The 56,862-nt window shown below is 69.8% G+C and carries 54 protein-coding genes and 1 pseudogene (1 of these 55 only partly in view); 34 read left to right on the forward strand and 21 right to left on the reverse strand.

Going from position 1 to position 56,862, the window contains the following annotated elements:
- Positions 1–103: 103 nt before the first annotated feature.
- Positions 104–625 (reverse strand): dihydrofolate reductase family protein, encoded by a 522-nt coding sequence (locus tag AB0M73_RS13460; RefSeq protein WP_363890700.1) that lies wholly within the window; start codon positions 623–625, stop codon positions 104–106.
- 100 nt (positions 626–725) lie between these two features.
- Here AB0M73_RS13460 and AB0M73_RS13465 point away from each other — a divergent pair, with 100 nt between their 5' ends.
- Positions 726–1,424 carry a TetR/AcrR family transcriptional regulator C-terminal domain-containing protein gene (locus AB0M73_RS13465; protein ID WP_363890703.1) on the forward strand — a complete coding sequence of 233 codons (699 nt, stop codon included), beginning with the start codon at positions 726–728 and terminating at the stop codon, positions 1,422–1,424.
- Positions 1,425–1,457: 33 nt separating this feature from the next.
- Positions 1,458–1,793 (forward strand): antibiotic biosynthesis monooxygenase, encoded by a 336-nt coding sequence (locus tag AB0M73_RS13470; protein ID WP_052394232.1) that lies wholly within the window; start codon positions 1,458–1,460, stop codon positions 1,791–1,793.
- Here the strand turns inward: AB0M73_RS13470 and AB0M73_RS13475 are convergent.
- Positions 1,790–3,574 carry a helix-turn-helix domain-containing protein gene (locus AB0M73_RS13475; protein WP_363890706.1) on the reverse strand — a complete coding sequence of 595 codons (1,785 nt, stop codon included), beginning with the start codon at positions 3,572–3,574 and terminating at the stop codon, positions 1,790–1,792. The two genes, AB0M73_RS13470 and AB0M73_RS13475, sit on opposite strands and share 4 nt — an antisense overlap.
- A gap of 158 nt (positions 3,575–3,732) precedes the next feature.
- Between AB0M73_RS13475 and AB0M73_RS13480 the strand changes: the two genes are divergently transcribed.
- The 12 genes from AB0M73_RS13480 to AB0M73_RS13535 all read left to right on the forward strand — a co-directional run bounded on the left by AB0M73_RS13480 (position 3,733) and on the right by AB0M73_RS13535 (position 14,720).
- A complete protein-coding gene (locus AB0M73_RS13480; protein ID WP_363890709.1) occupies positions 3,733–3,969 on the forward strand; it encodes a hypothetical protein in 237 nt (78 codons plus the stop codon).
- 114 nt (positions 3,970–4,083) lie between these two features.
- Positions 4,084–5,739, forward strand: coding sequence for a methane monooxygenase (locus AB0M73_RS13485; RefSeq protein WP_363890712.1), 1,656 nt, complete (start codon positions 4,084–4,086; stop codon positions 5,737–5,739).
- Positions 5,740–5,799: 60 nt separating this feature from the next.
- Complete coding sequence (locus AB0M73_RS13490; protein ID WP_363890715.1) at positions 5,800–6,828, forward strand: 2Fe-2S iron-sulfur cluster binding domain-containing protein; 1,029 nt, start codon at positions 5,800–5,802, stop codon at positions 6,826–6,828.
- Positions 6,829–6,840: 12 nt separating this feature from the next.
- Positions 6,841–8,022 carry a toluene hydroxylase gene (locus AB0M73_RS13495; protein ID WP_363890717.1) on the forward strand — a complete coding sequence of 394 codons (1,182 nt, stop codon included), beginning with the start codon at positions 6,841–6,843 and terminating at the stop codon, positions 8,020–8,022.
- Positions 8,019–8,390, forward strand: coding sequence for a propane 2-monooxygenase effector subunit MimD (gene mimD, locus AB0M73_RS13500; protein WP_363890719.1), 372 nt, complete (start codon positions 8,019–8,021; stop codon positions 8,388–8,390). Before AB0M73_RS13495 ends, mimD begins: the two co-directional genes overlap by 4 nt.
- A gap of 19 nt (positions 8,391–8,409) precedes the next feature.
- Positions 8,410–9,444, forward strand: coding sequence for an amidohydrolase family protein (locus AB0M73_RS13505; RefSeq protein ID WP_363890722.1), 1,035 nt, complete (start codon positions 8,410–8,412; stop codon positions 9,442–9,444).
- Entirely contained in the window at positions 9,441–10,154 is a 714-nt protein-coding gene (locus AB0M73_RS13510; RefSeq protein ID WP_363890725.1) for an iron-sulfur cluster assembly protein, read from the forward strand. The genes AB0M73_RS13505 and AB0M73_RS13510 overlap by 4 nt, the downstream gene beginning before the upstream one ends.
- Entirely contained in the window at positions 10,151–11,176 is a 1,026-nt protein-coding gene (locus AB0M73_RS13515) for an NAD(P)-dependent alcohol dehydrogenase (protein WP_363890728.1), read from the forward strand. The genes AB0M73_RS13510 and AB0M73_RS13515 overlap by 4 nt, the downstream gene beginning before the upstream one ends.
- 14 nt (positions 11,177–11,190) lie before the next feature.
- Positions 11,191–12,882 carry a chaperonin GroEL gene (groL, locus tag AB0M73_RS13520; protein WP_363890731.1) on the forward strand — a complete coding sequence of 564 codons (1,692 nt, stop codon included), beginning with the start codon at positions 11,191–11,193 and terminating at the stop codon, positions 12,880–12,882.
- Between the two features lie 82 nt (positions 12,883–12,964).
- Positions 12,965–14,203, forward strand: a complete 1,239-nt coding sequence (locus AB0M73_RS13525; protein ID WP_363890734.1) for an Nramp family divalent metal transporter — start codon at positions 12,965–12,967, stop codon at positions 14,201–14,203.
- Positions 14,200–14,403 (forward strand): hypothetical protein, encoded by a 204-nt coding sequence (locus AB0M73_RS13530; RefSeq protein WP_043716265.1) that lies wholly within the window; start codon positions 14,200–14,202, stop codon positions 14,401–14,403. The genes AB0M73_RS13525 and AB0M73_RS13530 overlap by 4 nt, the downstream gene beginning before the upstream one ends.
- Positions 14,400–14,720 (forward strand): putative quinol monooxygenase, encoded by a 321-nt coding sequence (locus AB0M73_RS13535; protein WP_363890738.1) that lies wholly within the window; start codon positions 14,400–14,402, stop codon positions 14,718–14,720. Before AB0M73_RS13530 ends, AB0M73_RS13535 begins: the two co-directional genes overlap by 4 nt.
- Before the next feature lie 120 nt (positions 14,721–14,840).
- Here the strand turns inward: AB0M73_RS13535 and AB0M73_RS13540 are convergent, their stop codons facing one another.
- Both AB0M73_RS13540 and AB0M73_RS13545 read right to left on the reverse strand, forming a co-directional pair.
- On the reverse strand, positions 14,841–15,080 hold the full coding sequence (locus AB0M73_RS13540) for a hypothetical protein (RefSeq protein WP_363890741.1): 240 nt from the start codon (positions 15,078–15,080) through the stop codon (positions 14,841–14,843).
- On the reverse strand, positions 15,077–15,262 hold the full coding sequence (locus tag AB0M73_RS13545) for a hypothetical protein (RefSeq protein WP_363890743.1): 186 nt from the start codon (positions 15,260–15,262) through the stop codon (positions 15,077–15,079). Before AB0M73_RS13545 ends, AB0M73_RS13540 begins: the two co-directional genes overlap by 4 nt.
- Before the next feature lie 177 nt (positions 15,263–15,439).
- On the opposite strand from AB0M73_RS13545, the gene add reads away from it, so the two are divergent.
- Positions 15,440–16,468 carry an adenosine deaminase gene (add, locus tag AB0M73_RS13550; protein WP_363890746.1) on the forward strand — a complete coding sequence of 343 codons (1,029 nt, stop codon included), beginning with the start codon at positions 15,440–15,442 and terminating at the stop codon, positions 16,466–16,468.
- A gap of 8 nt (positions 16,469–16,476) precedes the next feature.
- Here add and AB0M73_RS13555 read toward each other — a convergent pair.
- The 4 genes and pseudogenes from AB0M73_RS13555 to AB0M73_RS13570 all read right to left on the reverse strand — a co-directional run bounded on the left by AB0M73_RS13555 (position 16,477) and on the right by AB0M73_RS13570 (position 21,162).
- Positions 16,477–17,295, reverse strand: a pseudogene (locus tag AB0M73_RS13555) (IS5 family transposase).
- Between the two features lie 290 nt (positions 17,296–17,585).
- Positions 17,586–18,929: an APC family permease gene (locus AB0M73_RS13560; protein WP_363890749.1), complete on the reverse strand. Its 1,344-nt coding sequence runs from the start codon at positions 18,927–18,929 to the stop codon at positions 17,586–17,588.
- Positions 18,926–19,699, reverse strand: a complete 774-nt coding sequence (locus AB0M73_RS13565) for a proline iminopeptidase-family hydrolase (RefSeq protein WP_363891052.1) — start codon at positions 19,697–19,699, stop codon at positions 18,926–18,928. Before AB0M73_RS13565 ends, AB0M73_RS13560 begins: the two co-directional genes overlap by 4 nt.
- A 137-nt stretch (positions 19,700–19,836) precedes the next feature.
- Positions 19,837–21,162, reverse strand: coding sequence for an SPASM domain-containing protein (locus AB0M73_RS13570; protein ID WP_363890752.1), 1,326 nt, complete (start codon positions 21,160–21,162; stop codon positions 19,837–19,839).
- A gap of 199 nt (positions 21,163–21,361) precedes the next feature.
- Here AB0M73_RS13570 and AB0M73_RS13575 point away from each other — a divergent pair, with 199 nt between their 5' ends.
- The 3 genes from AB0M73_RS13575 (at position 21,362) to AB0M73_RS13585 (ending at position 24,802) form a co-directional block, all read left to right on the forward strand.
- Entirely contained in the window at positions 21,362–22,069 is a 708-nt protein-coding gene (locus AB0M73_RS13575) for a DUF2071 domain-containing protein (RefSeq protein ID WP_363890755.1), read from the forward strand.
- 194 nt (positions 22,070–22,263) lie between these two features.
- Positions 22,264–23,820 (forward strand): LCP family protein, encoded by a 1,557-nt coding sequence (locus tag AB0M73_RS13580; RefSeq protein ID WP_363890758.1) that lies wholly within the window; start codon positions 22,264–22,266, stop codon positions 23,818–23,820.
- Between the two features lie 49 nt (positions 23,821–23,869).
- Positions 23,870–24,802: an alpha/beta hydrolase gene (locus AB0M73_RS13585; RefSeq protein WP_363890760.1), complete on the forward strand. Its 933-nt coding sequence runs from the start codon at positions 23,870–23,872 to the stop codon at positions 24,800–24,802.
- Here AB0M73_RS13585 and AB0M73_RS13590 read toward each other — a convergent pair.
- The 6 genes from AB0M73_RS13590 to AB0M73_RS13615 form a co-directional block, all read right to left on the reverse strand.
- Positions 24,799–25,656 (reverse strand): sugar phosphate isomerase/epimerase, encoded by an 858-nt coding sequence (locus tag AB0M73_RS13590; RefSeq protein WP_363890763.1) that lies wholly within the window; start codon positions 25,654–25,656, stop codon positions 24,799–24,801. The genes AB0M73_RS13585 and AB0M73_RS13590 overlap by 4 nt on opposite strands.
- Positions 25,657–25,742: 86 nt before the next feature.
- Positions 25,743–26,000, reverse strand: a complete 258-nt coding sequence (locus AB0M73_RS13595; protein WP_363890766.1) for a PLD nuclease N-terminal domain-containing protein — start codon at positions 25,998–26,000, stop codon at positions 25,743–25,745.
- Positions 26,001–26,128: 128 nt separating this feature from the next.
- Positions 26,129–26,557: a GNAT family N-acetyltransferase gene (locus AB0M73_RS13600; RefSeq protein WP_363890769.1), complete on the reverse strand. Its 429-nt coding sequence runs from the start codon at positions 26,555–26,557 to the stop codon at positions 26,129–26,131.
- Between the two features lie 38 nt (positions 26,558–26,595).
- Positions 26,596–27,171, reverse strand: coding sequence for an FMN reductase (locus tag AB0M73_RS13605; RefSeq protein ID WP_043716239.1), 576 nt, complete (start codon positions 27,169–27,171; stop codon positions 26,596–26,598).
- Positions 27,168–28,244, reverse strand: coding sequence for an LLM class flavin-dependent oxidoreductase (locus AB0M73_RS13610; protein ID WP_043716236.1), 1,077 nt, complete (start codon positions 28,242–28,244; stop codon positions 27,168–27,170). The genes AB0M73_RS13605 and AB0M73_RS13610 overlap by 4 nt, the downstream gene beginning before the upstream one ends.
- 70 nt (positions 28,245–28,314) lie before the next feature.
- A complete protein-coding gene (locus tag AB0M73_RS13615; RefSeq protein WP_363890774.1) occupies positions 28,315–32,601 on the reverse strand; it encodes a BTAD domain-containing putative transcriptional regulator in 4,287 nt (1,428 codons plus the stop codon).
- Between the two features lie 67 nt (positions 32,602–32,668).
- Here AB0M73_RS13615 and AB0M73_RS13620 point away from each other — a divergent pair, with 67 nt between their 5' ends.
- Positions 32,669–33,022, forward strand: a complete 354-nt coding sequence (locus AB0M73_RS13620) for a DUF488 family protein (RefSeq protein ID WP_363890777.1) — start codon at positions 32,669–32,671, stop codon at positions 33,020–33,022.
- Here the strand turns inward: AB0M73_RS13620 and AB0M73_RS13625 are convergent.
- From AB0M73_RS13625 to AB0M73_RS13635, 3 genes are read right to left on the reverse strand one after another with little or no spacing between them, the layout of a single operon-like run.
- Positions 33,019–33,483 carry a GNAT family N-acetyltransferase gene (locus AB0M73_RS13625; RefSeq protein ID WP_363890779.1) on the reverse strand — a complete coding sequence of 155 codons (465 nt, stop codon included), beginning with the start codon at positions 33,481–33,483 and terminating at the stop codon, positions 33,019–33,021. The two genes, AB0M73_RS13620 and AB0M73_RS13625, sit on opposite strands and share 4 nt — an antisense overlap.
- Positions 33,484–33,518: 35 nt before the next feature.
- Positions 33,519–34,811 carry an APC family permease gene (locus AB0M73_RS13630; RefSeq protein WP_363890782.1) on the reverse strand — a complete coding sequence of 431 codons (1,293 nt, stop codon included), beginning with the start codon at positions 34,809–34,811 and terminating at the stop codon, positions 33,519–33,521.
- On the reverse strand, positions 34,808–35,701 hold the full coding sequence (locus tag AB0M73_RS13635) for a carbon-nitrogen hydrolase family protein (RefSeq protein ID WP_363890784.1): 894 nt from the start codon (positions 35,699–35,701) through the stop codon (positions 34,808–34,810). The genes AB0M73_RS13630 and AB0M73_RS13635 overlap by 4 nt, the downstream gene beginning before the upstream one ends.
- 50 nt (positions 35,702–35,751) lie before the next feature.
- Here AB0M73_RS13635 and AB0M73_RS13640 point away from each other — a divergent pair, with 50 nt between their 5' ends.
- Together AB0M73_RS13640 and AB0M73_RS13645 are read left to right on the forward strand one after the other, a co-directional pair.
- A complete protein-coding gene (locus tag AB0M73_RS13640) occupies positions 35,752–36,459 on the forward strand; it encodes an FCD domain-containing protein (protein WP_363890786.1) in 708 nt (235 codons plus the stop codon).
- 57 nt (positions 36,460–36,516) lie between these two features.
- On the forward strand, positions 36,517–37,692 hold the full coding sequence (locus AB0M73_RS13645) for an arylsulfotransferase family protein (protein WP_363890788.1): 1,176 nt from the start codon (positions 36,517–36,519) through the stop codon (positions 37,690–37,692).
- A gap of 49 nt (positions 37,693–37,741) precedes the next feature.
- Here AB0M73_RS13645 and AB0M73_RS13650 read toward each other — a convergent pair whose 3' ends face one another.
- The gene (locus tag AB0M73_RS13650) at positions 37,742–38,245 is read right to left on the reverse strand and encodes a hypothetical protein (protein WP_363890789.1); all 504 of its coding nucleotides are present in this window, start codon (positions 38,243–38,245) and stop codon (positions 37,742–37,744) included.
- A gap of 188 nt (positions 38,246–38,433) precedes the next feature.
- Complete coding sequence (locus AB0M73_RS13655; RefSeq protein WP_363890791.1) at positions 38,434–39,918, reverse strand: alpha/beta fold hydrolase; 1,485 nt, start codon at positions 39,916–39,918, stop codon at positions 38,434–38,436.
- A 136-nt stretch (positions 39,919–40,054) separates the two neighbouring features.
- On the opposite strand from AB0M73_RS13655, the gene AB0M73_RS13660 reads away from it, so the two are divergent.
- From AB0M73_RS13660 to AB0M73_RS13710, 11 genes are all read left to right on the forward strand, one after another.
- Positions 40,055–40,243, forward strand: a complete 189-nt coding sequence (locus tag AB0M73_RS13660) for a hypothetical protein (RefSeq protein WP_363890793.1) — start codon at positions 40,055–40,057, stop codon at positions 40,241–40,243.
- Between the two features lie 127 nt (positions 40,244–40,370).
- Positions 40,371–40,880 (forward strand): SigE family RNA polymerase sigma factor, encoded by a 510-nt coding sequence (locus AB0M73_RS13665; protein WP_363890794.1) that lies wholly within the window; start codon positions 40,371–40,373, stop codon positions 40,878–40,880.
- The gene (locus AB0M73_RS13670; RefSeq protein WP_363890795.1) at positions 40,877–41,683 is read left to right on the forward strand and encodes a hypothetical protein; all 807 of its coding nucleotides are present in this window, start codon (positions 40,877–40,879) and stop codon (positions 41,681–41,683) included. Before AB0M73_RS13665 ends, AB0M73_RS13670 begins: the two co-directional genes overlap by 4 nt.
- A gap of 74 nt (positions 41,684–41,757) precedes the next feature.
- A complete protein-coding gene (locus tag AB0M73_RS13675; protein ID WP_363890797.1) occupies positions 41,758–42,306 on the forward strand; it encodes a hypothetical protein in 549 nt (182 codons plus the stop codon).
- 17 nt (positions 42,307–42,323) lie between these two features.
- A complete protein-coding gene (locus tag AB0M73_RS13680; protein ID WP_363891054.1) occupies positions 42,324–43,994 on the forward strand; it encodes an RNA ligase family protein in 1,671 nt (556 codons plus the stop codon).
- Positions 43,994–46,624, forward strand: a complete 2,631-nt coding sequence (locus AB0M73_RS13685) for an RNA repair domain-containing protein (protein WP_363890798.1) — start codon at positions 43,994–43,996, stop codon at positions 46,622–46,624. Before AB0M73_RS13680 ends, AB0M73_RS13685 begins: the two co-directional genes overlap by 1 nt.
- Positions 46,625–46,657: 33 nt before the next feature.
- Positions 46,658–47,542 carry an aminoglycoside phosphotransferase family protein gene (locus AB0M73_RS13690; RefSeq protein WP_363890800.1) on the forward strand — a complete coding sequence of 295 codons (885 nt, stop codon included), beginning with the start codon at positions 46,658–46,660 and terminating at the stop codon, positions 47,540–47,542.
- A gap of 47 nt (positions 47,543–47,589) precedes the next feature.
- Entirely contained in the window at positions 47,590–48,930 is a 1,341-nt protein-coding gene (locus tag AB0M73_RS13695) for a CYTH and CHAD domain-containing protein (protein ID WP_363890802.1), read from the forward strand.
- A 55-nt stretch (positions 48,931–48,985) separates the two neighbouring features.
- Entirely contained in the window at positions 48,986–49,147 is a 162-nt protein-coding gene (locus AB0M73_RS13700; protein ID WP_363890804.1) for a hydrophobic protein, read from the forward strand.
- 40 nt (positions 49,148–49,187) lie between these two features.
- Positions 49,188–49,385 (forward strand): CsbD family protein, encoded by a 198-nt coding sequence (locus AB0M73_RS13705; protein ID WP_363890806.1) that lies wholly within the window; start codon positions 49,188–49,190, stop codon positions 49,383–49,385.
- Between the two features lie 89 nt (positions 49,386–49,474).
- On the forward strand, positions 49,475–49,849 hold the full coding sequence (locus tag AB0M73_RS13710) for an STAS domain-containing protein (RefSeq protein WP_363890807.1): 375 nt from the start codon (positions 49,475–49,477) through the stop codon (positions 49,847–49,849).
- Here AB0M73_RS13710 and AB0M73_RS13715 read toward each other — a convergent pair.
- On the reverse strand, positions 49,784–51,910 hold the full coding sequence (locus AB0M73_RS13715) for a SpoIIE family protein phosphatase (protein ID WP_363890809.1): 2,127 nt from the start codon (positions 51,908–51,910) through the stop codon (positions 49,784–49,786). The genes AB0M73_RS13710 and AB0M73_RS13715 overlap by 66 nt on opposite strands.
- An 81-nt stretch (positions 51,911–51,991) precedes the next feature.
- Between AB0M73_RS13715 and AB0M73_RS13720 the strand changes: the two genes are divergently transcribed.
- Positions 51,992–56,365 carry a HAMP domain-containing protein gene (locus AB0M73_RS13720; protein ID WP_363890810.1) on the forward strand — a complete coding sequence of 1,458 codons (4,374 nt, stop codon included), beginning with the start codon at positions 51,992–51,994 and terminating at the stop codon, positions 56,363–56,365.
- 42 nt (positions 56,366–56,407) lie between these two features.
- Positions 56,408–56,764, forward strand: coding sequence for an STAS domain-containing protein (locus tag AB0M73_RS13725; RefSeq protein WP_052394221.1), 357 nt, complete (start codon positions 56,408–56,410; stop codon positions 56,762–56,764).
- Positions 56,765–56,820: 56 nt separating this feature from the next.
- Here the strand turns inward: AB0M73_RS13725 and AB0M73_RS13730 are convergent, their stop codons facing one another.
- A protein-coding gene (locus AB0M73_RS13730; RefSeq protein WP_363890811.1) for a plasmid stabilization protein crosses the window boundary here: on the reverse strand, positions 56,821–56,862 show its end. The gene runs 282 nt beyond the window's last position; only the last 42 of its 324 coding nucleotides appear in the window; the start codon falls outside the window, past its right edge — the gene reads right to left on this strand; it ends in the stop codon at positions 56,821–56,823.

The following is a 56,862-nucleotide window of genomic DNA, read 5'->3' on the forward strand; positions in this document are numbered from 1 at the left end:
ACTCCCGATCTAACAACCCCCTCGGCCACGGCTGGGATGTTCGGAAGGGACCATTCCTCCACTCCGTGTGGAGGAATGGTCCCTTCCGAACTTCAAAATCGCGCTAGGCGGGGGTGTAGATCAGTTCGACGGCGCCGCCGGGATGCGTTCGCTGGCACTGTAGGTGCAGCGGCTGCCCGGCGGTGCCGTCGAACAGCGGGATTCCGTTGCCCAGCAACATCGGCAGCACCACGACGCCGAGCCGGGCGACGGCCCCGAGGTCGAGGAAGGCTCGGATCGTGCGGGCGCCGCCGAGCAGATGGACGTCGCCCATCAGGCCGGTGCGCTGTAACCGCGCCAACAGCTCGGTGGCGCTGTCGCACGCGCGGGCCCGCACGCCGGACGGCAGGGGACGGGAGGTCAGCACGTGCACGTCTTTGTCGGCCCACGGCCAGTCGGCGGACCAGCGGGCCAGCCCGCGGTCGAACGTCGAGCGGCCCATGACGACGGCCTCGCAGTGCTCCAGCACCTCGGCGATGCCGTGCGAGCGGTGCTCGTAGCCGGGCAGCGACTCCCAGGCCGCCACGCCGTCCGCATCGGCGACGAACCCGTCGAGGCTCACCCCGACGTGCGTGCGGATCACCATCCGGGCCCCTTCACGGTCGGTGTCCCGTGGACACATCAGTGTCTACCGGACACTTGGGTGTACGGTAGACACGCCTGGGGAGGACAGCAAGGGGCCGTATGTGACAGAAAGTGCCAGATTTCACGGCACAGAGCTGCTCTGGAAGCTCAGCGACCAGGGTCGCTCGGTCACGCGCCCGGCGCTGACGGTTCCCCGGATCGCCGCCGCCGGCATCACGCTGGCCGACGCCGCCGGCATGGCCTCGGTGTCCATGCAGCAGGTGGCCGGCATGCTTGACGTCACCAAGATGGCCCTCTACCGGCACGTCACCAACAAGGCCGAGCTGGTCGCCGTGATGATCGAGATCGCGGTGGGGGAGCCGCCCGACCTGTCCACCGTGCCCGGCGGTTGGCGGCCGAAGCTGACGGAATGGGCCCGCCTGATGCGCGAGACCTGGCAGCGGCACCCCTGGCTGCCGGCGGCCACCGTCGGCGAGCGGGCGATGGGGCCGCGCGAGATCGGCTGGACGGAGTCGGCAGTGGCCGCGCTCGAAGGCACGGGGCTGACCGGCGCCCAGCGCATGGACGCCGTTTTCCTGGTCAGCGGCCACATCCGCAACACCCGGTCGGCGTCGACCGCCGGCACCCAGCCGTGGAGTCCGGACAAGCGCCTCCGCAGCCAGATCGCGGCCCACGGCGACCTGTTCCCGGCGCTGGTGGCGGCGACCGAGGACACCAGCGACGCCACCCCGGACAGCAGCTGGGAGTTCGGCCTGGCCCGTATCTTCGACGGCCTGGAGTTGTTGATCACCAACCGATAGCGGGACCGCCGCGCACCTGGTGGAATGGCAGCCATGAGCATCTATCTGCGCGTCGAGGTCGCCCCGCACGACGGCAAGCAGGCCGAGTTCGAGGAGACCGCCAAGGCGCTGGTGGCGGGCACGGCCGACGAGCCCGGCACGCTGTCCTACCGAGTGTTCTCCGACGCCTCCGGCAGCTACACCTTCATCGAGGAGTACGTCGACGCCGCCGCCTCGGCCGCGCACGGCAAGAACAGCCGCGAGCTGCTGGGCCAGCTGGCCACCGTGGCCAGCATCAGCCGAGTCGACGTCTACGGCGGCCCCGGCGACGACGTCGACAAGATCGCCAAGGTCTTTCCCAACGCCACCGCGCACGCCCAGGTGGTCTAACGCTCCGGAGTCACGATCCCGTACTCGTGGATCTTGCGGTACAGCGTCGCCCGGGACATGCCCAGCAGCTGAGCGGTCTGCACCTTGTTGCCGCCGCTGTCGGCCAGGCCCTGCACGATGGCGTCCCGCTCGATCGACTCCAGCCGGGACAGCGGCCGCCGCGTCAGGGTCCGGAACTCGGCCGGCAGGTCGCCCGGCTGGATGGTGCCCGTCCGCCGGTGCTGCACCGCGATCCTGAGCACGTGGTGCAGCTCGGCGACGTTGCCCGGCCAGTCGGCCCGCATCAGCAGGTGCATCGCCGCCGGCGAGCACGTCAGCTGGCCGCCGTGCCCCAGCCGGTTCAGGAACAGCGGCACCAGCTCGGACAGGTCCTCCACGTGCCGGCGCAGCGGCGGCACCTTCACCGTCCGGGGGAACAGGGCCAGCAGCTCTGCCAGCTCCGCGCGGTTGATGGTGTTCTCCGCCAACGTGACCGAGACCCACGTCGCCGGGGAAGCCAGTCGTAGCAACCGGATCGTGGTCGCCAGCGCCGGACCGGCCAGCCGGTCCCCGTGCCGGATCACCAAGGCGTCCACCGGATCCTCGATCAGTTCCCGCCGCAGCTCGTCGTGCCAGCCGGCGTCCGCGGTGGCGGCGTCGAGCACGTGCACCCGGCCGGTCGGGTGCCGGCGCTGGTGCACGCACCGGGCCAGCGTCGTCTTGCCCACGCCCGGATCCCCGCCCAGCACCAGCCATTCGCCCGAGTTGTACGCGGAGTCGACGTCGTGGGCGCAGCGCAGCCACAGCGGCGCTGACCCGACCGCGCCGGGCAGGAACATCGGCAGCCGCGGCTCGGGCACACCAGCCCCCTCTGGCTCGGAGTCGATCAGCTTGCCGCACAGCACCACGCCGGCCACGTCGTTGCGGTTCTGGCCGAACACCTTGCGGCACTGGGACCTGACCTTGCTGCCGGTCGGCAGCGCCACGTCCGCGGTGCTGGACCGCCGCTCGGCCACCGCCTGCGTGGCGTGCCCGATCAGCACCGACTGGTCGGACGGGTCCAACAGCTGCCGGGCGTGGTCGTTCATCATCACCACGCCGTCGTTGAACGCCAGCACGATGCCCGTGGTCCGCCGGCACGCCCGCAGGTAGGCCTGGAACAGCGCCAGCTCACGGGGATTGGTGTGGGTCAACAGGGACTGGCTGATCTGCTCGGCCGCCGAATGCGCCAGCGCCACCAGCAGCCGGCCGGCGTCGCGGCTCCAGCACGTCAGGTCGACCGCGCCGACCATCTTGCCCGACACCGGATGCTGGATGGGCGCGCCCGCGCAGGCCAGGCTCTCCAGGTTCTCGGCGTAGTGCTCGTGCCCGAACACGTACGTCGGCCGGCCCTCCTCCAGCGCGGTGCCGATGCCGTTGGTGCCGACGAACTGCTCGCCGTAGCTGAAGCCGGGGACCAGCTCCACCCGCTCCAGCTTGCGGTGCAGATCGGTGTCGCCGGTGCGCTGGGTCAGCACCACACCCGTCGGGTCGGTGAGGATGAGGCTGATGGGCTGGCCGTCGAGCTGGTCGCCCAGCCGTTGCAGCACGGGCGTGGCCGCGCGGATCAGCGGGGAGTCGAGGTCGGGCTCGCGGACGTAGGGCAGCACGATCCGGTCGGCCGGCACCCGCAGCTGCCGCGAGCGCCACCACGAGTCCAGGATGCTCTTGCGCACCTGGTCGGAGGCGATGGACTCCGAGGTCAGGAACCGCTCCCGGGTGCGGGCAAGGCGCCTCTCGTCGGCCGCCACTACGTCCTGCACATGGACCTCCTACCCACGGACAGCCCTGGCCGCGGGCACCCGGCGGTGCCTCCCGCTGGGCTCAGAGTAGGCCTCCGGCGGCGTCGGCGGGTGTCTCAAATTGAGACAGTCACCGGCCCTCGGCGGGAGTGGGATGAGAGGTCGGAGGTGTGTGGGTAATGACCGACAACGAGTCCTACAACCCATGGACCGTCGTGAACCTCGTCTTCAACCACTTGGTCGAACAGGGCTACCACCCGGTGCTCGGGGAGTCCGGCCACCCCGGTGAGCCCGCCGCCCAGCTGCTGCGCGCGCTGGGCATCGCGCCCGTGGTCGGGGGTACCGACGAACGGGTGGTCCAAGAGAACCGCGCGAAGCTCGCGGACATGCTCGAGCAGGAGTTCGGGCCGCGCTGACTGTCTCATTTTGAGACCGGAGGCCACCCCTGTCACCGGTTGTAATTCGACAGGCAGTAGGCGCAACGACGACGACGCGCTCGACCGCCGGCGACCGGCGGGTGAGGAGTGACCATGAGCCGCCAGAGCGTGGCGAAAGCACACCAGAAGATCCAGGAGCTGAGTTGGGACCCGGTGTACCACGAGCCGGTCTCGCACTACGGCACCGACTACACCTTCCGCAAGGCCAAGAAGAAGGACCCGCTCAAGCAGGTGCTGCGGTCCTACTTCCCCATGCAGGAGGAGAAGGACCACCGCGTGTACGGCGCGGAGGACGGCGCGATCCGCGGCAACATGTTCCGCCAGGTGCAGGAGCGCTGGCTGGAGTGGCAGAAGCTGTTCCTGTCCATCATTCCGCTGCCGGAGATCTCGGCGGCCCGGGCGATGCCGCTGCTGTTCCGCACGGTGCCCAACCCGGAGCTGCACAACGGGCAGGCGATCCAGATGATCGACGAGGTTCGCCACTCGACGATCCAGCAGAACCTCAAGCGCCTGTACATGAACAACTACATCGACCCCGCCGGCTTCAACTCCAGCCTGCGCAACTTCCAGAACGACTACTGCGGCACCATCGGACGGCAGTTCGCCGAGGGCTTCATCACCGGCGACGCCATCACCGCGGCCAGCATCTACCTGACCATCGTGGCCGAGACGGCGTTCACCAACACGCTGTTCGTGGCCATGCCGGCCGAGGCCGCGGCCAACGGCGACTACCTGCTGCCGACGGTGTTCCACTCGGTGCAGTCCGACGAGTCCCGGCACATCAGCAACGGCTACGCCACGCTGCTGATGGCGCTGTCCGACGAGTCCAACCACCAGCTGCTGGAACGCGACCTGCGCTACGCGTGGTGGAACAACCACCGCGTGGTGGACGCGGCCATCGGCACGTTCATCGAGTACGGCACCAAGGACCGCCGCAAGGACCGCGAGAGCTACGCGGAGATGTGGCGGCGCTGGATCTACGACGACTACTACCGCTCCTACCTCGTGCCGTTGGAGAAGTACGGCCTGACGATTCCGCACGACCTCATCGAGGAGTCCTGGAACCAGATCTGGAACAAGGGCTATGTGCACGAGGTCGCCCAGTTCTTCGCCACCGGCTGGCTGGCCAACTACTGGCGCATCGACGCGATGACCGACGAGGACTTCGAGTGGTTCGAGTTCAAGTACCCGGGCTGGTACGACCGGTACGGCAAGTGGTGGGAGAACTACAACCGCCTGGCCACGCCGAACGGGCACCACCCGATCGTCGCCGAGAACGTGGACTACGTGTACCCGCACCGCTGCTGGACCTGCATGGTGCCGTGCCTCGTGCGCGAGGACATGGTGATGGCCGAGGTCGACGGCCAGTGGCGCACGTACTGCCACGAGGCCTGCCGCTGGGCCGACGTCGAGGCGTTCCGGCCGACCTACCAGGGCCGCAACACACCGAACATGGGCCAGCTGATCGGCGCCCGCGAGTGGGAAACCCTGTACCACGGCTGGAACTGGGCCGATGTGGTGAAGGACATGGGTTTCGTGCGCGACGACGGCAAGACCATGGTCGCGCAGCCGCACCTGGACCTGAACCCGAAGAAGATGTGGACGCTGGACCACCTTCGCCGGATGGGCCCGGTGCAGAGCCCGAACGTGCTGCTCAACCAGATGACCGACGCCGAGCGGGCCGCGTTCCAGGCCGACTACAACCGGCAGGGGCCTGCCGGCAGGCCGGCTCCCGCCCAGTCGGCCTGAGACGCGGTCTGAGGGAGGCGACCTCCGGCCGCCTCCCTCGCCCTTCGAGAGGTGGGGCCAATGGGCGACAAGCACCGCATCCGCTTCGAGCCGGTCGGCATCGAGATCGACGCCGACGAGGACCAGACCATCCTGCGCGCCGCCGCCGAGCAGGGCGTGCTGCTCATGCACGGCTGCAAGGAGGGCCAGTGCGGTTCATGCAAGTCGTTCGTCCTGGACGGCGAGGACGTCGAGCACGACCGCTATTCCACGTTCGCGCTGCCCGACTACGAGAAGGAGGAGGGCTACACCCTGCTGTGCCGGGCGCACGCCTACGAGGACATGACCATCGAGCTGATCAACTACGACGAGGAGATGATCCGCTCGGGCCTGCCCATCCAGCAGGCCGTGGTCGAGGTGGTGTCCAAGGACCGCGTCACCCACGACATGGTGCAGCTGGTGGTGCGGCTGGTCGAGCCGGCCGACCTGAAGTACTTTCCCGGGCAGTACCTGGACTTCGAGGTGCCGGGCCGGGACGCCACGCGGTCGTTCTCGATGGCCACCACCTCGGCCGCGGGCGGGCTGCTCGAGTTCGTCATCAAGATCTACCCCGACGGTCTGTTCTCCGGCGTGCTGGACGGCGAGGTCGCGGTCGGCGACCGGTTGCGGGTGACCGGGCCGTTCGGGGTGTTCACGCTGCGGGACTCGACGGCGCCGATCGTGTTCCTCGGCGGCGGGGCCGGCATCGCGCCGATCCTGGCGCTGCTGCGGACCATGGCGGAGCGGGGCATCGACCGCAGGGCGGTGTTCTACTACGGCGCCCGCGGCCGGCGCGATCTCTGCTTCGAGAAGGAGATCGCCGAGCTCGCGACCCGGTTGCCGCGACTGGAGTTCGTGCCCGCACTGTCCGAACCGGACGGTGAGCCGTGGGACGGCGAGGTCGGGCTGATCACCGATGTGGTCCGGCGGCGCGAGGCCGACCTGTCCGGCGCCGACGCCTATGTGTGCGGGCCGCCGCCGATGGTGGAGGCGGCGCTGGAGCTGCTGCCCGCACTGGGCGTGGCCGACAAACGGGTGTTCTACGACAAGTTCACCACCACCGGCGGCTGAAGGAGTTAGCCGATGACAACAACCGCAGAACCCACCACCGAACGCAGCGTGCCCAAGCCGGTGTTCACCGACGCCGAGGCGGGCGCCAAGGTGTTCCCCGACTCCGAAGCGCGCCGCTACAACTACTTCAAGCCGGCCAAGCGCAAGCAGAGCCACTACGAGGACGTCACCGTCGAGGTGCAGCCCGACCCGCGGCACTACCTGTCCCAGGGCTGGCTGTACGGGTTCGCCGACGGCAAGGGCGGCTATCCGTTGGAGTGGACCGCTTTGCGGGCCTGGGGAAGCGACCGGCCGGTGCCGGAGCGCTTCGCCGGCTCCGGCGGCCAGGGCTACGAGTGGCCCGCCCACGGCTGGCACGAGTTCCGCGACCCCAACGAGGAGTGGGAGCTCACGCTCTACCGCTACAACTCCAACGTGGTCCGCCAGCTCAACCAGAACATCGAGGCGGCCCGCCAGGCCAAGGCGTTCGACCAGTGGAACCGCAACTGGGTGCAGTTCGTGGCCCAGCACGTGGGCGCGTGGATGCACGTGGACCACGGCCTGGGGCTCTACCTGTTCGCCAACGCCAACCGCCGTGCGCCCACGAACATGCACAACAACGCGATCTCCGTGAACAGCATGCACCGCATCCGCGCCGCGCAGGACCTGGCGCTGTACAACCTCACGCTGAGCGAGGAGATCGAGGGCTTCGACGGCAGCGCGCACATCGAGACCTGGAACTCCGACCCGGCGTGGCAGGGCGTGCGCGAGGCGGCCGAGCAGCTGACGGCGACATGGGACTGGTGCGAGGCGATCTTCGCGGCGAACATCGTGTTCGAGCCGTTGGTCGGGGAGTTGTTCCGCAGCAACCTGGTCCAGCAGGCCGCGCCGTCCAATGGGGACTTCATCACGCCGACGCTGATCGGCGCCGAGGAGTACGACTTCGCCGAGCGGGATCTCCGCTACACCAAGCCGATGTTCCAGCTGCTGGTCAACGACAAGCAGTTCGGCGCGGAGAACAAGAAGCTGATGCGGCAGTGGCTGGAGACCTGGGTGCCGCGCTGCATCCACGCCGCCCGCACGCTGCAGCCGCTGTGGTCGCAGCCGGACGCCAAGCCGCCGCGCTTCGAGGACGGCCTGGACCGGGCCAAGAGCCGGTTCAGCGCGATCCTGTCCGAACTGGAACTGACGGCGCCGAAGGAGCTGGGCCAGTGACCACCTTCAAGACGGCCGAGAGTCCGTACAAGCAGAACAACACCGCCTCCAACATGTGCGGCTTCACCCTGATGAACAACCAGGTCGGCGCGATCATCGCGGAAGTCATGGCCAGCAAGGACAACGTGACCGTGCTGCCGCTGCCGTCCATGATCAGGGTGGACGCGGTCGGCCGGATGGACCTGGTCTACAGCGAGGTCGACGAGGCGGCCGGCGAGGAGGAGGGCTGGTTCAACGCGGCCGAGTTCGAGGAGAGCATGTCCACCCACTACGGGCGCATGATCCACGAGGACGACCGCACGATCATGTTCGCCAATCCCGAGGACGCCGCCGAATACCTCGACTTCGACCTCGTAGCCCGCTCCTGAACCGCCGGTAGGAGGAGACGTGTACGTCAAGGACGGTGTGAAGTACTTCGTGGTCGACGGCCACACCCACTTCTGGGACGCCAGCCCCGCCAACTGGGTGGCGGGCCAGGAGGAGTACGCCAAGGGCTGGATCGAGTGCTTCCACGCGTACCAGAGTCTCGGCCCGGCCGAGACGCACTGGCCGATCGAGAAGTTCCAGAAGTACTCCGAAGAGCAGATGATGACCGATCTGTTCGACGAGGGCCACGTGGACGTCGCGATCTTCCAGCCGACCAACCTCCGCCAGTGGTACACGGAGGGGTTCAACACCACCGAGACCAACGGGGAGTTGGCCGAGCGGCATCCCGGCAAGTTCGTGGTGAACACCAACTGGGATCCCCGCGACGGCGAGGACGGCCTGAAGGCGTTGGAGGAGCGAGCCAAGCGCTGGGGCTGTGTCGGGGCCAAGCTCTACACCGCTGAGTGGAAGGGCGACTCACGGGGCTGGAGCCTGAAGAGCCCGGAGGCCGCACGGTACCTGGAGAAGTGCCAGGAACTGGGCATCCGCAACATCCATATCCACAAGGGGCCGACTATCTGGCCCCTGGACAAGGACGCCTTCGACGTGTCCGATGTGGACCACGCGGCGACCGATTTCCCCGAGCTGAACTTCATCGTCGAGCACGTGGGCCTGCCGCGGATCGAGGACTTCTGCTTCATGGCGACGCAGGAGCCCAACGTCTACGCGGGACTGTCCGTCGTGGTCGGTGGCCTGATGCACGCGCGGCCGCGCTTCTTCGCCAAGGTCATGGGCGAGCTGATGTTCTGGCTCGGCGAGGACCGGCTGGTGTTCGGCGCGGACTACGCCATCTGGGAGCCCAAGTGGCAGGTGGAGGGCTTCGTCGACTGGCAGATGCCCGACGGCGAGGAGTTCTCCGACTACAGCAAGCTCTCGGTCACCGCCAAGAAGAAGATCCTGGGTCTCAACGCGGCCAAGCTGTACGACCTGAAGGTGCCGCCGGAGTGCGATGTCGACGCGCCCGAGGTCGAGCCGGTCGGTGTGCCGGCGTCATGACCTCCGTGACTCGCACCCCCGACCAGGCCGCCGCGGTGCTCGCGGCGGTCTGGTCGGCCCTGGGCGCCGTGCTCGACCCCGAGTTGGACGAACCGTTGACCCAGCTGGGTTTCGTCTCCCACTGCCTGGTCACCGAGGAGGGGGAGGTTCGCGTGCGGCTGCGGCTGCCGACGTATTTCTGCGCGCCGAACTTCGCCTATCTGATGGTGGCGGACTCGTACGACGCCGTCCGCGCCGTGCCCGGCGTGACCTCGGTGTCCGTGAAGCTGGAGGACCACTTCGCCGCCGCGTCGATCAACGACGGAGTGGCTCGGCGGTCCGGCTTCGTGGACTCCTTTCCCGGCGAGGCCGTCAGCGAGCTGGACGACCTGCGCGCGGACTTCCTGCGCCGGGCCGTGCTCGCCGGCACCGACCGGGTGTGCCGGGCGATGATCGCCGCCGGCGTCGACCGCTTCACCCTCACCGACCTGACTCTCGGCGACGCACCGGAGGGCGCCGATCGAGAGCGGCTGCGTTCCCGTAGAAGGGAACTCGGCCTGCCCGGCGGGGACTCCGATCCGCTGGTGCTGGATCCGGCGACGGGCGAGGTGGTCACCGATCTGCGCGCACATCTCGGGCTGGCCCGGCTGACCCGCGTCAGCCAGGAGGCGAATTCCGGGGTGTGCCGGGGAATGCTGCTCGGCCGTTACGGAGTGAAGGAGGAGCAATGAAGGCCGTTCGGCTGCACTCCTACCACAAGCAGCCCGTTGTCGAGGAAGTGCCGGAACCCCGCGCCCGCGACCCGTTCGACGTGGTCGTGCGCATCGGCGGGGCCGGTGTCTGCCGCACCGACCTGCACATCATCGAGGAGCAGTGGGCCGAGAAGTCCGGCGTCACGCTGCCGTACACCATCGGGCACGAGAATGCCGGCTGGGTCGAGGAAATCGGCTCCGGTGTGTCCAATGTGGCCGTCGGAGACACGGTGATCCTGCACCCCACGCCGACCTGCGGGCTGTGCCATGCCTGCCGGGCCGGCGACGACATGCACTGTCTCAACTCGACCTTCCCGGGCATCAACGCCGACGGCGGCATGGCCGAGTACCTGCTGACGTCGGCCCGGGCCTGCATCAAGCTGGACCCGGCCACGCAGCCGTCCGACGTGGCCGCCCTGGCCGACGCCGGCATCACGGCGTATCACGCCGTCCGCAAAGCGGTTCCGCTGCTGTATCCCGGCACGGTGTGCGTGGTGAACGGGGCCGGCGGTCTCGGGCACATCGGCATCCAGTCGCTGGCGGCATTGACCGCGACAACAATCGTTGTCGTCGACCGGAATGCCGAAGCCCTTGACCTGGCGTCGAAACTCGGCGCGGATGTCACGGTTCTGGCCGACGGCAAGCACGTCGAGGCGGTGCTCGACCTGACCGGCGGGCACGGTGCCGAAGTGGTGCTGGACTTCGTCGCGGAGCAGGGCGCCCAGCAGGACGCCTTCGCGATGACCCGGCGCGGTGGCTCGCACTTCGTCATCGGCTACGGCAGCAACATCGACATCCCCACCATCGACATCATCTCCACCGAGCGCAACGTGGTCGGCAACCTGGTCGGCACGTACAACGACCTGGTCGAGCTGATGGTATTGGCACAAAAGGGAAAGGTCACGCTGCACACCCGCAAGTACCCGCTGGACGCCGCGCTGGACGCGCTGGCCGACCTCGACGCCGGCCGGGTGCGTGGCCGGGCCGTGCTCACCCCCTAGAGAGGCATGGAACCATGGCCAAGGAACTGCGCTTCGGCGCACAAGCCCGGGACCTGCTGCTGGCGGGCGTGGACAAGCTGGCCGAGGCGGTCAAGTCGACGCTGGGCCCCAAGGGCCGCAACGTGATCATCGAGAAGATCACCGGCTCGCCGGTGGTCACCAACGACGGGGTGACCATCGCGCGGGAGATCCACCTCAAGGACCAGTTCGAGAACATGGGCGCGCAGCTGGTCAAGGAAGCCGCGATCAAGACCAACGATGTCGTGGGCGACGGCACCACCACCGCAACGGTGATCGCGCAGGCCATCATCCACGAGGGCATGGCCCGGATCAGCCAGGGCGGCAACCCCGTGCTGATCAAGCGGGGCATCGACCACGCCGTCGGGCTGTTGGTGGAGCACCTGGAGAAGGTGGCCCACCCGGTCAGCTCGCGGCAGGATTTCGCCCGCGTGGCCGCCATTTCCGCCAACGACGACGATCACGTCGGCGCCGTGATCGCCGAGGCGCTGCACACCGTCGGCGAGGGCGGCGTGGTCAGCATCGAGGAGTCGGCCAAGATCGGCATGCGGGTCGACTTCGTGGAGGGCTTCGAGTTCGACAACGGCTACCTGTCGCCGTACCTGGTGACGGATCCGGGGCGGTTGGAGGCCGTGCTCGACGATCCGTACATCCTGATGTGCAGCGAGAAGATCACCAAGGTCCAGGAGCTGATGCCGCTGCTGGACAAGGTGATGCGGGATCCGCGGCCGCTGCTGTTGATCGCCGAGAACGTCGAGGGCACCGCGCTGAGCATGTTGGTGCACAACCACGTCAATGGCACCTTCCGGGCCTGTGCCGTGCGCGCCCCCGGCTTCGGCGACCGGCGTCTGCACAAGCTGGAGGACCTCGCCGCCGTCGTCGGTGGGGCCGTGCTGTCGCGGCAGTCCGGCTTCTCCCTGGAAACCCTGACCCTGGCCCACCTCGGCCGGGCGCGGCAGGTTCGCATCACCGAGAACTCCACCACCATCGTCGGCGGCTTCGGCACCGAGTCCGACATCGAGTTCCGCGTGACCCAGCTGCGTTCCGAGCTGGAGCGGGCTGTCAATGGCACCGACGAGGACGTGCTGACCGAGCGGATCGGAGCCCTGACCGGCAAGGTGGCGTTGATCCGGGTCGGCGCGGCCACTCCGGCGGAGTTGAAAGAGTTGCAGCACCGCGTCGAGGACGCCCTGTCCGCGACCCGGGCCGCCATGGCCGAGGGCATCGTTCCCGGCGGTGGGGCGGCGTTGCTGCACGCCGAGAAGATCCTGGTCGACCTCCCCGTCACCGGCGACTACGCCACCGGCGCCGACATCGTCCGCCGGGCCCTGTCCGAGCCGGCCTTCCTCATCGCCTCCAACGCCGGCCTGCCCGCCGCCCAGATCCTGGCCCACACCCGTGAACTGGCCGACGACGAGGGTTTCGACGCCCTGCACGAGCGCTACGGCAACATGGTCGAGATGGGCATCATCGACCCCCTGCGGGTCTGCCGCTCCGCTCTCCAGAACGGCGCCTCGGTCGCCGGCCTCCTGCTCACGACCAACTCCCTGATCGCCGAGGAGCAGACCCCGTGGGGCGGCAGCGCCGCCCTCATGACCGAGTTCGGCCCGTTGGACGGCGGACTCCACCAGCCCTCCCCCGACTCCAGCACCCCCCAATCCCTGGGCATAGGCCCCTCCGTCGCCTGATTTCAGGTTCGGAAGGGACCATTCCTCCACTCCGAGTGGAGGAATGGTCCCTTCCCAACACCTGACCCTTGACGCAAAGGAGGTGGCTGTGCTAAGGCGGGATCCTGGGGTGGTCGGGCTGCGGCCGTCCGTCTCCGCCAAGCTCGTGGGACCGGCGTTCGTGGCGGCGGTGGCGTACATCGATCCCGGGAACTTCGCCACCAACATCAGCGCCGGCGGGCTGTTCGGGTACCGGCTGCTGTGGGTGATCCTGGCGGCCAACGTGATGGCGATGCTGGTCCAGTACCTGTCGGCCAAGCTGGGTATCGCCACCGGCCGCGACCTGCCGGAGCTGTGCCGGCAGCACTTCCCGAGGCCGGTGTCGCGGGGGCTGTGGGTGCAGGCGGAGCTGGTGGCGATGGCCACCGACCTGGCCGAGCTGGTGGGCGCGGCGGTGGGCCTGAACCTGCTGTTCGGGGTGCCGCTGGCGCTCGCCGGCGTGATGACGGCGGTGGTGGCCTTCGGGGTGCTGGCCCTGGAGCAGCACGGCCGTCGCCCGTTCGAGCTGGCCATCGCGGCGATGTTCGGGGTGGTGTTCCTGGGCTTCGCCTACGACCTGGCAACGGTCGGCACGCGGGGGAACATCGCGGCCGGGCTGGTGCCGGGGTTCGCGGGGTCGGACAGCGTGCTGCTGGCGGTGAGCATCATCGGCGCGACGGTGATGCCGCACGTGATCTACCTGCATTCGGCGTTGACGAAGAAGCGGGCCCATCACCGCAGCGAGATGTCCCGGCACACGCTGCTGCGGTCGCAGGGCGTGGACGTGCTGTTGGCGCTGGGCACCGCGGGCCTGATCAACATGGCGATGCTGGTGCTGGCGGCGTCGCTGCTGCACGGCGGACCGCTCGGCGGGGACCCGATCCTGTCGGCCCACGACTCGCTGGGGCGGATGGTCGGCGGCGGCGCGGCGCTGGCCTTCGCGATCGCCCTGTTGGCGTCGGGGGTGTCGTCGTCGAGCGTCGGCACGTATGCGGGGCAGGTGGTGATGCGGGGGTTCATCCGTCGCAGCATTCCGCTGTACGTGCGGCGGTCCATCACCATGCTGCCGGGGCTGACCGTGCTCGCTCTGGGGCTGCCGACCACCGACAGCCTGGTGATCTCCCAGGTCGCGCTGTCGTTCGGCATTCCGTTCGCGCTGATCCCGTTGGTGCTGCTGACCCGCCGGGCCGATGTGATGGGCTCGTTCGTCAACCGCCGCGTCACCACCATCGCCGCCGCCGGCTGCGCCGGGTTGATCACCGTGCTGAACATCTACCTGGTGGTCGCGGAGGTGAGCTCGTGATCTCGCTGGTCATCCTCGGCGCCACGCTCACGCTGTCCCTGCTCGCGTTCCGGTTCGCCGAGCTCGGCGCCGTGCCCGACTGCGTGCGGGCCCGGGTCGCCTGGGTCTGTGCCCACGCCTCGACGCTGCTCACGATCGGCGCGGCCGTATTGATCATCGGTATCGTGGGCCTCGCCCACACGACAGGAGGCTCGCCGTGATCTTCATCGTGGTCAGGTTCACCGTCCGCCCCGAGCTGGCCGACAGCTGGCCGGACATCGTCGCCGACTTCACCACGTCGACACGGGCCGAGGCCGGCAACGTCTTCTTCGACTGGTCCCGCAGCGTCGACGACCCATGCGTCTACGTCCTCACCGAGGGCTTCCAGGACGACGCCGCCGAGGCCCACGTGACCTCCGCGCACTTCAAGGCGGCCATGGCCGAGCTGCCCAAGGCCATCGCCACCACGCCGCAGATCATCAACGTCACCATCCCCCAGGCCGGCTGGTCCGAAATGGCCGAACTCAAGCCCGCCTAACCCCCGCGAGTCCCGCTCTCCGACACACCGAAATACGGTTTCGGGCACATCGAGGTCAGCGGCGCACCGGACGGCACCTGGGGCAGAGGCGCCAGCCGAGTTCGGCGACGAAGTCATCTCTCAGCGGCGGCCAGTTGTTGAAGCGCACAGCAACGTTGCCAACCTGGCGTGTCCATTCGCCCGGCCAGTCACCGAGCGATCGCATGCGGGACAGCGGACGACGGGCTCACCGGTCAGTAGCCATGGCTCCAGCTGATCGATGTACCGGCCGATGGCCAGCCGCGCGGCGCAGTTCGGGCAGTCGGAAGGCGTGATGTTCTGGCCCGAGTCGAGGATCATCCGCTCGGCGATGACCTTCACAGCGGGGCGATGTCGGTGGTGCGGGCCGCGGCCTTCGAGCCCGGGAGATACGCGCTGGGCGGCGTCGGGTTCGGCACGATCACGCCGGTGGCGAGCAGCCGGTCGCGCACGGCCTCCGCGCGGACCGCGGCATCGTGCGGCGGCACCGAGATCTCGACCACCGTCACGTCATCGTCACTCACCCGCGACCGGTCTGAGCAAACCGGCTGACGGCGTGCGGCATCGTCGGCTACCGTCGGCGGCGTGACGGATTTCAAGCTGCCGCTCTACGGCGCTGACACCGAACGCGGCGACCTCGCTCCCTGAGTCGCCGGCCGTTCTTCCGTCCCCACAACCGTTTCTGCTCAGGGAGCACAGCCATGCCCGGCGACAGCCTGCGCGCGTTCATCCATGCCCTGCCCAAGGTCGAGCTGCACGTCCACCTCGTCGGCTCGGCCGGCGTCGACACCGTGCTCGCCCTGGCCCGTCGGCACCCCTCGGCCGGGGTGCCGACAGACGCGGCCGAACTGCGAGAATTCTTCACTTTCCGCGACTTCCCGCACTTCCTGAAGGTGTACTGGGCCGTACAGTCCATGCTCACCGACCGGCACGACATCGAGACCCTGGTCCTCGGCCTCGCCGACTCGCTGCGCAGCCAGAACGTCCGCTACGCGGAGGTCACCGTCACGCCGTACAACCACATGGTCGACGGCATGCCCGTCGATGAGCTGCTGGCCGGTCTCGCGGCCGGTCGGGCCGAGGCCGCCCGTCGTGGTGTCGATCTGGCCTGGTGCTTCGACATTCCCGGCGAGAAGGGCCTCGTCGCCGGCCGGGAGACCCTCGCCTTCGCCCTCACCGAGCGGCCCGACGGCCTCGTCAGCTTCGGTCTCGGCGGACCCGAGGTCGGCGTCCCTCGCGCCCAGTTCGCGCCGTTCTTCGCCGCCGCCCTGGACGCCGGTCTGCACAGCGTTCCCCACGCCGGCGAGACCTCCGGCCCGGCCACCGTCTGGTCCGCCGTTCGCGACCTGTCCGCTGAGCGCATCGGCCACGGGACCAGCTCCGCCGACGATCCCGCGCTGTTGGGCCACCTTGCCGAGCACCGCATCCCGTTGGAGGTCTGCCCCACCTCCAACCTCCGCACCCAGCAGGTCGCCACCATCGCCGACCACCCCGTGGGCCGCATGCTGTCCGCCGGCGTCATCGTCACCCTCAACACTGACGACCCGCCCATGTTCGAGGCGACCTTGGAGGGGGAGTATCTCGCCGTGGCGGAGGCGTTCGGCCTGGGTGCAGGGGACCTCCGCCAACTGGCCCGCAACGCCGTTGACGCCTCTTTCCTCCCCGCCGCCGCGAAGTCCTCCCTGCTAGCCGAAATCGCCACCACCCCAACCCCCGCGAGTCCCGCTTAGAGGGTGTCTTACGTGGTGGCCTTGGCTAGCCTCTTGAAGCAGGTCAAGGCCGCCGCCAACGTCAGGAACGCGCAGAAGTGGTTCACCTTGCGCTCGTACCGCACCGCGAGTCGGCGGTACCCGAATAACCAGGCGATCGTGCGTTCGATGACCCACCGATGCCGGCCTAGCTGCGTGCTGGACTCGGTGTCCTTGCGGGCGATCCGCACCGCAATCCCCTGATCACGTACCCACGCCCGTAACTCCTTGGTGTCGTAGGCCTTGTCCGCGTGCAGCTTGTCGGGCTTGCGTCGGCGGGGACCACGCCGAGATTTCACCGCCGGGATGGCCCGCACCAACGGTTTGAGCCCGTAGGCGTCGTTGGTGTTGGCCGCCGACACCGCGACCGACAACGGCAGGCCAGCCCGATCAGCCAGGGCGTGGATCTTCGAGCCGGGCTTGCCGCGGTCTACTGGGCTCGGACCGGTCAACGATCCCCTTTTTTCGCGCGTACCGCCGCCGCGTCCACCACCACCCGCGACCAGTCGATCAAGCCCTGGCCGCCCAACTCGTCCAGGACCGCCCGATGCACCCGTGGCCACAGGCCGGCCTTGGTCCACTCGGTGAACCTGCGGTGCGCGGTCGGCACCGTGACCCCGAACGACGGCGGTAGATGCCGCCAGGCGCAGCCGCTGGTCAACACGAACACGATCGCGGTGAACACCGCCCGGTCGTCCACCGGTGTCGTCCCACCGCCCTGCCGACGCGGCGTGAACTGTGGGACCAACGGCGCGACCAGCGCCCACAACTCGTCGGGCAACCAGCCGTTGCGACAACGCATCCGTCACAACGTCTGATCATGACAGCGGCCAGGCAAGATCCACGTGAGACGAGCTCTTAGCGTCACACCGAAATACGGTTTCGGGCAGATTCGCACCGCCGGCGACGGGCGGATGGGGACCGCTGCCAAGGATGGCGGACACCCCGAGCTACGACGCGAGGCCAGCGGCTGACCGTATTTCGGTGTGACACCAGGCGTGGGCGGTTCGGAACTCGACGCATGGTGGCCCGAGAGCGGGACTCGCGGTTCTGCCTGAAAACGTGTTTCGGTGTGACGCTGGGCGGGACTCGCGGGGGTTCAGAGGTCGGGGAGGGTGATGGGGCGGCGGGTGAGGGTGCGGACGAGGATGACCACCAGGCCGATGGCCAGCCAGACGAGGCCGCCGATCTTGGCGGCGGGGTCGGCGTTCCACAGGACGTAGCCGATGATCACGAAGCCGATGAGGGGCACGACCAGGTGCATGCCGAAGGTGCGCTGGCGGAGCTTGATCAGGTGGTAGACGGCGACGGAGACGTGGAGCATCAGGAAGGCGAACAGGGCGCCGAAGTTGACCAGGGTGGAGAGGAACTCGATCTGCCCGACGAAGAAGATGCCGAGGATGAGGCTGACGGCGGCGACGAGCAGCACGGCCCGCTCGGGGACGCGGCGCTTCTCGTTGACGTGGGCCAGGAAGGGCGGCAGCGTGCGGTCCCGGGCCATGGAGAACAGCAGACGGGCGGTGGCGTTCTGGGCGACGAGGCTGTTGGCGACGGCGGCGGCAAGCGCCGACACGACGGCCACCAGGACGGTCAGCCACGGCCCGGCGGCGAGGCCGGCGACGTGGTAGAAGGCCTGGTTGGTGGCGTCCTGGCCGACGAACTCGGTGGTGCCGGGCACCAACAGCGCGGCCAGCCAGGTCTGCACGATGAACAACACGGCCACCAGGCACAGCGACACCATGGTCGCCCGCCCGACGACCCGAGGCCCGCCCTGAACCTCCTCGGACTGGGTGGAGATGGCGTCGAAGCCGAGAAAGGACAGCACGGCGACGGACAGTGCCGCGAACACCAGGCCGGGGGAGAACTCGGCGGCGTTGAAGAACGGCGTGAACGACCAGGCGCCGCGGGCCGACACCGCGACGACCGCGGCTACGACGAAGATCGCCAACACGACCAGTTCGACGATCAGGAACCACCGGTTGACCTGGGCTGTGGTCTCGATGCCGGCCAGATTCACCGCGGTGTTCAAAGCGACGAACACCACCACCCACAGCCACTGCGGCACGGCCGGCAGCACAGTCCCCAGGGCGGCGGCGCCGGTGACGTAGAGCAGGGTCGGCACGAGCAGGTAGTCGAGCAGAATCGCCCACCCGGCCAGGAAGCCGACCCACGGCGCGATGCCACGGCCGGCATAGGTGTAGACGGAGCCGGCGACCGGGAAGGCGCGACTCATCTCCCGATAGCTCAACGCGGTGAACACCATGGCCACCAGGCCGATGACGTAGGTCAGCGGCACCATGCCCTTGGACGCGTTGAACACCACGCCGAAGATGGCGAACGGGGCGATCGGCACCATGAAGATCAGCCCGTACACCAACAGGTCTCGCAGCCGCAGCGAGCGCCTGAGCTCCTGTCGGTAGCCGAAGTCGGACAGCTCGCTCACGACAGCGTCCCCAGGAAGCCGCCGACGACCTCGGCGAACCGTTCCGGTTCCTCCACGTGCGGCATGTGGCTGGACTCCTCGAAGATCTCCCACCGCACATCGGGAATGCGGTCGAAGTACGGCTGCACGGTCTCCGGTGTCGCCTCGTCGTGCCGGCCGCTGACCAGCAGGGTCGGCGCCGCGACGGCATCGATCCGGTCGATGATCGACCAGTCCCGGAGGCTGCCGATGACGTGGAACTCGCTGGGCCCGTTCATCGCGTGGTAGACGGTCGGATCCGCGTCCAGCGCCTCGAACGTGGCAGCCACCTCGGCCGGCATCGGCACCACCCGGCACACGTGCCGCTCGTAGAAGACGTCCACGGCGTCCTTGTACTCCTGGCTGTCGGTGGTGCCGTCGGCTTCGTGCGTGCGCAACGTCTTCTCGACGTCCGGCGGCAGCTCCGCGCGCAGCCGGTCCGCAGCGGCCGACCACAGGCGCATGGACGCCGGCGAGTTGGCGATCACCAGCCCGCGCAGCCCGGCCGGCCGGCGCACGGCGTGCTCAGCGGCCAGCATGCCGCCCCAGGACTGCCCGAGCAGCGCGTAGCGGTCGGCGATGCCCAGCGCGTGCAGCAGATTGTCCAGTTCTGACAGGAAAAGCTCCACCGTCCAGAAGTCGGGCGGGCGCCCGGCAGATGGGTGGAACGGCCGCTGCCGAGCTGGTCGTAGTGCACCACGGGCCGGTCGCCGGCCAGCGATGTCAGACGCAGCAGGTAGTCGTGGGTGCAGCCTGGGCCGCCGTGCAGCACGACCAGGGGCACACCACCTGAGCCGAGCTCACCCGTTACCCGGTGCCAGGTCTGGTGTTCGCCGAACGCGATGTGCCCTTCGCCGCTCATACCACCTCAGTACCGAGGTCCGGCTGGTCACGTCAATAGCGGAACGAGGCCAGTTCGCGACGCTTCGAGCTCCAGCCGCTGCTGGATGTTGAACTTGTAGCTGGGGCAGGGGGGATTGCCCTCGCCCCAGTGCTTCGGGCAGCTGCCGCCGCACACCGGCAGGAACACGCAGCCGGCGCAGCTCTGCTCGCCGCGGTTGACCCGGTCGTGCCAGTCGTCGTAGCGCCCGGCGGGCCGCTGCCGGTCATGGTCGGCGTGCTCCACCAGCTCCAGCACGTCACCCTGCTCGTGCTCGGGCACCAGCGGGTGTTCGGTGCACGAGAAGATCGCGCCGCTGCTGCTGATCACCTCGGCGCTGCGGGTCACGGCCGGGCAGATCGGACCCCGCAGCTGGGCCGGGATCAGCGTCCGGGTGACCATCCCGACCTCGTGCATCCGCCGCAGCCACCGGGGTTCCGCCGCCGCGAACCGCTGCCGGGCCACTCGGGGCGCCGACATGTCGTTGCTCCACGCGTGCACCACCCGCAGGTCGAACTCGACCATCGGGTGGTTCAGCCCGGCCTTGACCATGGCGTCGATGAAGGTGTCCACATGATCGATGTCGGCCACGTCGAGCGTGCCGCGAATCGTCAGGCCCAGCTTGGGAAACTCGTCGGCGTGCCGCACCACGTCGGCCAGCACCGCCAGCACACGGTCGTGCTGACGGCGCGGATCGCCGATGCCGTCGATCGTCACGCACACCGAGTCGACCCGGCATTCCTCATACAGGACACGGAGTTTGCGCAGGGTCAGCAGCGCGCCGTCGGTGGTCAGCCGGGACCGGTAGCGCACGCCGGCGGCGTCGGCCGCCTCGACGAACTGGCGGGCCAGGTCGCGCACGATCGCGTACGCCATGAGCGGATCGTCGCCGAACCAGCCGATCCGCACCTCCTGCGTGCTCGGCCGGTTGACGGCCCGCAGGAGCCGATCCCGCACGGCGCTGCGGTGGTTGGCCGAGGTCTTGCCGCGCACATGCACCTGGCCGCAGTACTCGCAGCCCAGGTTGCAGTACCCGTTGGGCACCAACACATAGTTCAGCGTCGCCGTCGAGCGCGCCCGGGCCCGCTGCTCGTCCAGCACGTCGGTCAGCTCGTCACGGCCCTCGGGCACGAGGATCTTCAGGTTGGACAGGCGATCGGAGACCGCCGCCGGCAGCGCGGCGCAGTCGCCGTGACGCAGCGCCCGTGCCACCTGGTCGCCGACCGTGCTGACCCGCGAGGTGCGGGTGTTGAGCACCAGCCGCACCGGCTTGCCGGCCCCGTCGGCGTACACGGCGTCGCTGACGACCAGGTACCTGCTTGCTTGCTGTCGCACGGCTTCGGTTGCTCCTCGACGGGGTCTGACCTGGTGATGACACAGATCCTCACCTCGCGGGCGTCCTCGTGCGTATACGCACATCTACGTAGAACTTCCATGTATCTGTTGTCGGACAACGCTTTTTGCGGTGCGAAGCTGCCCTGGAGTCACTGGTGGCCGGGTAGATTCGGGCAACGTGTGGTCTAAGCTCGGAGGCATGGAAGTCGAGCCCGTGACCGTCACGACACCGCGGCCGCTCCGGCGCGCGGTGATGACGCAGGCGTGGCGCGAGCTCACCTTCCTGCACTGGCCGGTGGAGCCGGACCGGGTGGCCGGCCTGCTCCCGCCCGGCACGGCGCCCGACACCCTGGACGGAACCACGTACGTCGGGCTGGTTCCGTTCCGCATGCGGAGGGTGTGGCGGGTGCCGTATCTCGGCACGTTCCCGGAGACGAACGTGCGACTGTACTCAGTGGACGCTCGCGGCCGGCGCGGAGTGGTGTTCCGCTCGCTGGACGCGTCCCGGCTGCTGCCCGTGCTCGTCGCCCGGCTCGGCGTCCGCCTGCCCTACATCTGGTCGTCGATGCGGATCGGCTACGAGGGGGATGTCGTCACCTACGCCACTCACCGGCGCCGCGACGGGCCCTCCAGCCGGGTCCGGGTGCTGCCCGGGGCTCCGATCGCCGAGCCGAGTGAGCTGGAACACTTCCTGACCGCGCGCTGGGGCCTGCACGTGTCCTGGCACGGTCGCACGCTGTACGTGCCGAACGAGCACCCGTCCTGGCCGCTGCACCGCGCCGAGCTGCTGGACCTCCAGGACGGCCTGCTGGCCGCGGCCGGCGTGCCCGGGCCGGCCGAGCCGCCGGTCAGCGTGCTGTGGTCACCCGGTGTGTCCGTGCGTTTCGGCCTGCCCCTGACCCGATGAGGTGACGTCGTCACGTTGAGTAGGTGAGGCCCGGGGGATACGTGCCGCTTGCGCAGGTCGCGTGCCCGGACGGGCGGTCGCCATCTCACGGCGGGCAACGGCAGGGCACTATGGACGTCCTAGGGACAAGTGGGTGCACCGTCGTGCGACCCCGCTGACCAGGCCGTGTTTCACCAGAAGGGGAGGATCGCGCCATGCCGGAGCGCGTCGACGCGCGGCGGATGCCGCCGCGGCCCGCCGGGCCGCCTCGCCCGCCCGCCCGCCGCCGCACCAACCCGGCCCTGCGCACCGTGCAGGTGCTGATGGTCGTGGTGTCGATGATCGTCTTCGGCGGCACCTGGTACGCGTGGTCCCAGCTGGCCCAGCTCAACGGCCTGACCACGGCCAACGTGATCGGCAAGGCGGTGCCGCCGGCGGCCGAGCAGAACATCCTCATGGTCGGCCTGGACACGCGCACCGACGCGATGGGCAACCCGCTGCCCCAGGACGTGCTCAACCAGCTGCACGCCGGTGGCGGCGACGACGGCGGCGACACCACCGACACCATGATCGTGATCCACATCCCGGCCGGCGGCGGCGCGGCCACCGCCATCTCCATCCCGCGCGACTCGTACGTGCAGATCGCCAGCGACGACGGCAGCGACGAGTACGGCAAGCACAAGATCAACGCGGCCTACAGCTACGGTCGCAACGACGCCTACTCCACGCTGTCCAAGCAGGGGCTCAAGGGCGCCGAGCTGGAGACCAAGGCGGCCGAGGCCGGCGCCAAGACCTCCATCGCCACCATCCAGCAGTTCACCGGTCTCCAGATCACCCACTACGCCGCGGTCAACCTGGCCGGCTTCTACTTCATCAGCCAGGCCATCGGCGGCGTGCCGGTGTGTCTGATCAACCCGGTGAAGGACTCCTTCTCCGGAGCCAACTTCCAGGCCGGCCAGCAGACGGTGGAGGGCTCCAACGCGCTGGCCTTCGTCCGTCAGCGCCACGGCCTGCCCAACGGCGACCTCGACCGGATCAAGCGGCAGCAGGCCTTCATGTCCAGCATGGCCAAGACCGTGCTGTCCGCCGGCACGCTGGCCAATCCGGGCAAGCTCAACAACCTGATCGAGGCCGTGAAGAAGGCCGTCGTCATCGACCAGGGCTGGGACGTGCTCCAGTTCGCCCAGCAGCTGCAGGGCATGAGCACCGGCAACATCAAGTTCGTGACGATCCCGATCGTCAGCATCACCCTGCAGACCCCGCACGACGGCGACGCCGTCCAGGTCGACCCCGGCCAGGTCCAGGACTTCGTGAAGCAGACGATCGCCACCGCCGGCGGCTCCACCACCAGCACCTCCGCGTCCGGCGCCGCCAGCCCCAAGTCCGTCGACTACTCGGCGACCACTGTGGACGTCCGCAACGGCGCCGGCGTCTCCGGTCTGGCCAGCACCGTGCTGGAGAAGCTGGTCGGCAAGGGCTTCGGCCGTGGCGACACCGGCAATGCCAACGCCCGCAAGGCTTCCAGCGTCAACTACTCGTCGGCCGACAAGGCCGCCGCGCAGGCCGTGGCCAAGGCGCTCGGCGGCGTCCCGCTGGTCGCCGACGACTCCGTCACCGCCGGGCATGTCCGGGTCTACCTCGGCACCGACTACAACACCAAGTACGGCTTCACCGGCAGCTCGTCGTTGCAGCTCAACACCTTCGCCGCGGCCGCGCAGACCAGCTCGTCAACCGCGCCCATCACCGCCGACGGCGTGCCCTGCATCAACTAGCACCGCATCAACCAGCACCGCATCAACCAGCACCGCCCGGGAGTCATCCTTGCCGTTCGCGCTGGACAGCGAAGTGGCCGCTGCGCTGGCCGGCTTGCAAGCCGGCGACAACGGCCCCGCGACGCCCGCCCCGCGTGGCGACTGGCGGTCCCGTCGGGTCCTCGTCAACGCCATGATGGCGGGCCTCAACTCCGGCCAGCCCGAGCACGCTGACGTCGTGCGGACCGACCACCAGGTCGGCGTGCCGGCCCGGTGGTACGCGCCCGCCGGCGGCGGTAGTGGATCCGCGGTGGTCTACCTGCACGGCGGCGGCATGATCGGCAGCTCGGTCGACCATTTCGACCGGACGATCGCCGGTTACGTGGCCGACACCGGCGTGCCGATGCTGGCTGTCGACTACCGCCTCGCCCCGGAACATCCGCATCCCACGCCGGTCGAGGACTGTTACGCGGGCCTGGCCTGGCTCGTGGAACATGCCGCCGAACTGAACGTCGACCCCGCCCGGATCGCGGTGATGGGCGACAGCGCCGGCGGCGGGCTGGCCGCCGGCACCGCGCTGCTGGCCCGGGACCGAGGCCTGCCGGTGGCCCGGCAGATCCTCGTCTACCCGATGCTCGACGACCGGACCACCACGGACGACCCGGCGCTGGCGCCGTTCCTCGGCTGGTCCGCCGACGACAACTACACCGGCTGGCACGCCCTGCTCGGCGACGCCGCCGGCGGGCCCGAGGTGTCCTCGTACGCCGCCCCGGCTCGGGCGTCCGACCTGTCGGGCCTGCCACCGTCCTATGTGGAGGTCGGGGAGCTGGACCTCTTCCGTGACGAGTCCATCGACTACGCCCGACGGATCGCCGCCGCCGGCGCCTCCGTCGAGCTCCACGTGCATCCCGGCTGTCCGCACGGCTTCGAGCTCATCGCGCCCGACTCCGCCGTCGCCCGGCGCGCCCGGGCCGACCGACTCCGTGTGCTGAAAGGGTTTTAGCGCCGGCCCGTGGCCAGACCGCGCCCGACGAGGTAGTCGTAGCAGTTCTGGAGCAGCCAGTACATGTCGTAGTGCGAGCGGTCCATCTCCACGATGTTCCACTTCACCGACGGATTGGCGCGGGCCACGCCGTCAACGTCGATCACGCCCTGGCCGTAGGGCACCATGTAGTCGTCCATGCCGGTGGCCGGGCCGTCCTTGATGTGGATGTACTCCAGCCGGCGGCCCAGCGAGCGCTCGACGGCGACGGGGTCGACGCCGCCGGTCTGCGCCCAGTAGGTGTCGAGCTCGATGACGACGCGGGGATCCAAGGCGTCCAACAGGATCCGGTAGGCCTGGCGGCCGTTGAAGGAGTTGCGGAACTCGGCGAAGTGGTTGTGGTAGCCGATCCGCATGCCGTACGCGGCGGCGTTGACGACCGCCTGGTTGATCCGGTCCGCGCCGCGCAGGATGGCGTCGCGGGTGTCGAACTCCTCCGGCTCCAGGCTCCACACCAGGGTGCGCGAACCCAGTTCCGCGTAGGTGTCGAGGATGGACTTGGCATCGTCACCGGACGGGAACGGCGCGTGCGAGCTGCACAGCCCGAGCCCGAGGGAGTCGAGGCGCTTGCGCACCGCCGTCGGCGAGTTGTCGTACAGGTCGTAGCTTTCGATGGCGACGTAACCCATGGCCGCGACCTTGTTCAGCGTGCCGAGCAGGTCCTGCTCGGCCTGGTCGTTCAGCGACCACATCTGCAGGGCGATCGGCGCCGGACACTTGCGGCCGGGGGCCGCACCCGCAGTGGCGGCCGGCAGTGCGGCGCCGGCCGCCAGCACGGCGGCCGACGTCAACAGGGAGCGACGGCTGAGCGTCATGAGGACTCCTTCACAGGTGTCAAACGCCTGCCACTCCACCGGTCCCCGGGTCGACGGTCAAGTACGGGTGATCAATGGGGAACGTTTCAGTAGTACGGGCGTGGCCGCGGGCGCCCGACGACGAACCAGAGCAGGCTGCCCAGGAACGGCAGGCACAGGACCACCAGGATCCACAGGATCTTGCCGCCGCACCCGACGTCCGCGCCGAGAATGCTGAACAGCGCCGCCAGGAAGAAGACGACCAGGAAGATGCCCACGGCGATCAGGACGATCATGAGGCCGACCCCGATGCCCCGGGCGGCGAGGTCGTCGCTGATGGTGAAGGCCTGTGCGAGGTGTGCCATGACCCGAAGCTATGGGCTGATCGGGTTACCCGGCATCGATCCTGCGTCGGAACGCGCTGTACGACTTTAGTCGAACGCCAGCCACGAGCAGGACGGCCTGAGCGAATGGCAGGGGACGACCGGTATCGCTACTTGGACGAGTAGCGGTAGACGCCTGAGTCGCGGAGCTCGAAGCCGAGGCGTTGGTACAGGCGGTTGGCGGCCTCGCGGGAGGGCCGGGAGGTCAGGTCGACGGTGCGAGCGCCGGCCTCGGTGGCGATGCGGAGGGCGGCCAGCGTCAACTCCTCGCCGACGCCCTGGCCGCGGGCCGAGGAGTCGACGACGACATCGTCGATGTGGGCCCGCAAGCCGGTGGGAATGGGGTACATCACCAGGGTGAGGGTGCCGACGATGCCGGTGGCGTCGCGGGCCACCAACACCGTGGTGGCCTCGTGGCCGGCGATGCCCGCCAGCGCCGCCTTGGACAGCGGCGCGGCGGAGCGGGAGAGCTGGGGCAGCAGCCGGGCGAAGGCGGCGGCCACCTCGTCGGTGACGTCGGAAAGGACCTCGATCTTCACCGGCCCCACTGTGTCAGAAACGGGCTGCCGGGTCAGAACTACCGGGCCAGCAGCTGCTCGAAGGGCACGAAGGTGTCGGCCGGCTTGGCCACCGAACGCAGGCCGAGGGCCCGGTCGGCGAGCTCGGCGCCGGCCTGGCGGACCCGGTCGTGCAGGGAGGGGCTGCCGAAGTCGGACGAGGCGGCGTACACGCCGGTCGGGGTGACCTCGGCCCGCAGGTAGGCGAACATCGGGCGCAGCTGGTAGTCGAGCACCAGGGAGTGCCGCTCGGAGCCGCCGGTGGCGGCGATCAACACCGGCTTGCCGACCAGGGATTCCTTGTCCAGCACGTCGAAGAAGGACTTGAACAGCCCGCTGTACGAGGCGGTGAACACCGGGGTGACGGCGATCAGCGCGTCGGCCGAGGTGACCGCGGAGATGGCCGCGGACAGCTTGGGGCTGGGGAAGCCGGTCAGCATGTTGTTCGTGACATCGACGGCGATGTCCCGCAGCTCGATCACCGTGATCTCGGCGTCGCCCAGCGCCTCGCGGGTGGCGGCGGCGAGCTGGTCGGCCAGCAGCCGCGTGGAGGACGGCTGGCTCAGACCGGCCGTCACGACGGCGATGGTGGTCATGCGGACACCTTCTTCTGCAGCAAGGAAGCGTGGGTGGGGGCGTCGGGCACGTGGGCGGGCCGCTTGGCGTCGAGCTCCTTGCGGAGCACGGGAACGATCTCGCCGAGCAGGTCGAGCTGCTCCAGCACGGTCTTGAGCGGCAGGCCGGCGTGGTCCATCAGGAACAGCTGGCGCTGGTAGTCGCCGAAGTGCTCGCGGAAGGTCAGCGTCTTGTCGATGACCTCCTCCGGGCTGCCGACGGTCAGCGGGGTCTGCGAGGTGAAGTCCTCCAGCGAGGGCCCGTGCCCGTACACCGGCGCGTTGTCGAAGTACGGCCGGAACTCGCGCACGGCGTCCTGGGAGTTGCGGCGCATGAAGACCTGGCCGCCGAGGCCCACGATGGCCTGGTCGGCCGAGCCGTGCCCGTAGTGCTCGAACCGCTGCCGGTACAGCTGGATCAGCTGCTGGAAGTGGTAGGTGGGCCAGAAGATGTGGTTGGCGAAGAAGCCGTCGCCGTAGTAGGCGGCCTGCTCGGCGATCTCGGGGCTGCGAATGGAGCCGTGCCACACGAACGGCGGCACGCCGTCGAGCGGGCGGGGCGTGGAGGTGAACTCCTGCAACGGCGTGCGGAACTTGCCGGACCAGTTCACCACGTCCTCGCGCCACAACTTGTGCAGCAGCGCGTAGTTCTCGATGGCCAACGGGATGCCCTGGCGGATGTCCTTGCCGAACCAGGGATACACCGGCCCGGTGTTGCCGCGGCCCATCATCAGGTCGACCCGGCCGTCGGCCAGGTGCTGCAGCATCGCGAAGTCCTCGGCGATCTTCACCGGGTCGCTGGTGGTGATCAGCGTGGTCGCGGTGGACAGGATGATCTTCTCGGTCCTGGCCGCGACGTAGCCGAGCATGGTGGTGGGCGACGAGGGCACGAACGGCGGGTTGTGGTGCTCGCCGGTGGCGAACACGTCCAGCCCGACCTCCTCGGCCTTGAGCGCGATCGTGACCATCGCCTTGATCCGCTCGGCCTCCGTCGGCGTGACGCCGGTGGTGGGGTCGGCCGTCACGTCGCCGACGGTGAAGATTCCGAACTGCATGTCCGTCGCTCCTCTCGACTCGTCCAGTACTTGAACACTCAACTACTGGGCGCTCGACAGTATTCCACGGTCAGCAGGGGTCCGTGGGGGAGTCCTCGCTCACATAGGTCCGCCACTCGGCGTCGCTGACCGGGGTGCCCCGCGTCGCGCACACCTGGCGGGCCACGGCCTCGGGATCGGTCTGCCACAAGGAGTTCGGCGCGTTGGCCACGCCCGCGGCCACACTGCCGCCACGCGGATCGAACGTCACCGCCGTCACGTTGTCGGTCGGGCCGGACAGGGTTGCCGACAGCTGGGGCGTGTGCGGGTCGCTGACGTCCCAGATGGACACCGTGCGGTCCCAGCTCGCGCTGGCCAGCGACTTGCCATCGGCGCTGAACGCCACCGAGGTGACGGTGTTGGTGTGGTCGGTCAAGGCGCTGACCTGCGACGGAGCGCCGCCGACGTTCCACAGCTCGACGGCATGGTCCTCGCCGCCGGTGGCCAGCAGGCGGCCGTCGGCCGACAGCGCGATGCTCCGGATCGGGGCCGGCCGGCTGGTGGCGATCGGGGACCTGCTGACCGGATGCACCGGATCGGAGACGTCCCACAGCCGAGCCGAGCCGTCATAACTGCCGCTGGCCAGGGTCTTCCCGTCGGCGCTGAACGCCAGCGAGCTCACGACGTCGGTGTGCTCGGCCAGTGGCCGCCCGATCGGCGTCACCTGTCTCGCGTCCGTCACGTCCCATAGTCTAATCAGGTGATCGTCACCAGATGTGACAATCATCTTTCCGGACGGATCGAAGACCACCGCCTCCAGTTGCCCGGTGGAGGCCGGCACGCTGGACAGCAGGGTCGGCCGGGCCGGATCGGAGACGTCCCAGAGCCGGGCCGTGTGGTCGTAGCTCACACTGGCCAGCGTCTTCCCGTCGGGACTGAACGCCGCCGAGGTCACCGGGCCACTGTGGCCGCTCAGAGTAGCCAGGGCCGTCGGGCGGCGCGGGTCCGAGGTGCCCCACAGTCGCACGGTGCCGTCGTAGTGACCGCTGGCCAGTACCTTGCCCGTCTTGTCGAAGGCCAGGCCCCAGCCGGACTGCGCATGGCCGTTCACCTCGGCGGCCCGCACGTCCCACACCGACACGCACCAGTTGGCGGCCCCGGTCGCCACCGACGAGCCGTCCGGGCTGAACGCCACCGCGCGGATGGTCGCCGGGGCCGTGAACGAGGCGACCTGGGCGCCGCCGGCCAGGTCCCAGAGCCGGGTGATGTGGTCGTCGCCGCCGGCCGCGACCGTCCGGCCGTCGGGGCTGAACGCCACGGCCTCCAGGAAGCTGGTGGCGCCGGTGAACGTCGACACCAAGCCGCCGGCGGTGTCCCAGACGCGGACCGTCTCGTCGTAGCTGGCGCTGGCCACCCGGCGGCTGTCCGGGCTGAACGCCACGCCCGTCACGGCGTTGGCATGCCCGGTGAGGACGCCGGCCGGCGCGCCGGTGGCGGCGTTCCACAGCCGCACGGTGTTGTCGTAGCTGCCGCTGGCCACCAGCTTGCCGTCGGGGCTGTAGGCGATCGAGGTGACGGTCTTCTCGTGTCCGTTGAGGACTCCGGCCGGCTTGATCTGACGACCGTCCACTTGCCACAGTCGAACCGTCTTGTCCCCACTGGCCGAGGCCAGGTGCTTGCCGTCGGGGCTGAACGCCAGCGCGAACACGCTGTCGGTGTGTCCCTTGGCCACCGCGAGCTGGGCCGGGCTGCGCGGATTGCTGACGTCCCACAGGATTATTGACCCATCGGCGACGCCGGCGGCCAGCTGCTTGCCGTCCCGGCTCAGCGCAACGCCATAGGCCGCGCTCGGCACCTGGACCGTCGCGACCTCGGTGCGGGCGCCGGCGTCCCACAGTCGGACCGACTTGTCCTTGCTGGCGCTGGCGAGGAGATTTCCCCCGTACGACAAGGCCGTCACGCCGTCGGTGTGCCCGAGCAGCCGGGTCGTCGCCGGCACGCCCGACGCGGTCAGCAGGCTGCCGCGGGCCTCCGTCGTCGGCGAGGTGCGGTAAGCCACCAGGCTAAGCTGCGCCGCCAGCGCGGGATCGGCCGCCAGCAGGGAATTCGCCCGCAGCGCCACCTGTCTGGACATGGCGTCGGCCCGCTCCTGCAACGCCGTGTTCCGCTCCACGAAGGCAAAAACCATCGAAGCCACGGCCACCAGCAGCAGCACCGTCAACGCCGCCACCAGCTGCCGCAGCCGCCGGGTCCGCCGCACCGCCGCCTGCTGCTCGGCGGCCTCGCGGGAACGGCTGGCGTCCAACAGTTCCCGCTCGATCGGGGCCAAGGTGCCGTCGTCCGGCGCCCAGTTCAGGGCGATCGCCAGCTTCGCGCCCCGATACAGCCCCGAGTCGTCGCGGCCGTCCCGCTGCCACGACCGGGCGTCCCGCGCCAGCTGCTGGTGCAGCCGCAGGCCCTCACGGTTGTCGGCCACCCACTGCCGCAGCCGTGGCCACGAGCGCAGCAAGGCCTCGTGGCTGATCTCCGCGGTGTCCTCATCCACCGTCACCAGCCGTGCCCGGGCCAGCGCGTCCAGCACCGCCGCCGCGGTCTCCGGGTCGGCGGCGCCCTCGATCAGACCGGCCCGGTCCACCCGGGCCCGGGTCACCTCGACGCCCTCGCCGACGTGCACCATGCGCAGCAGCAGCCGTCGCACGAGGTCCCGTCCGACCGGGTCGAACCGGGCATACGTGGCGTCGGCCGTGGTGGCGATGGCCCGATGGATGCCGCCGACCTCGGCGTATCCCTGCAATGTCAGCCGATTGCCGTCGCGGACCTGCCAGGTCGCCAGCAGCGAGTGCGCGAGCAGCGGCAGCACGCCGCCGGTGTCCTCCTCGGCCCCGAGATCGCGCAGCAGCACGTCGCTCAGGCCCGGCTCCAGCTCCAGGCCGGCTAGCGCCGCCGGCCGCTCGATCGCCTCCCGCAGCGCCGACGCCGTCATCGGGCCGACCACCACCGCCCGTTCGAGCGAGGCCAGCAGCTCCGGGAAGCGGGCGCAGTGCCCGTAGAAGTCGGCCCGCACCCCGTAGACCACGGCCGCGTTCAGCGCGGTCAGGGCCGCCACGAAGATCCGGCGCTGGGCCTCGTCCTCGCACTGCGTGAACAGCTCCTCGAACTGGTCGATCACCACCACCAGCCGCTCCGACCCGTCCAGCACGCCGGCCAGCTCGCCCGGGTCGTCCTGCATGATCGCCAGCAGCTCCGACGGCGGCCGGCCGGTGGCCTGGGCCAGCGAGGAGGCCAGCGCCTCCACCGGCTTGTTGCCCGGCGTGAACAGCAGCCACGACCAGCGGCGCGGCGTGGCCAGGTCCATGCCCTCGACCGTCGGCACCAGCCCGGCCCGCAGCAGCGAGGACTTGCCCGAGCCGGACGCGCCCACCACCGCCACCGGGCCGTCCCGACGCGGATCGCCGAGCCGGTCCACCAGCGTCGCCGTCAGCTGCTCACGTCCGAAGAAGTACTGCGCGTTGCCCACCGAGAACGCCAGCAGCCCCGGGTACGGGCTGCGACCCTCCCGGGCCGGCGTCGGCGGCTCCTCCTTGGGCAGCGTCACCGTCACCCGCGGCGTCGGGCGGCCCAGCACCGGGTCGTTGGCCAGGATCTGCTGGTAGACCGCCTGCACCTCGGTGCCCGGGTCCACGCCCAGCTCCGCCGCCAGCAGCCGGCGCAGCCGGTCGTGGTGCTCCAGCGCCTCCGCCTGCCGCCCGCCCCGGTACAGGGCGATCATGTGCAGAGCTCGCAACCGCTCGCGCAGCGGATTGTCCTCAACGGTCGTTCGCAGGTCCACGACCACTTCGGACTCCCGGCCCAGCGACAGCAGCGTCTCCGCCCGGTCCTCGATCGCCGCCAGCCGCAGCTCCTCCAGATGCTGCCGCTGGCTCTCCGCGAACGGCCCCGGCACCCCCGCCAGCGGCTCGCCCTGCCACAGGCGCAGGCCCTCGTCCCACTGCGCGATCGCCTGCTCCACCTCGTTGGCCGCCCGCGCCTGGCCCGCCTGCTGGAACGCGTGCTCGAACCGCCACACGTCCAGGTGCTCCGGCTCCAACGCCAGCCGATACCCCGAGCCCACGCTCGTCAGCACGCTGTCGCGGGCCGGCGCCTTGCGATCCCCCGCCAGCGTCTGCCGCAGCTTCGAGACGTAGGTGTGGATGATGCCCCGCACGCTTTCCGGGGGTTCCTCGCCCCACACCCCGTCCACCAGCTCGGTCCGCGACACCACCTGATTGCGCCGCACCGCCAGCTGCGCGAACAGGGCCCGTTGCTTCGGTGGCCCCAGCTCCAGCTCGCGTCCGTCGATCTCTGCGTGCAGCGCGCCCAGGAGCTTGACCAGCAGCATGGCTGCATCCTATGGCGCGCGGTGTGTTCCCGGGCGCGCGAGGCGTTCGGCGAGTTATCGTCCGTGGGTGCGCACGGTGCGGGTGGCTCGGGTCTACGACGATCCCAGCCCCGAGGACGGGGTTCGGGTGCTGGTCGACCGCCTCTGGCCGCGCGGACTGCGCAAGGACCTGGCCCAGTTGGACAGCTGGTGCCGCTCCGTCGCCCCGTCCGATGAACTGCGCATCTGGTACGGCCACGACCCCTCCCTGTTCGAGGAGTTCGCCGAGCGCTATCGCGCCGAGCTCACGGCCGCCGACCGGCAGACGGCGTTGCGGGGGCTGATCGAGACGACCGGCACGCTGACCTTGCTGACTGCCACCAAGGCCTTGGAGATCAGCAACGCCGCGGTGCTGGCCGATGTGCTGCGGTCGATGGTCTAAGCGCGACGGAGCGTCAGTTCGAACGGGGTGAATCCGTGTGAACGGTAGAACGCGATTGCCGTCTCGTTCGCGGCGAAGGCCGTCACGCGGAATTCGGTGGCCTCATTTCGTTCGGCCCAAGCGGTGAATTCGGTGACCAGTGCGGAGCCGGCGCCGGTGCGGCGGAACTGCTCGCCGACCCGCATGCTCTCCAGCACGGCGATGCGCGCGCCTGGGCGGATCTCGCTGGTCCGCAGCCGGCCGACCAGATGGCCGGCCGGCGCGCCGTCCGCCCTGGCCAGCAGGCACAGTCCGGCGCTGTCGCCGATCACGTCGCGGTAGTAGGCCGCGCCGTCCCGGCGCGGCCAGTCGGCGTCCATACGCGGGTCGTGCCGCCCGCCGTCCTCGGCGAACAGCGCGCCCACGGACGTCACCAGTTCGGGAATCAGTTCTTCGGCCGCTTCGACGATTGTCGTGGCCATGAAACGACCGTAGCCGATTCCATTAATCATGTAAATCAATCCTCGAACGTGACCTCCGGGGGCGGGCGGCGGAAACCGCGGGTGAGGTAGGTGAGATAGCAGACGCCGAGGGCGAGCCAGATGAGGCCGAGGGTGATGGCGGTGCCGTCGAGGTGGACGAGCAGCCAGAGGTCGACGGCGGCGCCGACGACGGGCACCACGAGGTTGCGCAGGACGGAGCCGCGCTGTCGCAGCCACAGGGCGATGACGGAGAGGTTGACGAAGGTGAAGGCGGTGAAGGCGCCGAAGTTGATGAACGAGGTCGAGGTGGTGACGTCGAGGGCCAGCGCGCCGAGGCCGATCAGTCCGATGAGGACGATGCCGAAGACGGGGGTCTCCAGCTTCGGTTGCAGGTAGCCGAAAAAGCGCTTGGGCAGCACGCCGTCACGGCCCATGGCGAACATCAGCCGGGACGCGCCGGCCTGGGCGGCGATGCCGGAGGCGAACTGGGCGACCATGAGCCCGGCCAGGAAGACGGCGGCGAACAGGGTGCCGCCGATGTCGGTGGCGATCTCGAACGCGGCCGAGGACTCGTCGTGGAAGGTGGCGCCGGGATGCACGAGCTGCGTGGCGTAGGCCAGGATCACGAACAGCACGCCACCCAGCAGCGCGGTCAGCAGAATGGCGCGGGGAATGGTCTTGCGCGGCTCGAAGGTCTCCTCGGTCAGCGTGGTCACGGCGTCGAAGCCGAGGAACGAGTAGGCGGCGATGGCGGCCCCGGCGGAGATGCCGCTGAACGAGGAACCGTTGTGGTAGAAGGGAACCCCGCTGAACAGGCTCGGGGCGTGGCCGAACGACAGGATCACGAAGAACAGGATCACCAGCATCTGGAACGCCATCAGCAGGAAGTTGGCGGTCACCGCGACCCGGATTCCCAGCACGTTCAACACGGTCGTGAGAATGATGAAACCCAGCACCCACAGCCAACTCGGCACCGACGGGAACTGGGCGGACATGTAGGCGGCGCCGATCAGCCAGATCACCATCGGCAGGAAGAAGTAGTCCAGCAGCACCGCCCAGCCGACCAGGAAGCCGACGCGGGAGTCGATGGCCTTGCGCACGTAGGTGTACGCGGAGCCGGCGACCGGGAACTCGGAGGCCATCCGTCCGTAGCTGGCCGCGGTGAACAGCATCGCCACCGTGGCCAGGAGGTAGGCGGTCGGCACCGTCCCGTCGGTGGTGGTGGCGACGATGCCGTATGTGCCGAGCACGATCAGCGGCGCCATGTAGGCGAGTCCGAAAAGGACGACACCACGCAGGCGCAGATGCGGGGTGAGGGTAACGGTCATCGCGGGTCACCTCCACCCGGCCGCCACCGGCCGGGGTCGATCCTGCCCTGGTACAACGGAAGTTCGATCGGCGCGTCGCCGTCACGGAACTGGTCCCACATGCGGTTCACGCCGGCGGTGCCGCGCTGGCGAACCCGGGCCACCTCCTCGACGTCCAGTGTCACGGCGAGCACGGCCGGATCGGCGCCGGCCGTCTCGGCCAGCACCTGGCCCTCGGGCCCGACCACCACGCTGGATCCGACGCCGAACGGCCCGGCCACGTTGAGGCTGACCACAAAAACCTGGTTGACGATGGCATTGGCCCGTGCCAGCACCAGTTCCTGCGCGCGGTCGGGCGTGGTCGTCTGCACGGGGTTGAGCACCACATCGGCCCCCATCCACGCCAGGTGCCGGGTCAATTCCGGGAACCACGCGTCGTAGCAGATGGAGAAGCCGACGCGGCCGGCGTCGGGGATGTCGAAGACGACGAACCGGTCGCCCGGGTCGTACGGCTCGTACGGCCGCCACGGGAAGATCTTGCGGTACGACGCGACCAACGAGCCGCCGGGGGAGAAGGCCAGGGCGGTGTTGAACACCTCGCCCGACGGTCCCCGCTCGCAGACGGTGCCGGGAACCAGCCAAATGCCCAGGTCACCGGCCATTTCGGCCAGCCGGCGGGTGCGCGGGCCGCTCAACGGCTCGGCGGTGTCGCGCGGGTTCTCCGCTCCGCACAGGTGCAGCTCGGGGTACATGACCAGGCGCGTGCCCGGGTGGTCGGCGAGCACGGCCGCCAGCTCGTCGGCGAAGGTGTCGAGCGGCCGGTCGAACGGCACCGGTTCGGCCTGCACCAGCACTGTGGACAGCACGGCGGCTCCTTCCGCGTTGTCGGCAAAATAGTCCAGGTTGAACACTTTCACAAGACTGTTCAAAATGATCCCTTTTAGCCGGTAGGGTGACGCCCATGGACGGCCTGAGCGCGCCCGCGCTGACCGGTATCCGCAGGTTGTCCGCGCTGGACACGGTGCGGGCGCGGATCGCGCTGGCCGTCGAGCTCGGGTTGCTGGCGCCGGGCGAGGCGCTACCGCCGGGGCCGGAGATCGCCTCCGCGCTCGGGGTCGGCGAGATCACCGTGCGCCGGGCCCTGGTGTCGTTGTGCTCGGACGGCGTGCTCGTGCGACGACGCGGCCGAGGCGGCGGCACGTCGGTCGCCGCCGAGCCGGCCTTGGGCGTGGTGGCGGAGATCGCCGCCTACACCGGCGCCGGGGCCGAGGTGCACGAGCTCATCGATCACCGGCTGGCACTGGAGACCGGCCTGGTTCATCTGGCGGCGATCCGGCGCGCCGACGACGCCGTGCCGGCGATGGAGGATCTGGTGCAGCGCATGGAAAAGGCGTCTGGCTGGGCCGAGTTCCACGAGCTCGACGCGCGGTTCCACGCCACGGTGGTCGAGGCCAGCGGCCTGACCGCGACCGAGCGGTACGGCGAGGTCGTGCGGGAGCTCTACCGCTACTACCTGCCGTATCCCTTGGCATACCTCCGCGAATCCAACCGTGAGCACGCCAAGCTCGTGGCGGCGATCGACCGGCGGGACGCCGTCGCCGCGGTGGAAGTCACCTGCCGGCACGTCGAAGTGCTGCACGAGACCATGTTGTCCAGACATTCCCGTTAGTTCCCACACTCTGGATGCGCTTCCCTCGCCGTGGCCGGCATTGTTAGGCATACGGCCATGCGCTTGCACATCCTCGCGTTGGCCGTCGCGGCCCTCGTCCCCGCCCTGCCGGCCACCGCGGCCGCCGCCGAGCCGTCGCTGCCGCCGCTGACCGTGCTCACCGACGCTCTTGGGGCCGGGAAGGGCGACATCTTCCTCACCCCGACCTCCGCCGACGGCAAGTACGCCAACGGCGTGGCCATCCTCAGTCCCGACGGCAGGAAGACCGTGTGGTCGCACGCCGTGCCGGCCGGCCTGTCGGCGGCCGACTTCCGCAAGCAGAACTACCGTGGCCGGCCGGTGCTGACCTGGTGGGAGGGCAAGGGCTTAGGCGGGTTGGCGGTCGGCGTCGACCAGATATACGACGCGGGCTATCACAAGATCGGCGAGGTGCGGGCGGGCAACGGCTATCAGGCCGACGGACACGAGTTCGTCATCACGCCGCGCGACACCGCCCTGGTCCTGGCCTACAAGCAGGCCACCGCCGACCTCACCGCGATCGGCGGCCCGTCCCGGCAGCAGGTGCTCGACGGCGTCGTGCAGGAGATCGACATCGCCACCGGGAAGGTGCTTTTCCAGTGGGACAGCAGCGATCACGTGCCGTACTCGCGGAGCGAGCAGCCGTTGCCGGCCTCGCCGGACACGCCGTGGGACTGGTTCCACATCAACGCCGTCAAGCCGGACGGCGGCAATCTGCTGCTGGACGCCCGGAACACCTGGGCCGCGTATGAGGTTTCCCGCCGGGACGGCCGGATTCTGTGGCAGCTGGGCGGAAAGGCCAGCTCGTTCCGGCCGGCCGGGGCGGAGCTCAACGCCGCCGGCGCGCTCGTCGCGTGGCAGCACGACCCTGAGCCGTTGGGCAACGGCTACTACAGCTTCTTCGACAACGAGTCCGCCGGGGTCGCCAACACCGGCAGCGGGGCCGTCTCCGAGTACGACCACAGCCGGGTCGCCGTGGTGAAGGTGGATCCGGCCAAGCACACGGCCACCTTGGTGCGGGCCTACAGCCAGCCCGCCGGGCTGCTCGCGACGTCACAGGGCAACGCGCAGCCCGAGCCGGGCGGGCAGACGTTCGTCGGCTGGGGCGCGCTGCCGCACCTGTCGGAGTTCGACCGGCACGGGGCCGTGGTGTTCGGCGCCAAGTTCCCCGCCGGTGTGAACACCTACCGCGCCTACCGTTTCGACTGGCGGTGAACCACTGCGCCGGCCGCCCCTGGGGGACGGCCGGCGCGGTGTCGCAGGCTCAGCCGCCGACCTGGGAGGCGGCGGTCCGGGCGCGGGACATGAACTGGTTGTAGGCGCCGTTCTGGTACGTCGTCCACGGCGTCCAGTCGCTGCCGTTGGACGAGATGCGGGCCGTCTGCTGCGCGGCGGTGACCGGGTTGAAGGCCTGGTCGTCCGAGACCTCGCTGTGCCACTTGGAGTTGATCTGCCAGACGCCGCGGTCGCGGCTGCAGTCGGTGTTGATCAGCACCGCCTTGGTCCAGCCCTGGCTCTCGGCCAGCGCCACCGCGATGGAGATGATCAGGCCGTTGCCGTGCAGGCCGCCGTTGTTGCGGGCGTACTGGGCGATCTGCTTGTCGGACAGGTGGGTTCCGGCCAGTGTGCTCTTCTGCGTGCACAGCGGGGCGGCCGGCGAGGCCACCGCGGCCGGCGTGGTGCCGGCGGTCGCCAGTGGGGCGGCGGCCAGGAGTCCGCTGAGCACGAGCCCGGACAGCGCGACAAGGCGCGTAGAAGCCTTCGCCATGATGTTTCCTCACAGTCATCGCAGGGGTAATGACGTGATTCACGTGGCGGCGTCCGCCCATCCTGACAGCGAACGATCCTCGGGCGAAGCGTTCACCCTTGACAGATTTGGTCTAGACCAGAAGGGAGGGCCTAGAAAAACGCCACCCCGGCCGGAAAGCCGGGGTGGCGTCCTGTGCTGCCGGTGAATCAGCCGGCGACGGGCGCCGGCGGGGCGGCGCAGGTGGCGTCGGAGACGTTGCCGGGCTTACGGGTCGGCAACGTTCCGGCGCTGAGGTAGTTGCCCAGCACGGTGTTCACGCACGTGTCCGCGCTCGGCGTGACGCCGTGGGTGATGGCGCCGTTCACGGTCAGCAGCGCGGAATGCGCATACCGCTGGCGCAGCGCCATGCTGCCGGACGGCGGGGCGACGCCGTCGAGCTCGTTCTGCAGCAGCAGCACGCTGCCCACGCCGTACCCGAGCACCGGCACCGGGTTCGAGGCCTTGACCGGCCACACCCGGCACGGGGCGTTGAACCAGGTGTTGCCCCACGTGATGTCCGGCGCCTGGGTCGCACTCGCCACGGCGTTGGCGCGCCACGTCGACCAGTCGGCCGGCCACGGGGCGTCGGTGCAGACCTCGGACAGCAGCGCGGCGTAGATGTTGTCGCTGCCGCGCTGGTAGAACTGCGTGTACAGGCCCTGCAACGCGGTGGCGTCGCCGGTGTGCACGAAGCCGGCGAACAACCCGCCGAGCGTGGGCCAGAACGCCTCGTAGTACGGCGTCAGCGTGAGCAGGTCGGTCAGTTCGGCCGGCCCGATCAGGCCGTTGGCCGGCTGCGCCGTCACCTTGGCCAGCTGCGCGTTCCACACCTGCTTGATGGCGTCCCGCGTGGCGCCCAGGTGGTAAGTGGCGTCATTGGCCGCCAGCCAGTCGAAGAAGAGGAAGAAGTTCCGCTGGAGATTGGCGTTCTGGTCCAGGTCGGCCGCCCGGTACCAGACCTCGTCCGGGTTGATCGCGCTGTCCAGCACCAGACGCTTGACGGTCAGCGGGTGCAGGGTGGCGTACACCTCGGCCACATAGGTGCCGTAGGACTGGGCGTACAGGCCGACCTGGTTGACGCCGAGCGCCGCCCGCACGTCGTCCAGGTCGGCGGCGACGTCGGTGGTCCTCATGTGCTGCAACAGATCCGAGTGCGTGTTGGCGCACGCGGTGGCGTAGCCCTGCACGCGGTTGAGCCAGTTGACCTCGTTGGTCGGCACGGTCGGCGCGTAGCCCGGCCGGTTGAACGAGTTGTAGCCCGGGTCGCACGACAGCGCGGGCACGCTGGGCGCGATGCCGCGGCGGGCGATGCCGATCCAGTCGTAGCCGTCCGCGCCGGGCAGCTGCTGCCCGAGCAGCGAGGACTCGTAGCCGGCCCCGGCCAGCGGGTCCGGGGCGGTCAGCATGACGCCCTGATAGGCGCTGGATGCCTTGTGCGCCACCCGGGACAGCGCGAGTGTGATCTTCGCGCCGCCGGGGTCGGCGTGGTTGAGCGGCACCTGGAGCGTGCCGCACTGGGCGCCGGCGTTGGCCAGCGTCGTGTCCTGGCAGGCGCCCCAGGCGATGGTCTCGTGGGGCAGGGTCGCGCCGACAGCGGCCGCGTTGCCCATGGTGATCACTGCCGTCACGACGACGGCGGCAGCGGACAGCATGCGTCTCACCAGTAATTGCCTCTCTCACGGTGGTTCCCGTGATCACCGTAGGCAGCGCGGCTGTGCGCGTGCGCGATCCCGGTCGGTTTCGGGTCATGTTTTGTTCCCGTACGGACAGCGGCGCTAGGGTGCGGGAATGACCGCGGGCATTCTGGGCAGCCTCGTCGCCGGACTGGACTTTCCGGACTGGGTGCGCTGGATCGGCCTGGCGCCGTTGGCCGCCGGCGCCCTTGTGGCGTGGCCGGCCCGTCGCGAGCGCGGCCCCCGCCTCGGGGGCGGGCTGGTGCTGGCCGGGGCCGGGCTGCTCATCCTGCTCGCCGGCTGAGAAAACCGCGATCGCGGTTTACGGAATTGTCCTTGCCGCCGTGAATTCCGCCCCGCAGAAAACTCGCTGCAACCCGCTGAGCCGCCGTGCGCGTGTTCACTGATGGAAGCGAGGACACGGAGGGGACATGGCCGATCGCGACATCGCGTTCGCGCAGTTCGTCACGGCTAAAGCCGACGGTCTGCAACGCACGGCGTACCTGCTGTGCGGTGACTGGCACCGTGCCGAGGACCTGACCCAGGTGACGTTCACCAAGCTCTACCGGCAGTGGCACCGCCTGACCGACCTGGGCGCGCTGGACGGCTATGCCCGCAAGGTGCTGGTCCGCGCGTTCCTGTCCGAGCGGCGACTGGGCTGGTTCCGCCGTGAGCACGTCACCGCCGAGCACGCCGACCAGCCGGAACAGGGCGGGGACCGGCCGGAGGACCGCCTGATGCTGCTGGCCGCGCTACGGCGCGTGCCGGCGGGGCAACGGGCGGTGCTGGTGCTGCGGTACTGGGAGGACATGTCCGTCGAGGACACCGCCCGGCTGCTGGAGTGCTCCGAGGGCACGGTCAAGAGCCAGGCCGCGCGCGGGTTGCAGACCCTGCGCGCACTGCTGAACGTGACACCACTGAGCCCGAGGAGGGGCGCGTGAACGAGCAGGACCTGCGGGAAGCACTCCAGGACGCGATGACCGACGCTGTCCCGCCGCGCACGGTGACAGCGGACGCCGCGCTGAGCCGGGCCCAGCGCGTGCAGCGGGTCCGGCGCGCCAACATCCTAGGGGCCGGGGTCGCGGTCGCCGTGATCGCGCTGGTGGCGGGCGCGTTCACCATCAACAGCCCGCACACGACACTGAACACGGCGGCCGGGCCGGGCACGACGCCTCCGCCGACCTCATCGGTCGAACACGGCGACCGGACCCAGCAGAAGGGCCCGCAGAACGACAGGAGCGTGCAGCTGCTGGACGCGTTGGACGGCATGCTGCCGTACCCGATCCAGAAGGCCACCGACACGCAGACAACCGGCGCCAGGATCCCCTTGCGCACCCACCAGGCGCAGGTCGAGGACTGGGACCGGAACACGTGGAGCTACCAGGCGGTCGAGCCGGTGGCCCCGGCCGGCGGCGGCATCGGCGCCGGGCGGCTGATCGTGGAGGTGTACGGGCCGGGCAACCAGATCCCCACCGACTCGTGCGCGATGGCCAGGGCCTTCTGGGGCGTCGGCGGCGACTGCGAGGAGGTCCAGGTGGTCGGCAAGCACATCGGGCTGGTCCAGCACACCGCCGACGGCCGCGTCGATTCCCTGGCGGCGTACCGGTATCCGGACGGCACGGTGGTGTACCTGGCGCAGAGCGCCAGCATCTACCAGGCCGGCACGGCGGCGCTGCCCAAGCCGCCGCTGACCGACGCCCAGTTGGTCAACCTCGTGCTCACGCCGGGGTTCAAGGTGGCCTGAGGATTTCGTTGGGACGAACGGGCCTTCGTGTGCCAACCTGATCGCCGACAGCGGACGATCAAGGGGGCACGGTCATGGAGAAGATCCCGACGATCTTCGAGCGGGACGGCCGGTTCCACGTCGTCGACCGCCCGCGCGCCGACTGCGCGTGGGTGTTCGACGGCGAGGGCGTGGCGACGGAGAAGCTGGACGGCACCAACGTCCGGCTGACCGTGCGCTGCGGCGCCATCGTCCGGGTCGAGAAGCGGCGCAACCCGAACAGGGAGCAGAAGGCGCGCGGCATCGTCGACGGCTGGTACGTCGACGCCGGCCCCGAGGACAAGTGGATCATGGCGGCGGCCGACGGCACGGACGTGTCGGCGTGGCCCGACGGCGAGCACTCGTGCGAGGCGATCGGGCCGCGCGTGCAGGGAAATCCGCTGGGGCTGGACAAGCACGTCTGCTTGCCGTTCAACCTGAGCGCGCCGGTGTACGCCGACGTGCCGCGGGACTTCGCCGGCCTGCGGGCTTTCCTGGCCACTGTGGACAGTGTCTACTCGCCGGGCAACCTGGCCGAGGGACTGGTGTTCCACCACTCGGACGGGCGGCGGGCGAAGATCAAGCGCAAGGACTTCGGCCCGTGAGAGCTGCCCCCTTGAGAGTGCACTATCCGCGCACGCCGCATCTCCCGTGGTCGCCGGGGGCGACGGCCGACGACGTCCGGACCACCGACCTGTCGGGGTTGGCCGGGCGTGAGGTCGTCGTCACGGAGAAGCTGGACGGCGAGAACACGACGCTCTACCGCGACGGCCTGCACGCCCGGTCATTGGACTCGGCGCACCACCCGTCGCGGGCGTGGGTGAAGTCCTTGCACGGCAGTGTGGCGAGCGCGATCCCCGAGGGATGGCGGGTGTGCGGCGAGAACATGTACGCCCGCCACTCCCTGGGCTACGACGACCTGGACAGCTGGTTCTACGCCTTCTCGGTGTGGGCGGGGGAGCGTTGCCTGTCCTGGGACGCCACCGTGCGGTTCGCCGCCGGGCTGGGCGTTCCCGTGCCGAAGGTGTTGTGGCGCGGGGTTTTCGACGAGCGGGCGTTGCGTAAGCTCCGGCTGGACCTGGGCCGGCAGGAGGGCTACGTGGTCCGGGTCGCCGACAGCTTCCAGGCCGAGGATTTCCGCCACTGTGTGGCGAAGTGGGTGCGGACCGGGCACGTGCGGACCGACCAGCACTGGATGCTCGGTCCGGTGGTGGCCAACGGCCGTGGACCGTCGGCCTCGCTGTGGGACGTCCGTGCCGGCATGGCGCCGGACGTGCCGTCTTTGCTTGCCGCGGTCGGGTTTTCGTCGGCCGATGATCTCGGCGACGTTGTCGGACGGTTGGACCTGTTGGGGCGTAGGGGAGATGCCCGGCTGGCCGGTGTGCTGGCCATGGCGCTGCGTGGGCAGCCTCGCCGCCGCGTTGCCGCGGACCTCGTTGCGCCGCTGGGAATACGGCTGGCCCGGCAGGTCGCCGACCTGACCGGGCTGTACGGCCGACTGCTGACGCCGTTCCCCGACGACGAGCGCCGGCTCGGGTTGACGCGTCTGGCGTTGGCGGCCGATCTCGGCGTGCTGCATGCCGTCGCGGCGGCGGCCCAGCCCGACAACCAACAGGTCGAGTGGTCGGCCATGCACGCCGAGGAGGCCGGGCTGCTGGGCGAGCGGCCGTTCGAGCGGCTGAAGTGGGCGCTGCGGCGGGAAGGGCTCGACGAGGACGTGGCCGACCGGTGCTGGGCCGAGGCCCGGTGCCGGATCTCCACGCCGTCGGAGGCGATCCCGCTGACCTGGCGCTGGCGCGCCGGCGACTTCCCGCGCCTGATCGCCATGATCGGGCCGTCCGGCAGCGGCAAGAGCCAGTTCATCAAGTCGCTCCGGGGAATCGACGAGGTCGTGTCGCTCGACGATCTCCGCGAGGCCCGTGGCTCCCGCGAGGACCAGAGCGCCAACGCGGCCGTGTTCCACCTCGCCGTGCGGCGCCTGCACCGGGCACTCGGCGACGGTCGCACGGTCGTGTGGGACGCCACGTCGTTGAATCGCCGGCATCGGGCCATGGCCCAGACGGTCGCGGCCCGGCGGGATGCCTTCGTCACCAACGTGGTCTTCCTCGTTCCGGAGGAGGAGCTGGTCCGGCGCAACGGCATCCGCCCGCACCCGGTGCCGTCGGACGTGCTTTCCGCCCAGCTGGGCCGTTTCTCGCCGCCGTACCCGGGCGAGGCGCACCGGACATGGTACGTCGGGCGGTCCGGTAGGGTCGAGGACGTCGCCGGGGCGCTCGGCCGCGAGGAGGGATGATGCGGACCAGCGAGGAGATCTACCACCGGGTGCGCTGGGATCCGCGGTTCGACCCGGCCCGTTTCGTGCTGGGTGTCGGCATGCGCGGCCGGCCGCCCAAGCGCGTGCCGCTGCCGGCTTTCGTGCCCGGCGGCGAGATCCCTTGGCACCGCGTCATGTTCGTCGAGGCCGACGGCGAGGTCGTGTGGGACCGGTCCACCGGTGTCGACCGCATCGACGAGTCCGAGGCCGGCCGTGTGCTCGATCCTCGCCGCCTGCGCGCCCCGTTCTTCACCGCCCGTTCCCCGTTCGCCTGGGACGGCCTGGCCTGGTCGCCGTTGCGCAGTGTCCAAGATGGACGGTTCGGCGACAGCCGGCTGCGGGTGCTGACGTGGAACACCCTGTGGGACCGCTACGACGCCGACCGCATCGACTCCGCCGGCCGCCGCCCGCGACTGGTCGAGGAGTTGGCTCGTGCCGACGCCGACGTGATCGCCCTCCAGGAGGTCGAGGGCGCCCTGTTGCCCCTGCTGCTGGCCGCGCCCTGGGTTCGTGCCGGCTATGTCGTCAGTTCCGTGGACGGCCGTGAGGTCGACGGCAACGGATTGCTGTTGCTCAGCCGGGTTCCGGTCCGTGAGGCCGGCTTCCACCAGCTAGGGCCGCACAAGGGCGTGGTGGCATTCGTGGTCGAGACCGCCGGCGGCGTCGTCGCCGTCGCGGCCACGCACCTCACCAGCGACCACAGCGACCATGGCGCGGAAACCCGTTCCCTGGAGCTCGCCGCCATCGCCGACGGTCTGTCCGATGTGGACTGCCGCGTGGTGTTGCTTGGCGATGTCAACGATGGCTCGGTGATGCCGGCGGACGCTCTGCGCCTCATCGACGCCTGGACCGAGGTTCACGGTTCCGCCGACCAGACCCCGACCTTCGACCCGGTAACCAACCCCTTGGCCGCGGTCTCATCGCTCACCGGCCTCCCTGCCCGTATCGACCGTGTCCTGGTCCGTGGTCTGCGTCCGGTGCAGGCGTCCGTGCGGCGCGCGCCCGTCTCCGATCACTACGGCGTCGAGGCGGAACTGTTGGTGGGCAAGGCCGACGGCGAGGTGCTCGACGTCCCTCCGACGTCCCGCACCGCCGTCGCCTGGCTACCGCCCGACCTGCCCGAGATCACAGAGCTCCGACGCCGCCACGATCCGCAGGTCGACCGCTGGCCAGCGCACGTCACTCTCTTGTTCGGCTTCGTCCCCGAGTCGTCCTTCGAGCAGGCCGTCCCCTTGTTGGCCGCTGCCGCCGCCCAGGTTTCTCCATTCCCCGTGCGCCTCGATGGCGTGGACACCTTCGGCCATCGAGACGATGCCACGGTCTGGCTCGACCCGGTTGCCCCGCAGTGGCCTCACCTCCAGGCCGCACTCACCCGTCCTTTCCCCTCTTGCCGCCCCAAGTCCTTCACTGCTCACCTGACTCTGGGACGCACCCGTGACGCGCAAACGGTTGCCGCCGAATGCCGGTCCGCTCTGTCCCCTGTGGACACCACCGTCGGTGAGCTGGCCGTGTTGTCTCGCCGTGGCGGCGAGCCCATGCGCGTCAGGGCCGTGATCTCCCTCGGCACCGGTGCCGTGCAGTGGATCCCCGCCGACGACGGCGCGCCTGTCGGCGGCAGCGGACCGGTACAGGCGCTGCTCGACCGTGTAGCCGAGGCCCTCCCTGACGGCGTGGTGCACCTGGTCGGATCGCACGCCATGGACTGTGCGCTCCCCGACGCCGATGTCGATTTGGTCGTCGCGGTCCCCGGCCCCGTCGACGTGACCTGCCTCAACATCCGCGATGCCAGCGACATCCGGGCGGTCACCGGCGCACGGGTGCCGGGCGCCCGGCTGCGGATCCGGTCTCGGCCGGTCGATCTGGTGTTCGTCGAGACCGGCGATGTGGATCCGGCCGAGGCCGTCGAGCGGCGGGGCGAGCTGGGATCGGCGGCGGCGACCGCGCTCAGCGCGGTGACCGATGCCGCCGCCCTCAGGGGACGGAACACCGTCCTGATCCGGCACGTGAAGGCCTGGGCCAAGGCCCGGGGCCTGGCCTCGGCGCCGTTCGGCGGCCTGCCGAGCATCGCTTGGGCGATCATGGCGGCCACCATGGATTCGGCGGGCCCCGCCGACTTCTTCGCGCGTTGGGCCGCTTGGGACTGGCGTGATGCCGTGTCGCTCACCGGCCGTTCCAAGGCCTATGGGCCGGTCACCGTGGTGACGCCGACGGCTCCGGTTCGGTCGTGCACGGAGCAGGTCGGCGTAGGCATGCGTGACCTCGTCACGCAGGAGCTGTACCGGGCATGGGAGATCGCTGCCGAGTCGACCGATCCGTGGCCGCGGCTGCTGGAATCCCCGCCCATGCACCAGCGGCACGCCGCGTGGGCCGTGCTCACCGCCTCCGACGAGGGCCGCCTCCGTGGCCGTGTCCGGGCATTGCTCACGATGCTGGAGCCGGAGACGCCCGACCTGCACGCGTGGCCTCGCCCGTTCGCGCCGAACCAGTACGCCATCGGCCTCGGGCGCACCCCGGTCTCCGCCTCACTTCTGGCCGAGATCGCCTCGGGATGGAGCGCCGGCGCCACCGTCGAGTGGGTGCCGAACGGCGGCGTTCCCACTCTGCCCTGATATCGGCTTGCTCTCGCATGCCACAGTGGGGTTGTGGATCTGCTCCAGGCCGGTCAGATGCTGCGTCCGCTGTGGCCCGACCTCCCGGTCACGGCCGTCTTCCCTCGCACCGGCGGCCAGCTCAGCTCCGTCTTCGAGGTCCGCGCCGCCGACCGCTCGGCGATCGTCAAGGTCTATGACGAGAAGTGGCGTTGGAAGCAGGCCAAGGAGGCCCACGTCTATGGCCTGCTGTCCGAGCACGGCATTGCCCCGGTGCCCGTCATCCTCCACCTGGAGCCCGATCCCAGCGTGATCGGCCGCGCTTTCACCGTCATGACGACGCTTCCCGGCACTCCGCTGTCGGAGACCGCCGTCCCCGACATCGCTTCCGTGTACCACCAGCTGGGCCGTCTGCTCGCGTCCATCCACGCCATTTCCCAGCCCGGCTTCGGTTATCTCACCACCCATGTCCTCGATCCCGTGCCGGACAACACTTCGTACATGGCCCGCCAGTTCACCCGCAAGCTCCGCGAGTTCCTCGCCCTGCACGGCGATCCCGCTTTGCACGACCGCGTCCAGTCTTTTGTCGCCGCCCACTGCGACCTGTTCGCCCTCTGCGGCGCACCCGTCCTCTGCCACAACGACGTCCACGAGGGCAACATCCTGGTCTCCGACGGCCGCATTACCGGCCTCGTCGACGTAGAGAACGCCCTCGCCGGCGATCCGTGGCTGGATCTGGCCAAGGCCGACTTCTACGCCGCCCGTGGCTCCGCCCTCAAGCTCGACGCCCTCTTCGCCGGCTACGGCGCCCTCCCCGACGCCCGGATGCCCCTCTACCGGCTCTATCACGCCCTGGAGCTGTGGGACTGGTTCGCCTCCACCGGCGACGCCCAGTATCTCCCCGGCATTGCCGCTGAGATGGCCGCCCTCGCCTCTTGACCGGTCCGCATGCATAAACCCCACCTCCGAGTGGGTAGCCAACCGCCATGGCTACGCGAGTGAGGGAGACGGAGCGCAAGTACGAGCCGGCGGGCACGGGGGGTGGACTGCTGGCCGGGGTGCCGGGTGTGACGGTGGTGGGCGGCGGGGATGTGCTGCTGGACGCCGTCTACCACGACACCGCGGATCTGAGGCTGGCGCAGAGCGGGGTGACGCTGCGGCGCAGGAGCGGGGGAACCGACGCGGGGTGGCATCTGAAGCTGCCGGTCGGCCGCGATGCTCGGGACGAGGTCAGGGCGAAGGGCACCAAGGACGCGAAGCGGGTGCCGAAGGAGCTGTCGGACCTGGTGCTGGGGTTGACGCGGGGGGAGCCGCTGGCGCCGGTGGCGCACATCCGGACCAAGCGGAAGCGCTGGGAGCTGCTCGACGGCGAGGGGCACGTGGCGGCGGAGATGGTGGAGGACGACGTCATCGCCCAGACGCTGGGGGAGAACGAAGAGGTGAAGGCCTGGCGCGAGGTGGAGGTGGAGCTGGTCCACGGCGGGGGAGAGGTGTTCGAGGTGGTCGAGCGGCACCTTGGCCGGCCGTCGACGGCGCCGGCGAAGCTGGTGCGGCTGCTGGGGGAGCGGATACCGAAGCGGCCCAAGGCGTCCGATCGGATCACGAAGTACGTCCAGGAGCAGGCAAGGCAGATACGCCGACAGGACATCAGGGTCCGCCAGGATGCCGACGACGCGGTGCATCAGATGCGCGTGGCGAGCCGGCGGGTGCGGAGCGTTCTCCAGGCGTACAAGGGATCGCGAGGGCTGAAGGAAGAGCTGCGATGGCTGGGCGAGGTTCTGGGCGAGGCCCGGGATCTGGAGGTCCTGCGCGAACACCTCGAACAGGAAATCGAGGCGCTCCCGCCGGAGCTGGTGCTGGGCAATGTGCGGCAGCGGCTCGTGGAGACGTTCGCGCCCAGGGAGCAGGAAGCCCGCACGAAGGTCCTGGAAGCCTTGCGTAGCAAGCGGTACTTCGCTCTGCTCAACCGGTTGGAGACGACGAGGGTCCGCCCGGTGAAGCCGAAGAAGCGGCTGGGCAAGACAAAGCGACGGGTGCAACGGGCCAGCGAGGACGACGGCAAGACCCTGCACGACGTGCGGAAGGCGGCCAAGCGGACCCGCTATGCGGCGGAGGCGGCGGACAAGCAGAAACTGGCCCGGCGCATGAAGAAGCTGACCAAGGTGCTCGGCGAACACCAGGATTCCGTTGTGGCGCGCCGGGAACTGAGGGCCATGGGCGTGCAGTCCCATATGGACGGAGACAACGCGTTCACCTACGGCCTGCTGTACGGATGTGAGCTACGTCGCGCGGAGAAGGCGGAGGAGTCCTTGCGGCGCAAGGTTTAAAAAAGGCCGCAGCGGGTATCCAAGAGTCAACTTCCCCCGGCGAACAGGAGTTCAGATGGGAATCATCCTGGCGGTGCTGTTACTGGCCATCGTGCTCGGCGGCGTCGGCTTCGCCGTGCACGCACTGTGGATCATCGCGGGCATTGTGCTCGTCGTATGGCTGCTGGGCTTTCTGGTGCGTTCCGCCGAGGGCGGCGGGCACTGGTACCGCTGGTGACCCGACAAGGCCGACTAGCCGTACAGAGGAGGAGTTGGATATGAGCACGGAGCGCAAGTTCGAGGGCAAGGCCGACGAGGTCAAGGGCAAGTTCAAGGAAGGCGTCGGCGACGCCACCGGCAACGAGCAGTGGCAGGCCGAGGGCCGTGCGGACCAGGTCAAGGGTGGCCTGAAGCAGGCCGGCGAGAAGGTCAAGGACGCTGCCGAGAAGGTCAAGGACGCAGTGACGGGCAAGTGATGTGCCCCTCCGTCGCCCGCGCCGCCGTTTGGTGGCGCGGGCGACGGGTATCCAGGCCCAGCGAAGTGAGGCGAGCAGAGGACGGCCCGATGATCGAAGAAGACGTGATGACGCTGCCCCTGTCCGGTGAGCTGGACGTGGGCACCCAGGCGGCCACGTCGGCCCGGATCGCCAGGGCGCTGGACACGGCCCCGAGGTTCCTGGTGCTGGACCTGCGCGACGTCGACTTCCTCGGCTCGGCCGGCCTGTCGGTGCTGATCGAGACGCAGCGCGCGGCGGCGGCCCGCAACATCTCCATCGGACTGGTCGCGACCAGGCGGGCCACCCTGCTGCCGCTGGAGCTGACCGGCCTCACGACGATGTTCCCGGTGTTCGCCAGCCCGGAGGAGGCGGCCCGCTCAGCGCGCGCGCAGCGCGAGCAGGCAGGTGTCGTCCCGGGCGTTGGCGCCGACATGCGCCAGTAGCAGGTCGGCGTACTGCTCGATGCCCTCGACCGTGTGGGTCGCGGTCGTCACGAGCTCGTCGAGGCATTCGTCGATGTCCTGATGGGGCCGTTCCACGAGCCCGTCGGTGAACAGCACCAGTCGGTCCCCGGGGGCCAGGACCAGGGTGTTCTCCTCGTACGTCGGCGAGCTGAAGGCCCCGAGCAGCGGACCGGCCGGCAGCGGCAGCAGGGACGCCACGCTGTCCCGCACCAGCAGCGGCGGCAGGTGCCCGGCCCGCGCCCAGACCAGCGTCGACGTCGACGGGTCGTACATCCCACACAGCACGGTCCCGCTCACCCGCTCCGGCAGCGCCGCGGCACTGGTGTTCAGCCAGGCCATGATCTGAGCCGGCGGGGCGCCGGTCATCGCCAGGCCCCGCAACACGTTGCGCATCGAAATCATGCCCGTGACCACGGGAATCCCGTGGCCGGCGATATCACCCACCACCAGCAGCAACTGCCCGGACGGCAGCATCACGGCGTCGTACCAGTCGCCGCCGACCAGGTGCTGCGTCGCGGCCGGCTGATACCGCACGGCGATCTCCAGCCCGGCGGTCCGGGGCAGCTGCGTGGTCGGCGGGATGATCGCGTGCTGGAGCTGAATGGCCAGCTGCTGCTGCTCGTCGGCGTGCTCGGCGGTCACCTCCAGCGCGAATTCGGTGTGGTACTCGGACGTCACGTCCTGCCAGGCCCCGCGCAGGGCCACGACCTCGCCGGCGGCGTCGAGCACCGGCTCGGCGAACAGCCGCAGCTGCCGGTCGGGCTTCTTGAACACGGCCGTGGCCGGCCGGCGGCCGTTGATGACGGTGTGCAACAGGCGGCCCATGGTCGACTCGCCGTCCGGACCGAGCTCGGCGGCCAGCTCCCGCAGCGGCATGTGGTGCCGCGCCCCGATCACCTCGGTCAGCCGGGGCGTCCACGTGACACGGCCGGTGACCAGGCTTTCCTCCCAGCCGCCGAGGCCGCCGGCCCGCAGCGCGTTGTCGGCCAGCTCGGCGTCGCCCCGCTGCCGCCAGCTGATGGCCACGCCGTCGTACAGCCGGGCCACCCGGACCCGGCGCTCCTCGTCCAGGAACTCCTCGCTGACGCCGGTCTCCAGCGCCCGCACGGCCCGCTCGAACAGGCCGTCGGCCTTCGCGGCGAACGGGAACAGGGCCAGCAGCCGCTCACCGACCATGTCCGCCGGCGGCAGCGGCCACCCCTCGCCCACATGGTCCACGACGAAGTCGACGACCTCGTCGCCGTCCCGGACGGCCTTGGCCGTCAGCACGGCGTCAACCAGGCTGTCCAGCAGCCCGAGCAGCCACGACTGCTCGCCGTCCACGTCGGTCAGGGAACTGGCGCACAGGTCGGCCAGAGCCACCAGCTCGGTGCGCTGACCCGCGGTGAACTCCCGCCGCGGCACCGGCCAGCAGATCTCCATCACGCCCAGCACGGCCCGGCTGTTGCGGATCGGCAGCACGGCCCGCGCCCCGCCCGGCCAGCGCTCGGCGGCCGGCGCCAAAGCGGGATCTGACACCCCGGCCCGCAACCAGAGCTGCCTTTGCTCCACCACGGCCGTCCGGGCATGGGACGCGAACTGCGGCGGCAACTGGCGCCACCGCCCCGCCTCGGCCGCGCCCAGACCCCGCGCGCCGACCAGCCGCAACGCGCCGTCCGGCTCCACCCGCCAGATCGCCAGCGCCACCGCGCCCGTGGGCAGCAGCGCCTCCGTGAACACCGCGTCGGCCAGCGCGTCGGCGTCACGAGCGGTGGACACGCGGGTCTCGGCCAACCGCCGGCTCAGCACGGGGATATCGCCACCGGGCGGCGGCGCCGCCGTCTCCATCAGGTCGGCGGCCATCTCCAGCGGCGTCAGCCCGACGCTGTCGGCCAGCGTGTGCAGGTGCTGGGTGGCATGGGCCAGGCTGCCCCCGACCCGCTCCACCAGCCGCCCCTTGGCCTGTTCGAGCACGGCGTCGGCGGCGGCGCGTGCTCGCAGTTGCGCCAGCTGGTCCCGCTGATGGGCGACCAGCCGGGCCAGCCGTTCGAGGTCGGACACCGGGCGAGTGTAGAAGTGTCCGTGGCGTGATGCGCACATGCCAGGATGGATCTCCGGGGCACGACACGGCGGGAGCGGTGAATGGCAGTGGAGGGCAAGGCCGTGCAGAACGAGCGGCTGCAGCAGCTGCTCCAGGGCCTCAAGGCGGTCCGTGACGGCGATTTCAGCACGCGCCTGCCACGGGTCGACGACGTGCTCATGGACGAGATGTCCGACGTCTTCAACGGCATGGTCGACCAGCTGTCGCTGTTCACGTCCGAGGTGACCCGGGTGGCCCGCGAGGTCGGCACCGACGGCAAGCTCGGCGGCCAGGCCGTGGTGCCGGGCGTGTCGGGCACCTGGAAGGACCTGACCGACTCGGTGAACGCGATGGCCGGCAACCTCACCGGCCAGGTCCGCGACATCGCCGAGGTGGCCACCGCGGTGGCCAAGGGCGACCTGACGCAGAAGATCACCGTGGACGTCAAGGGCGAGATGCTGGCCCTGAAGATCACCATCAACACCATGGTCGACCAGCTGTCCTCGTTCGCCGACGAGGTCACGCGCGTGGCCCGTGAGGTGGGCAGCGAGGGACGGCTGGGCGGTCAGGCGACGGTGCCCGGTGTGGCCGGCACCTGGCGCGACCTGACCACCTCGGTGAACTTCATGGCCGGCAACCTGACCGACCAGGTGCGCAACATCGCCCAGGTGACCACGGCGGTGGCCAAGGGCGACCTGACGCAGAAGATCACCGTCGACGCCCGCGGCGAGATCCTGGAGCTGAAGAACACCATCAACACGATGGTCGACCAGCTGTCGGCCTTCGCCGACGAGGTGACCCGCGTGGCCCGCGAGGTCGGCACCGACGGCATCCTGGGGGGTCAGGCCCAGGTCCCCGGCGTCGGCGGCACATGGCGGGCGCTGACCACCTCGGTGAACTTCATGGCCGGCAACCTGACCTCTCAGGTGCGGTCGATCGCCCAGGTCACCACGGCCGTGGCCAAGGGCGACCTGACCCAGAAGATCACCGTGGACGTCAAGGGCGAGATGCTGGCCCTGAAGAACACGGTGAACACCATGGTCGACCAGCTGTCCTCGTTCGCCGACGAGGTGACCCGGGTGGCCCGCGAGGTCGGCACCGACGGCAAGCTGGGCGGCCAGGCCGACGTGAAGGGCGTGTCCGGCACCTGGAAGGACCTCACCGACTCGGTGAACGTCATGGCCGGCAACCTCACCGACCAGGTGCGGTCCATCGCCCAGGTGACCACGGCGGTGGCCCGCGGCGACCTGACGCAGAAGATCCGGGTCGACGCCCGCGGCGAGATCCTGGAGCTCAAGGACACCATCAACACGATGGTCGACCAGCTGTCGGCCTTCGCCGACGAGGTCACGCGAGTGGCCCGCGACGTGGGCACGCAGGGCGACCTGGGCGGCCAGGCCATCGTGCGAGGCGTGTCGGGCACCTGGAAGGACCTGACCGACAACGTCAACGTGATGGCGTCCAACCTGACCGGCCAGGTGCGGTCGATCGCCCAGGTGGCCACCGCGGTCGCCCAGGGCGACCTGACCAAGCGGATCCGGGTCGAGGCCAAGGGCGAGATCGCCGGCCTGGCCGACACCATCAACACCATGGTCGACACGCTGTCGGCGTTCGGTGACGAGGTCACCCGCGTGGCCCGCGAGGTCGGCACCGAGGGCATGCTGGGCGGCCAGGCCCGGGTGCCCGGCGTGTCCGGCACCTGGAAGGACCTCACCGACTCGGTGAACGTGATGGCCGACAACCTGACCTCCCAGGTGCGGTCCATCGCCCAGGTGACCACGGCGGTGGCCCGCGGCGACATGTCCAAGAAGATCGACGTCGACGCGCGCGGCGAGATCCTCGAGCTCAAGACCACCATCAACACGATGGTCGACACGCTGTCCTCGTTCGCCGTTGAGTCGACACGGGTGGCCCGAGAGGTCGGGCGTGAGGGCCGGCTGGGCGTGCAGGCCGAGGTCGAGGGCGTGTCCGGCACCTGGAAGCGGCTGACCGAGAACGTCAACGAGCTGGCGCTGAACCTGACCCGGCAGGTGCGGTCGATCGCCGAGGTGACCAGCGCGGTGGCCACCGGCGACCTGACCCGGTCCATCACGGGCGAGGCGCAGGGCGAGCTCGCCGAGCTCAAGGACAACATCAACTCGATGGTGCAGTCGCTGCGCGAGACGACGCGGGCCAACCAGGACCAGGACTGGCTCAACACCAACCTGGCCCGCTTCTCCGGGCTGATGCAGGGCCACCGCGAGCTGCGCATCGTGGCCGAGCTGATCATGAACGAGCTGACCCCGCTGGTCGACGCCCAGCTCGGCACGTTCTTCCTGGCCGAGCCCACCGACGAGGGCGTGGCCCTGCGGCTGGTGGCCGGCTACGGCACGCTGCGGCTGGGCGGCGAGCAGCAGCACGAGCTGCCGACCGAGTTCCGGCTGGGCCAGTCGCTGGTCGGGCAGGTGGCCAGCACCAAGAAGGCCATCGTGGTCGACCAGACGCCGACCGACTACGTGCGCATCGCCTCCAGCCTGGGCTCGTCCAACCGGGCCAGCCTGATCGTGCTGCCCATCGTGTTCGAGGACCAGGCCCTCGGCGTGATCGAGCTGGCCTCCTTCGGCCGCTTCACGCCGGTCCAGCGGGACTTCCTGGAGCAGCTGATGGAGACCATCGGCGTCAACGTGAACACGATCATCGCCAACGCCCGCACCGACTCGCTGCTGGCCGAGTCCCAGCGGCTGACCCAGGAGCTGCGGGCCCGCTCCGAGCAGCTGCAGGAGCAGCAGGGCGAGCTGCGCCGCTCCAACGCCGAGCTGGCCCGGCAGAACCGCGACATCGAGGTCAAGAACTTCGAGATCGAGCAGGCCCGGCAGGAGCTGGAGGAACGGGCCCAGCAGCTGGCCCTGACCTCCAAGTACAAGTCCGAGTTCCTGGCCAACATGTCCCACGAGCTGCGCACGCCGCTCAACAGCCTGCTGATCCTGGCCCGGCTGCTGGCCCAGAACCCGACCCGCAACCTCACCGCCAAGCAGGTCGAGTTCGCCAACGTGATCCACTCCGCCGGCACCGACCTGCTCCAGCTGATCGACGACATCCTGGACCTGTCCAAGGTCGAGGCCGGCAAGATGGACATCCACCCGGAGCGCTTCCCGCTGCCGCAGCTGCTGGAGTACGTGCGGGCCACGTTCCAGCCGCTGACCGTGGAGAAGGGCCTCGGCTTCGGCGTGCAGGTCGCGCCGGACGTGCCGGAGACCCTCTACACCGACGAGCCGCGACTGCGGCAGGTGCTGCGCAACCTGCTGTCCAACGCGGTCAAGTTCACCGAGTCGGGCCGGGTCAACCTGGCCGTGCGGCTGGACGGGGACACCGTGGAGTTCGCGGTGTCGGACACCGGCATCGGCATCGCCCCGAACAACCTGGAGACCATCTTCGGGGCCTTCCAGCAGGCCGACGGCACCACCAGCCGTCGCTACGGCGGCACCGGCCTCGGCCTGTCCATCAGCCGCGAGGTGGCCTACCTGCTCGGCGGCGAGATCAAGGCGGACAGCGAGCTCGGTGTCGGCAGCACGTTCACCCTGCACCTGCCGGTCGAGCCCGAGGTCGCCGAGCCGGTGCCGGCCCTGGAGCCGGCGGCGCCGGACTCGCGGCGGCGGGTGCTGGTGCTGGAATCCGGCAACGAGCAGCTGTCCGCGCTGGCCCGGCAGGTCGCGTTGACCCTCGGCGACCCGCACGTCACGGTGGCCGGCACGCCCGACGAGGCCGTGGCGGCGCTGCTCGCCGCCGCCCACCAGGCCGTGGTCGTGGACCTCAACCTGCCCGAGGCCATGTCGCTGACGTTCCTCAAGCGGCTGGCCAACCACCCCGACCTGGTGGCGCTGCCGGTGTTCGCCTATCTGTCGCGGCCGCTCACGCCCGCGCAGGACCGGCTGCTCCAGTCGCACGTGCGCAACCGGTCGGTGGCGCTGGTCGACAGCATCGACGCCCTGCGGGAGCGGCTCGTGCAGCAGCTGTCGACCGAGGAGCACGCGCACGACGGCCTGCGTGGCCGCAAGGTGCTGGTCATCGACGACGACGTCCGCAACGTGTTCGCCATCAGCGGCATGCTGGAGACGTACGGCATGACCGTGCTGCACGCCCCCAACGGCCGCAAGGGCATCGAGGTGCTGCTGGCCAACTCCGGCATCGACCTGATCCTGATGGACGTGATGATGCCGGAGATGGACGGCTACGCCACGACCGCGGCCGTGCGGGCGATGCAGCAGTACGCGCGGCTGCCGATCATCGCCGTGACGGCCAAGGCCATGCAGGGCGACCGGGAGAAGAGCCTGGCCTCCGGAGCCAGCGACTACGTGACCAAGCCGGTGGACGCCGACGAGCTGCTCGACACGATGCAGAGGGTTTTGGGCGAGCGGGTCCTGGGCGAGAGGGGGCCGGGGGAGGGGGCCGACAGCTGACCGTGCCGTATCCTGCGGCGAAGTCGACCATGGGGAGAGTCCGTGCCCGAGAACACCGGCGCTTTCGCCGCCGACACCGAGCTGGTCGGCGGCGTCGCCGTCGTCCACCTGGCCGGCGAGCTGGACATGCAGACGGTGCCGGCGGCGGCCCTGGAGCTGGACAACGCCATCGAGGCCGGCCCGGCCGGCCTGGTGGTGGACATGACCGGGCTGACCTTCCTCGCCTCGGCCGGCCTGGCCCTGCTGGCCACCGTGAACGAGAAGGCCGGGCAGGCCTCCCTCACCCTGCGCCTGGCCGCCGACAGCCGGGTGGTGCTGCGTCCGCTGGAGATCACCGGGCTGGACGGCGGCTTCGACATCCGCGACTCCGTGCAGTCGGCGCTCGTCGACCTCGGCTGACCGGTTCGGAAGGGACCATTCCTCCACTCCGAGTGGAGGAATGGTCCCTTCCGAACCTAGCGGCCCAGGGCGTTGGCCAGCTGCTTCTTGGTCATCTT

Origin of the sequence: Kutzneria sp. NPDC051319 (assembly GCF_040682195.1) — a bacterium.
Taxonomy (GTDB): Bacteria; Actinomycetota; Actinomycetes; order Mycobacteriales; family Pseudonocardiaceae; genus Kutzneria.

Coding starts and splice junctions, on each gene's coding strand:
- AB0M73_RS13495 (WP_363890717.1), top strand. CDS start 6,841: ATGACAACAACCGCAGAACCCACCACCGAACGCAGCGTGCCCAAGCCG.
- AB0M73_RS13710 (WP_363890807.1), top strand. CDS start 49,475: ATGATCGAAGAAGACGTGATGACGCTGCCCCTGTCCGGTGAGCTGGAC.
- AB0M73_RS13485 (WP_363890712.1), top strand. CDS start 4,084: ATGAGCCGCCAGAGCGTGGCGAAAGCACACCAGAAGATCCAGGAGCTG.
- AB0M73_RS13460 (WP_363890700.1), bottom strand. CDS start 625: ATGGTGATCCGCACGCACGTCGGGGTGAGCCTCGACGGGTTCGTCGCC.
- AB0M73_RS13515 (WP_363890728.1), top strand. CDS start 10,151: ATGAAGGCCGTTCGGCTGCACTCCTACCACAAGCAGCCCGTTGTCGAG.
- AB0M73_RS13645 (WP_363890788.1), top strand. CDS start 36,517: ATGCGCTTGCACATCCTCGCGTTGGCCGTCGCGGCCCTCGTCCCCGCC.
- AB0M73_RS13685 (WP_363890798.1), top strand. CDS start 43,994: ATGCGGACCAGCGAGGAGATCTACCACCGGGTGCGCTGGGATCCGCGG.
- AB0M73_RS13675 (WP_363890797.1), top strand. CDS start 41,758: ATGGAGAAGATCCCGACGATCTTCGAGCGGGACGGCCGGTTCCACGTC.
- AB0M73_RS13660 (WP_363890793.1), top strand. CDS start 40,055: ATGACCGCGGGCATTCTGGGCAGCCTCGTCGCCGGACTGGACTTTCCG.
- AB0M73_RS13470 (WP_052394232.1), top strand. CDS start 1,458: ATGAGCATCTATCTGCGCGTCGAGGTCGCCCCGCACGACGGCAAGCAG.
- AB0M73_RS13595 (WP_363890766.1), bottom strand. CDS start 26,000: ATGGCACACCTCGCACAGGCCTTCACCATCAGCGACGACCTCGCCGCC.
- AB0M73_RS13610 (WP_043716236.1), bottom strand. CDS start 28,244: ATGCAGTTCGGAATCTTCACCGTCGGCGACGTGACGGCCGACCCCACC.
- AB0M73_RS13665 (WP_363890794.1), top strand. CDS start 40,371: ATGGCCGATCGCGACATCGCGTTCGCGCAGTTCGTCACGGCTAAAGCC.
- AB0M73_RS13575 (WP_363890755.1), top strand. CDS start 21,362: ATGGAAGTCGAGCCCGTGACCGTCACGACACCGCGGCCGCTCCGGCGC.
- AB0M73_RS13655 (WP_363890791.1), bottom strand. CDS start 39,918: ATGCTGTCCGCTGCCGCCGTCGTCGTGACGGCAGTGATCACCATGGGC.
- AB0M73_RS13590 (WP_363890763.1), bottom strand. CDS start 25,656: ATGACGCTCAGCCGTCGCTCCCTGTTGACGTCGGCCGCCGTGCTGGCG.
- AB0M73_RS13615 (WP_363890774.1), bottom strand. CDS start 32,601: ATGCTGCTGGTCAAGCTCCTGGGCGCGCTGCACGCAGAGATCGACGGA.
- AB0M73_RS13510 (WP_363890725.1), top strand. CDS start 9,441: ATGACCTCCGTGACTCGCACCCCCGACCAGGCCGCCGCGGTGCTCGCG.
- AB0M73_RS13490 (WP_363890715.1), top strand. CDS start 5,800: ATGGGCGACAAGCACCGCATCCGCTTCGAGCCGGTCGGCATCGAGATC.
- groL (WP_363890731.1), top strand. CDS start 11,191: ATGGCCAAGGAACTGCGCTTCGGCGCACAAGCCCGGGACCTGCTGCTG.
- AB0M73_RS13650 (WP_363890789.1), bottom strand. CDS start 38,245: ATGGCGAAGGCTTCTACGCGCCTTGTCGCGCTGTCCGGGCTCGTGCTC.
- AB0M73_RS13695 (WP_363890802.1), top strand. CDS start 47,590: ATGGCTACGCGAGTGAGGGAGACGGAGCGCAAGTACGAGCCGGCGGGC.
- AB0M73_RS13640 (WP_363890786.1), top strand. CDS start 35,752: ATGGACGGCCTGAGCGCGCCCGCGCTGACCGGTATCCGCAGGTTGTCC.
- AB0M73_RS13700 (WP_363890804.1), top strand. CDS start 48,986: ATGGGAATCATCCTGGCGGTGCTGTTACTGGCCATCGTGCTCGGCGGC.
- AB0M73_RS13625 (WP_363890779.1), bottom strand. CDS start 33,483: ATGGCCACGACAATCGTCGAAGCGGCCGAAGAACTGATTCCCGAACTG.
- AB0M73_RS13605 (WP_043716239.1), bottom strand. CDS start 27,171: ATGACCACCATCGCCGTCGTGACGGCCGGTCTGAGCCAGCCGTCCTCC.
- AB0M73_RS13480 (WP_363890709.1), top strand. CDS start 3,733: ATGACCGACAACGAGTCCTACAACCCATGGACCGTCGTGAACCTCGTC.
- AB0M73_RS13630 (WP_363890782.1), bottom strand. CDS start 34,811: ATGACCGTTACCCTCACCCCGCATCTGCGCCTGCGTGGTGTCGTCCTT.
- AB0M73_RS13580 (WP_363890758.1), top strand. CDS start 22,264: ATGCCGGAGCGCGTCGACGCGCGGCGGATGCCGCCGCGGCCCGCCGGG.
- AB0M73_RS13720 (WP_363890810.1), top strand. CDS start 51,992: ATGGCAGTGGAGGGCAAGGCCGTGCAGAACGAGCGGCTGCAGCAGCTG.
- add (WP_363890746.1), top strand. CDS start 15,440: ATGCCCGGCGACAGCCTGCGCGCGTTCATCCATGCCCTGCCCAAGGTC.
- AB0M73_RS13705 (WP_363890806.1), top strand. CDS start 49,188: ATGAGCACGGAGCGCAAGTTCGAGGGCAAGGCCGACGAGGTCAAGGGC.